Here is a 57,671-nt window from a genome sequence, read left to right as displayed (position 1 = left end):
ATTTTAGATGCGACAGTTTTATATCCTACAGGAGGTAGCGAAGCTATTAAGTTGGCATTAAAAATAGCTAATAAAGAGATTGTCCCTAAAAATAATAAACTCAATACCATATTAATTGACTCTCTTAATGCAGATATTATGAGCAATCAATTTGACAAGATAACAATTCAGCAATCTGATATTGAACAGCAACAGAGCGTTATCAAGAGTCAGGAAGAGAAATACTCCAGTCAGAGCAATCTTTTAAAACTTCTTTTTTTTCTATTTATATTGGCACTAGGTTTAGCTTTCTTCAGTATTTATTCTCGTATAACAGTAAGCCGTAAAAAGAAAGAATTGGAAGAGACAAATAAAAAAATTGTCAGCCAAAGAAATGAAATTGAAAAATTTTCTGAAGAATTAAAACTAAGCAACGAAGCAAGACTTAATTTTTTTACAGGTTTATCCCATGAATTCAAAACTCCGTTAACGTTGATATTGAGTTCTATAGAATCTTTGGGAAATGAATTTAGAAATAAAGGGGTTTCCGTGAACAAGGAAATAAATTTAATGTATAACAACTCCAGAAGGTTGCTCCGGTTAATAAATCAATTATTAGACTATAGAAAAACAGAGGATCAAAAATTTACTTTGAGAGCATCAAAAACTAATATTTTAGATTTTTCAAAAAGTATTATTAGTGATTTTGATCGGGAAGCGAAGAAAAGAAATATTGATTTTTCATTGACAATTAGCAATCCGGAATTAGAAGTCTATATAGATCGAAATCTTATGGATAAAGTCTATTTTAATTTGTTGTCAAATGCCTTCAAATTCACCCCTGAAAAGGGTAAAATTTCGATCGTAATAAAAGAAGATAAAGCCAATAACATTGTTAAAATTCACTTTAAAGATTCAGGTATAGGGATTCCAGAAAATGAGTTGAAGGAGGTTTTTAAGGCTTTTTATCAAGGATCAAATAATTACAGGAACAGTTCTGGAATAGGGCTTCATTTATCAAAAAGTTTTATTGATCTGCACAAAGGGAAAATAGAAATTAATTCAAAAAATGGAGCAGAATTTATAATTACTTTGCCATTAGGAAAAGAGCATCTTGATGAAAAATATATAATAAAAGAATCAATGCTAGATTTTATTCATGAACCGGATTATCTGGATTCAGAGTTTATTCAAAGTGTTGAGCCAAAAAACACCGAAGATAAATATTCGATTCTTTATATAGAGGACAATAAGGAGCTTTTAGATTTTGTGTCTCATAAATTTACTGCTGAATATACTTTTTTTGCCTCTGATGGTACTAATGCAATTGAAAGAGCATTGGAATTAATTCCAGATATTATTATCTGTGATTTGAATTTGCCTGAAAAGAATGGTTTTCAAATTTGTGAAATACTCAAGAAAGATTTAAGAACGTCACATATTCCTATTATAATCCTTACCGCTTCGGATAATCAAGATTCCTATTTGAAGGCTCTAGAAAGTGGTGCCGATATCTTTTTGACAAAACCTTTCAATTTAAAAGTATTGGCGCAATCTATTAAAGGATTGCTCTTTAACAGAGAAAAACTACGATTTTATTATACCAATAATATTTTAAATATTGAGGATGGTGATTTTGGTGTTTCTGAACAAGATTTTCTAAGAAAGTTGAATGATCTTATTGAAAAAAACTTGGATAATTCTGCTTACACTGTTGAAGATCTTGCACGAAGTTTAACTATTTCTCGGGTACAATTGTATCGAAAAGTGAAAGCTATATTAGGAATTAGTGTCAGTGACCATATAAATAATATGCGATTAGATAAATCAAAGGAGCTACTAAAAAAGTCAGAATTAAACATTTCAGAAATTGCCTATGCAGTGGGTTTCTCTTCACCTAATTATTTCTCAACTTCCTTTAAAAATAAATTTGGAGTTACACCTAAAGAATATAAAAGTAAAAAGTAGATTATTTTCTATGGAACCATTTTCTTCCTAACAAAAATAGCGTAACATAATTGTACTCTATGTAACATAAGAGCAACTACAACGAAGTAGTTGCTTTTTTTTGTATATATCTAATGTGTTGATAATTAATATTTTAAATTGTTCTTTAATAATTTAATAAAGCGTTGTATGAAACCGCATCATTCTTGATATAAAAGCTGATTTTTTAAAAATATCTTAGTATTTGAATTTAAGATCTAAACATAATTAATTTTTTGTTTGATTTTAAATTGGGTCTACGAAAGCTTTTGAGAGTTTTTTATTTCCTTTAATTGATTTTCGTTTTGCTGATAAAAAGTATTTAATCTGAGAGTATCAAATCTTTTTGCACACTTATAATTCTCGTAAACTATTCAATATGAAAATAAATCGCACGTTTTTATGTCTTCCACTTTGTTTAGCATTATTTAATAATTGCACTAAAGAGGATAAACCAACAGAAACCCCTATTGCAGAAACAAACGCTCCGGCGTGTCAAACTCCTAATGAATCGGATAATACGTATCGGACATTTTTTAAGCCTTCCGTGGGTTGGGTTGGTGATCCCATACCATTTTATGAAAATGGTATCTTCCATCTTTTCTATTTGTACGATGCAAGAAATACAATGCCCACCTTTCACCCATGGTATAAAGTAACAACGTCTGATTTTGAAACGTTCACCGATACTAGTGAAATGATTGCCACAGGAACTGCTAATCAGCAGGATGGTGCATTGGGAACCGGATCCGTTTTTAAAAGGAATGGAATTTATTACGCTTTCTATACAGGCCATAACGGAATTCTTGATCCTAAAGAAAAAATTATGCTTGCAACGTCTACGGATTTAAAAAATTGGACCAAAGATCCTTCCTTTTTATTGCAGGCTTCTTGGGGATATGATCGCAATGAATTTAGAGATCCAATCGTCATAGAAGATAAAGGTACAGGAACTTATAAAATGTTGATTGCAACACGTTCTGAGGTTGGTTTAGTTTCTAATAGTAATGTGCCATGGCGAGCAGTAATCGCTCAATACAGTTCTTCCAACTTGAGAGATTGGACTTTGGAAAAGCCGTTTTATGAGGATACAACTACCTTTTTAACTGAATGCCCTGATGTGTTCACTATGGGTGATTATCAGTATTTGATTTACTCAAGTATTGATGATCGAATGGTACACTATAAATACCGTCCATTAACATCAAATACTTGGATTACTCCTATAAATAATAAGTTAGATGGTATTGCCTTTTATGCTGGAAAAACAGTTACAGACGGTACCAATCGATATATAACAGGATGGTGTCCTACTAAAAACAAAAACAGTGATGCCGCTATTTTTGATTGGGCTGGATCGCTTGTAACGCATCGACTTGTTCAGCATCCAAATGGAACATTAGGTATTGCTATACCCAATGGTGTAGACAATAAGTTTAGTGTTAATGAAGTTTTAAATGCAAAAATAGGCTTTGGAACTACAAAGCAAGGCGATGCCTATACATTGAAGGGTAATGCGGCTGAAAAAGCATTTTCAGTGTTTGACAGAGAAACTGGAGCATTCAAAATTAAAACACATATAAAAGCGACATCATCCACTCAATTTGGTTTTGAATTTGGAGCCTGTGGAACGCGAAATGAAGTATTTGCCATTGTATTCGACTTAGCCAAAAATCAATTACGATTAGATAAGGTTATAAAAAATGCGTCTTCCTTAAATGTAACGCAGCTTCCGCTAAATATCCCAGCTAATAAAGAGTTTGATGTTACAATCATTTCTGAAAATTCGGTATGTGTGATATACATTAATGACGAAATCGCTTTTACAAACCGTATCTATAAAATGAATCAAAATCCGTGGGCTATTTTTGCTGATAATGGTGAAGTCACTTTTTCAGACTTAAAAATTTTTAAATAAAAGGAGTATAGAAAAGGATCACTTTAATCTTTTTTGTAACGTTAGTTTTTATAAAGTTTCAGATTTAGTGATTAAAATTAATTCTGTTCATTTTTCACTTTCTAACCTGCGTAATGTCAAAATCAAAACCATCAAAATCTAATTTTGGTGGTTTTTTTATGGCTTTATTTCAATGTAATAATTCTGCTGCTTTCTACACTGGATGTAACTATTGGGAATCTGGATTCGAGTGCCTTTTGCGTAATAAAACGGAGTAGAACATACATAAGTAATAGTTTTAATATAAGTTGTCTTATTCTTGTTGCAATTCCTGTACTCAGGTATAAAAATATCCTTGAATCTTGAGATTAAACTGCATTTGCATCTGTGTAATTTTTCTTAAAAGCTTAAGAATACTTCATGATATAGAATTGCTTAATAAATTCATTTTTTTTATCGATTATTTTTAAACTTCCTCTAAAAATAAATTTAAAATTTTACTAATTGAATAAAATCCATCAAGTGACTTTTTTTTATTCCTGAATATCTATTTTTTTAAAAAAATACGTGTAACATGATTGTAACACGTGTAACATAATCGAACTACAACGAAGTAGTTATTTGTATATTTTAATATGTAACTGCCTGATAATAAGTATTTTGTTGTTTATTCGGCATTGTGAAACAGTATTAAATGAAATTGTAACATCCTCAAAATAGAAGCAAAATTTATGCGGATATCTTAGCAATCTAATTTAATATTTTTTGATAATGAAAAAAATTATTGTTTGGTCTCTGATTGCTTCACTAGCAGGGTTTCTTTTTGGATTTGATACCGTTGTTATTTCAGGAGCTGATAAAAAGCTGCAAGTTTTATGGAATTCCTCTGATGCTTTCCATGGAACAGTAGTTATGGGAATGGCTTTATGGGGTACCGTACTTGGGGCGATATTTGGTGGAATTCCTACTAATAAGATTGGCAGAAAAAACACCTTATTATGGATAGGGGTTTTATTCTTATTTTCAGCAATAGGATCTGCTTTTGCAAATAATCCATTTGTGTTCGCCGCATTTAGGTTTGTTGGTGGTCTCGGTGTTGGTGCATCAACCATTGCAGCACCCGCTTACATATCAGAAATTGCTCCTGCAAAAGATAGAGGTAAGCTGGTTGCTTTTTATCAATTCAATATCGTTTTAGGGATACTGGTGGCTTTTTTGTCCAATTACCTTTTAAACGATATGGGTGAAAATTCGTGGAGATGGATGATGGGAGTACAAGCAATTCCATCTGTACTTTATATTTTGTTAATTATTTCGATTTCTGAAAGCCCAAGATGGTTATTGTCCAAACTCAAGAATGACGAAGCTAGAAGAGTGTTGCATTTAATGGGGCAAGAAGCTGATTATGAAAAAATAAAAGAAGAGATAGATAAGGATAATAAAGATGCTTCTAAGGTTAATGATACTATATTTTTAAAGAAATACAGAACACCTTTAGTATTGGCTTTTTTAATGGCTTTTTTCAATCAATTATCTGGAATTAATGCTTTTTTATATTATTCCAGCAGAATATTTCAAGAGGCGGGTCTTGGTGAAAGTACCGCTTTACTAAGTAGTATTGGAATAGGAGTGGTTAATTTACTTTTCACACTATTAGGCGTTTTCTTAATCGACAGATTAGGACGTAAAATATTAATGTACATTGGTTCTGTGGGGTATATTATATCACTTTCACTTGTTGCAATGGCTTTCTTTTTTCATTGGGAAGGAATGGCTGTTCCCGTTTTCTTATTCTTGTTTATTGCTGCACATGCTATAGGTCAAGGTGCTGTAATTTGGGTTTTTATATCAGAAATTTTTCCAAATCATCTAAGAGCATCAGGGCAATCCTTTGGGAGTACTACGCATTGGGTTCTGGCAGCTATTATTCCATCATTAATTCCGTATCTATTTTCTACAGTAGGGCCTGGAGTCGTATTTATATTTTTCGCAGTGATGATGGTTTTTCAACTCTTGTTTGTTCGATTTATGATGCCAGAAACCAAAGGAATTTCTTTAGAGGAGTTAAGTAAAAATTTAATTAACGAATAAAATTATGAGCAAATTAAAAATTATTAAATATGTTGGAATGTTAAGTTGCATAATGATTTTTACAACCATATTTAGTTGTAAAGAGGTTTCTTTAACAGACAAGAAATATACTGAAGAAGAATTGTATCGGCCTAATTTTCATTTCACTCCTAAAAAGGGTTGGATGAATGACCCTAACGGGATGTTTTACTACAATGGTTATTACCATCTTTTTTATCAATATTATCCGGATTCAAATGTTTGGGGGCCTATGCATTGGGGACACGCTATCAGTACTGATCTTATAACCTGGACTGAAAAACCAATTGCGCTTTATCCGGATGAAAAAGGGTATATTTTTTCGGGAAGTGCTGTTGTCGATGTGAAAAATACTTCAGGATTTGGGAGCTTAAAAAATCCTCCAATGGTTGCGATGTTTACGTATCATGATATGAAAAAAGAAAAAGCTGGTGAGATCAATTATCAGTCACAAGGGATTGCCTATTCCTTAAATGAAGGGTTGACTTGGACGAAATATGAAGCGAATCCAATCATTAAAAATCCAAACATTAAAGATTTTAGAGACCCTAAAATGACTTGGGACGCGATTCATCAACAATGGTTAATGATACTGGCAGCAGGAGATAAAACGATGGTTTATGGTTCTAAAAATTTGAAAGATTGGTCACTGCTTTCAGATTTTGGGAAAGAGACTGGAGTTCATGGAGGCGTTTGGGAATGCCCGGATTTTTTTCCGATGCTAGTTGACGGGACTGATGATTACAAATGGGTTATGTTATCAAGTATTAATCCTGGAGGACCTAATGGTGGTTCAGCTACACAATACTTCGTAGGTGATTTTGACGGGAAAAAATTCACTATTGATGAAACTTTTTCAAAAGATGTAAAGCAACAAAAAGGTCTTTGGATTGACTATGGCAGAGATAATTATGCTGGTGTTACCTGGGCTAATATTTCTGAGGTTGATGGTAGAAAATTATTTATTGGGTGGATGTCAAATTGGGATTACGCACAAAAAGTCCCTACTGAAAAATGGAGAAGCAGTATGACTATACCTAGAGAATTAGTACTTGTTAAAGATAGCGGTCACTATATTGTTTCTTCTAAACCCGTAAAGGAATTGCAAAGTTATATTGCTAAAACTATTAAAAAAGAATCTCTTAAAATAGATAAGGAAACGATTTTGGTAGATAAAACAGTAGTCGATTTATCAAGATTAGACATTCACTTTTCTTTAAAGAATCTTAAAAAGGATGTTTACACCTTTTCTTTATCAAATGATGCTAAGAATACAATTCAATTTGGAATCAATAAAAAGGAGAATTACTTTTTTATAGATAGATCAAAATCTGGAAAAATAACTTTCTCTGACCTTTTTGCAAAAAATATTTCAAAGGCTCCTTTTAAGGGTGACTTTGATAAAATGGATATAAGAATAATCGTTGATAAAACATCAATTGAAATTTTTTATAACAATGGAAAGACAGTTATGACTGAAATATTTTTTCCAGATAAACCAATGGAATATTTTTCAGTTTCTAAAGCTAATAAGGAGTATACCATTGAAAACTTAATTATTAACCAACTAAATTTTAACTAAACCAACTAAATTATGAAACACAAAATTATTCTTTACTTAATCCTGATGGGGTCGTTTTTTTCTGTATCGGCCCAAAATATAGGAATCAAAGGAGTGGTAACTTCTTCCGAAGACGGAATGTCTCTTCCTGGTGCGTCAGTACTGGTTTCTGGAACTAAAATTGGAACTTCAACTGATCTCGACGGTCAGTTTTCGATAAGCAATGTAGACAAAAATGCAACTTTAATATTTAGTTATACTGGATATGAATCTCAGTCTGTTAAGCTTAATGGACAAACCACTTTAAAAATTGCATTAAAAGCAGAGTCTTTAAAACTGCAAGAGGTTGTTGTAACGGGTTATGGTAAAGAGAAAAAAGCCGATTTAACCGGTGCAGTTACGGTAGTAGAACTGAAACCTATTACTGGGCAAACCATGAGTTCTGGAAATGCTATGCAAGCTCTGCAAGGAAGGGTTGCTGGTTTGACTATAGAGAAATCAGGAGATCCAAGTGGGGCAAATAGCAGAATATTAATTAGAGGTGTAAGTACACTTGGTAATACAGATCCATTGTATGTTATCGATGGGGTTCCTACAACAAGACCTGAGGTTTTTGCTAGTTTGAGTCCAAGTGCGATTGCATCCATTCAAGTTTTAAAAGATGCTTCGGCTTCCTCTATTTATGGGTCCAGAGCTGCCAATGGAGTTATTATTGTTACTACTAAAAATGCAGCAAAAGGTGGAGTAACAAAAGTATCTTACAGCACAAACGTTTCTGTTCTTTCAGAGAAAAAACAACGATACAAAATGCTAAATGCTTTAGATAGAGGAAAAGTTTTATGGCAAGCATCTGTTAACGATGGCGCAAGTCCATCTGGTGGATATGGAGAAATCTATAATTTTGATTGGAATAATGATTTTAACAATCCAATATTGAATAGTGTAAGTGTAAAGCCATATGTAGGCGGAGATACTAATGTTCCCGCAGGAGATACAGATTGGCAAGATACTGTATACAAAACAGGGCTTCTTATCAATAATGATTTATCTGTATCTGGTGGATCTGAAAAAGCAAATGCGGTATTGAACATGGGGTATTTAGATAATTCTGGTATGCTAAAATATACTAATTATGAGAGATATTCAGCAAGACTTAATGCCAATTTCAAGTTGTTCAATGACAAAGTAAGATTTGGTGTTAATTCACAATTTACACAGTCAAATGAAAGAGCTGCTGCCAATGATGTTGGAAACGCACCAACACCAGGTTTAGCAATAACCCTTGCACCAACGATTCCAGTTTACACTGCATCTGGTGATTATGCTGGGCCATTGGGTTCTGGTTATTCAGATAGAAACAACCCTTTACTAATGCAATATTTGAACAGATGGGATAATAGCAAAAAAATGGCTTTGTACGGTAATGTTTTTACTGAAATTGACATTTTAAAAGGGCTAACCTTTAGAAATAGTATTGGGATGGATTTTAATGATTTCAGCAGGAAAGACATTGAACCAATTGTGAAAAATGGATTTGTTAATAGAAGTAATAATAGTTTAACTTTTGATACTAATAAGTATTCTAGTTTAACAATTTCAAATACTTTAAATTATAATCTTAATATTTCTGAACATAAATTTGGAATCCTTATAGGAACTGAATCAACCAAAACGGATTTGAATACTTTGTATGCTCGCGCTGAGGGATTCGCGGTTGAATCAGAATCTTATTTTACACTATCTGCGGCTACTGGAGCTAGAACAAACAATGGAATTTCAACTGGAAGTAGACTACTTTCTCAGTTTGGAAAATTTAACTATGCTTTCTCTGACCGATATTTAGCTTCATTCACTATTCGTAGAGATGGTTCATCAAGATTTGGTCAAGACAATAGATATGGTATTTTTCCAGCGGTTACTGCAGGATGGAGAATCAATAATGAACAATTCCTTAAAAATGTAACAGCAGTTTCAAACTTGAAGCTACGTGCTGGTTATGGAGAAGTAGGAAATCAATCAATTGGTGATAATGCCCGTTTTGGTTTATACGAAGCTAGATACGGTCCTAATCAAAATGTATACTATCCAGATTTTTTCAATATTTATTATAATGTTGGAACTGCGTATGATTTGAATGGAACTAACACAGGAAATTTACCTTCTGGTTTTGTATCCATACAAGCTGCGAATTCAGGGTTAAAATGGGAAACTACCAAAGAGGTTAATGTAGGTTTGGATTTTGGTTTTTTCGAAAACAAATTATCAGGTTCCTTTGATTATTTCTCAAGAAAGACAGTAGGAATTTTGATTAGACCACCAGTTGCATCTGCTGTTGGAGAAGGTCAGCAACGTTTTGTAAATGGTGCTTCGACTGCCAATAAAGGTTGGGAACTTACAGTAGGATATGCAGATAAATTAGATAATGGATTGTCTTTTAATGTTACCACAAATTTTGGTGCGACTAAAAATAAAATCACAGATTTGCCAGAAGAGGTAAGAGCAGCTTATCCAGGAACTTCAGCGAATTCGATAATAGGGCATTCACAATTCGAAGTTTTTGGATATAAAACAGAAGGATTATTTCAAAATCAAGCTGAAATAGATGCGCATGCTGCTCAAATAGGTTCTCGATTGGGAGGTATTAAATTTGTTGATATCAATGGAGATAATGTGATTAATTCAGATGATAGAACTTTTATTGGTACAACTCTTCCAAAATTAGAATACGGTATTAATATTAGTTTGGCTTATAAAAATATTGATTTCTCCATTTTTGGTTCTGGTGTAGCCGGTAGAGTTGGGGTTGATCCGTATATTTTTTGGAATAATTTTGTTCAAGGAAGAGACAATGCTGGCCCTGGAACATTGAATGCTTGGACACCAACAAATACAAATACTGAGGTGCCTTCTCTTTCATTAGCAAACAATGACTCTCAGATGTCAGATTATATCTTAAGAAATAATTCTTATTTCAAACTTAGAAATATGCAAATTGGGTATTCATTATCAGATAAGTTAGTTCAAAAATCAGGATTCATCACAAGTTGTAGAATATATGCTCAAGGAGAAAATTTATTTTGGTTTACTCCAAAAGGATATATTGGTTCCGATCCAGAACGAACAGATGTTAATAGAATACCAGTACCAACTACATTCTCATTAGGTGTAAACTTTAATTTTTAATTAATTATCATGAAGAAATATAATAATATAGTTACTCTTTGCTTGTCAATTTTATTCTTGACATCATGTAGCTCCGATTTTTTAGATTATGAACCAACAGGTGTATTGTCTTCTGGAAATGTGGCAACAGCTGCAAATGCAGAAGCACTTGTAAATGCGGCCTATGCTGCAATTGGGAATGACGAAATGGTAGGCCCAATAACAAACCAATGGGTTTACGGAAGTGTACGATCTGATGATGCCTATAAAGGAGGTGGAGGTCGTGGCGATGTTGATGTAATTGACCGTTATGAACAATACAATACAACTATTGCAGATTACGGTGACTGGATGTTACCTAGAACGTGGACAAATCATTATAAAGCAATTTCTAGAGCCAACTTTGCCTTGTCTGTTATTAATGCAATTCCGGATGCGGATTATCCATTAAAAAAAGTGAGACAAGCAGAATTGCGTTTTTTAAGAGCGCATTCTCATTTTATGCTAAAGTTATTGTTTAATAAAGTTCCTTATATCACAGAAGAGCTTACTCAAGAAGACATATTAAAAACGTCAAATGATTTGTCAAGTGATGCTTTATGGGACAAAATTGCAGCTGATTTTCAATTTGCATTTGATAATTTACAACAAAGTCAGGATCAGGTTGGTAGAGCTGATAAAAATGCTGCCGCTGCTTATCTTGCAAAATTAAGTTTATATCAGGCATATAAGCAAAATGATGCGCATCAAGTAACTAGTATAGATGCAGCAAAATTACAAAAAGTAATAGATTATGCTGATAAAGTGACAGGAAGTTTAGAGCCTGACTTTGGAAATAATTTTTTAGATGGTCATGATAATGGTTCAGAATCTATTTGGGCTGTACAATTCTCTATCAATGACGGAACCAATACAGGAAGAGTAAGTTTTGTTACAGGATTAAACTCTCCTCATGGAACGCCTCTATACGGATGTTGTGGCTTTCATATGGCAAGCCAAAATATGGTGAATGCATTTAGAACTGATGCTAATGGCTTACCATTACTAGATACTTTCAATAATTCAGATATTTTTAATGCAATAACCAATGGTGATGCTCCACTAGCAGCTGGAGTTACTTTAGATCCAAGAATTGATCATACTGTTGGTGTGCCAGGAAGACCATTTAAATATAAAAACACGCTAAAAAATTCAGGTGATATGGTCTACAAATTGAGTTGGGCTAGAGATCCAGGAGTTTATGGATATTTTGGAAATATGAAAGAGCAACAATCTCCTGACTGTTCTTGCTATGTGAAGAACGGACCATTTATTGGGACTTCAAAGAATGTTGATTTTATACGTTATTCGGATGTTTTATTATTCAAAGCCGAAGCATTAATACAGTTAAACAGATTTGCTGAAGCATTGCCAATAATTAATCAAATTAGAGCAAGAGCTGCAGCCAGTACTGCAATGACTTTAGCGGCAGGAGCTTCAAATGTATATAAAGTTCAACCGTACGCTTCTTTCCCTTCAAAAGACTACGCAATGAAGGCGTTAATGTTTGAAAGACGTTTAGAATTTGGTATGGAAGGACCAAGATTCTTTGATTTAGTAAGATGGGGCAAAGCTGAGCCTGTTTTGAATGCTTACCTTAATGTTGAAAAAACTAAAAGAGATTTCCTTTCAAATGCTAAGTTTACGGCAGGTAGAGACGAGTATTATCCGATACCTCAAAGAGAAATTGATTTTACAGGAGGGTTATACAAACAAAATCCTGGATATTAAGGATTAAATTTGTTTTGGTGTTTGTATAAATTGTGTTAAAGGCAAGATATGTTCTTGCCTTTAACTTTTAAATGTTTTATTGAATAGGTCGGTTTTGTACTTATTCTTAATTTTTTAATAAGTTTTATTATGAATACAAAATATACGCTTAGTGTAGTTAGCTTTGGAGAGGTTTTATGGGATCTTTTTCCAACTCATAAAAAAATTGGAGGAGCGCCATTGAATGTTGCGCTTCGAATGAATTCTTTGGGGGCAGAAACAACGATTATAAGTCGTGTAGGTGCAGACGAAGATGGGAACGAAATTATATCTTTTATAAATGATCAGGATGTGAGTTCGGATGCTATTCAAATAGGAGAAGATTATAAAACAGGTGTGGTTAATGTAATGATTAACGAAAAGGGAAATGCTTCTTATGATATTCATTACCCGTCTTCTTGGGATAAAATTACACCTACTAAAGAAATGGATGAAAAAGTTTCGGAATCAGATGCTTTTGTTTTTGGGAGTTTAATATGTCGTGATGAAGTTTCCAGATCTACTCTGTATGCCCTTTTGGATAAAGCTAAATATAAGGTTTTGGATGCAAATCTAAGAGCTCCGTATTATACTGCAGACATCCTTTATGAATTAATGTTAAAAGCTGATTTCATTAAACTTAATGATGAAGAATTATATGAAATAAGTCAGCAATTGGAATCACCGTATAATTCTTTTGAGCAGAATATTAAATTTATCGCTGAAAAGACAAATACAAAGCATGTTTGCGTAACAAAAGGGGCATTTGGAGCCGTTTTGTATTACAATGGTAAATTTTATTACAACAGTGGTTATTTTATAAAAGTGGTTGACACTGTAGGTGCTGGAGATTCTTTCTTAGCCTCCCTGATAGTCAAATTGCTTAGAGGGAAATCACCACAAAAATCGTTGAATTATGCTTGTGCTGTTGGGGCTTTAGTCGCAGGACATGAAGGAGCTAATCCTAAAATTTCCGAAAAGGAAATAAGTAAATTCATGAAGCTTTAACAAAACAGTTTAAGCATAAAATTAAGTATAAAAAAAGCCAAAGGAGCAATGTCTTTGGCTTTTTTATGCAAAATAGTATGGATACTAATAAGAAGTCAATTTCTTCAAATCGGCAATAATTTCTGTTGGGTTTTCTGCCTTAAAAACAAAACTTCCAGCTACAAGAACATCAGCTCCTGCTTCAACAAGTTGTTTTGCATTTTTATTAGTGACTCCGCCGTCAACTTCTATAAGTGTAGTTGCCTCTTTTCTATTGATTAAATCTTTTAACTTTTTAACTTTTGCGTAGGTGTTTTCAATAAACGATTGTCCTCCAAAACCTGGATTCACACTCATTATACAAACCAAATCAATATCATTAATTACGTCTTCTAACAAATCAATATTGGTATGTGGGTTAATGGCAACTCCAGCTTTCATTCCTTCTGCTTTTATCGCTTGCAGCGTTCTGTGAAGATGTGTGCAAGCTTCATAGTGTACACTTAGAATATTAGCGCCTAATTCAGCAAAAGTTTTGATATAACGGTCCGGATCAATAATCATTAAATGAACGTCGACTGTTTTTTTAGCATGTCTTGTAATAGCTTCCAAAACGGGCATTCCATAAGAAATGTTTGGAACAAAAACGCCATCCATGATGTCAATATGAAACCAGTCGGCCTCACTGTTGTTGATCATTTCGATGTCACGTTGTAAGTTGGCGAAATCGGCAGCAAGCACTGATGGTGCGATAAGTGTATTCTTCATTGTGTAGTTGTTATGTAAAGATGCATTGCAGTGCATCTTTACAGTTTGTGTTGTTTGTGCAAAAGTAGTTTTTTTAGAACAAATGGGAAAGTTTTTTATAAATTCAGTTCGTGAGTTGTTCCTGCGATTTGCGTAAGGGATTACTTCACTAGGGGTTTGTTTTTATATGTGTTCAGTGAATTTCATTTGAGGTGATATCCTCGAAGTGCAACGGAGAGATAAAGCCGAAAGCCCGACCCGAAGTTTTTACGGAGGGTTACGCCCAAAATGATTTTAAAGTGGAGATAGGTGAGAGAATCTGAAATGAATTCAGAAAGTGAGAGAATCTGAAATGAATTCAGATTAAAAAATAAAACTCCGGAAACCCGAGAGCGTAGCTCGAACTGACCGGAGTTTTGCTGAAAAAACAAAACTCCGGTAATCAGCCGGAGTTTCAATCATCAATCAAAAAACGAACAGTCAATCAAACTGTTGTTTACTGTAAAATTTCAAATCCCAAAAGATTGGGATTTGAAATTTATTTTGGATATTATCCAAGGTATGTTTTTAGTATTTTACTTCTAGAAGTGTGTTTTAATCTGCGGATTGCTTTTTCCTTGATTTGACGTACACGCTCACGAGTCAGGTCGAAAGTTTCTCCGATTTCCTCTAATGTCATTGGGTGTTGATCGCCAAGACCAAAGTACAAACGAACTACATCAGCTTCTCTTGGAGTAAGTGTTTCCAATGAACGCTCGATTTCGGTACGCAATGATTCGTGGATTAATTCTCTGTCTGGATTAGGAGATTCACCTGAACGTAAAACGTCGTAAAGGTTTGAATCTTCTCCTTCAACAAGAGGTGCATCCATTGATAAGTGACGACCAGAGTTTTTCATGCTCTCTTTCACGTCATTTACCGTCATGTCAAGCTCTTTAGCAATTTCCTCAGCAGATGGTGGACGCTCGTTAGATTGCTCTAGTAAAGCGTACATTTTGTTGATTTTATTAATAGAACCAATTTTGTTCAAAGGCAAACGAACGATACGAGATTGTTCAGCCAAAGCTTGTAATATAGATTGACGAATCCACCAAACTGCATACGAGATGAATTTGAAACCACGTGTTTCATCAAAACGTTGTGCTGCTTTTATCAATCCTAAATTTCCTTCGTTAATTAAATCAGGAAGTGTAAGTCCTTGATTTTGGTATTGTTTTGCTACCGAAACTACGAAACGTAAATTGGCTTTTGTCAATTTTTCCAGGGCTTTTTGATCTCCGGCTTTAATCTTTTGTGCTAATTCTACTTCTTCGTCAGCGGTAATAAGGTCAACTTTTCCAATTTCTTGTAAATATTTGTCTAATGATGCAGTTTCACGATTCGTAACCTGCTTGGTGATTTTAAGTTGTCTCATGTTTTTGTCTCCTCAATTTTTTAAGTGTACAAATGGTTATACGTATGGGGTTTCAAAAAAGTTACAATTGTTTTGAAAATAATTTTATTAAAAGCGAAAAACCCCAATTCAAATAAATGAATTGGGGTTTTCTATAAATAAACCTTTAGTAAACTAAGATCTGATTACTCTTTTCTTTCCTCACGTGGAGGTCTTGGCAAAAGTGCTTTTCTTGACACTTTTTCTTTTCTTGTTTTTGGATCCATACCTAAGTATTTCACTTGAAAAACATCGCCCATTTTCACAACATCAGAAACATTTTCTGTGCGTTCCCATGCAAGCTCAGATACGTGAAGTAATACTTCATTTCCAGGAGCTTCTAGGTATTCAACTACTGCACCAAAATCAAGCATTTTGATTACTTTCACATCATAGGCTTCATTCATTTGTGGTTTGAAAGTGATTGACTTGATTTTAGCCAATACTGCTTCAATTCCAGCAGGATCTGTTCCTAAGATTTCAATAACACCTTCTTCAGTAGTTGGGTCTTCATTGATAACAATTGTTGTTCCTGTTGTTTTTTGTAATTCTTGAATCACTTTTCCACCAGGTCCAATCAACGCACCAATAAATGCATTAGGAATTCTTCTTGTAATAATTTTTGGAGCATACGCTTTGACATCTTCTTTAGGCGATGCCAAAGTTTCAATTAATTTACCAAGAATATGTAAACGACCGTCACGAGCTTGCGCCAATGCTGCTTCCATAATCTCATATTTCAATCCGTCAATCTTGATGTCCATTTGACAAGCTGTAATTCCTTCAGAAGTTCCAGTTACTTTAAAGTCCATATCGCCTAAGTGATCTTCGTCACCAAGAATATCAGACAATACTGCAAAACGTTCTCCGTCAGTAATTAATCCCATTGCAATCCCAGATACTGGACGAATCATTTGTATACCAGCATCCATAAGTGCTAATGTTCCAGCACAAACTGTTGCCATAGAAGAAGAACCGTTAGATTCTAAAACTTCAGAAACTACACGAATTGTATAAGGACAATCAGAAGGAATCATGTTTTTTAAAGCTCTTTGCGCTAAGTTTCCGTGACCAACTTCTCTTCTTGAAGTTCCTCTTAAAGGACGAGCTTCACCAGTTGAGAAAGGAGGGAAGTTATAGTGTAAGTAGAAACGCTCTTCACCTTGTTGAGATGGAGAGTCAATTTGGTTTGCTTCTCTAGAGGTTCCTAAAGTGGCTGTTGCCAATGCTTGAGTTTCTCCACGTGTAAACAATGCAGATCCGTGTACAGATGGTAAGTAATCTACTTCACACCAGATTGGTCTGATTTCGGTAGTTTTTCTTCCGTCTAAACGTGTTCCTAAATCTAGTGTTACATTACGAACTGCTTCTTTGTTAGCTTTGTAAAAGTATTTAGAAACTAAATCGCCATTTTCAGCCAATTCTTCTTCTGTAAATAACGCTTTTACTTCTTCTTTTACTGCTGCAAATTGAGCTGTTCTTTCTTGTTTTGCTGTACCTTGTTTTGCGATAGCGTAACACATATCGTAAGATGCGGCTTTTACTTTAGCGTAAATTGCTTCGTCTTCTCTCTCTCCTTCGTAAGTACGAGTTTCTTTTTTTCCAAAAGCAGCTTGTAAGCGTAGTTGAGCAGAAATTTGATTTTTGATATGTTCGTGAGCAAATTTTATTGCTTCAAGCATTTCTGCTTCTGAAATTTCTTTCATCTCACCTTCTACCATTGCGATAGAATCCATAGAAGCTCCAATCATCATATCGATGTCTGACAATTCTAATTGAGCACGACTTGGATTGATAATGAATTTTCCGTCAACTCTACCAACTCTAGCTTCAGAGATTAATGTTTCAAATGGGATATCAGACAAAGCTAAAGCTGCTGAAGCTGCTAAACCTGCTAATGCATCTGGCATTACGTCTTCGTCATGAGACATTAATTGGATCATTACCTGAACTTCTGCATGGTAATCATCTGGAAAAAGTGGACGTAAAACACGGTCAACTAAACGCATTGTTAATACTTCGTTATCACTTGGTCTTGCTTCTCTCTTAAAGAAACCACCTGGGAAACGTCCCGCTGCAGCAAATTTTTCACGATAATCTACCGTAAGCGGAAGAAAATCGATACCTGGACTTGCTTTTCTTGAGGATACAACTGTCCCTAAAATAACAGTTTTACCTATTCTTACTACTACAGATCCATCCGCTTGTTTGGCTAAACGACCCGTCTCGATTGTGATGTTTCTGCCATCACCTAAATCGATACTTTCTACAAATAATTGTGGAATCATAAATTTAATTTTTTAGTTAAACATGGGTTCTAGTTGTGTTGTAGTTGTTGTTTTGCGTAGTTAATGCCTAAAACCCAATGAAAAACCAAACTTTTTTTATTATTGTATATAAAAACAAAAAGAGGCACTTTCGCACCTCTTTTGTATTGATTATTTTCTGATATTCAATACTTTGATAATCTCACGATATCTGTTGATTTCTGTTTTCTTCAAGTAATCCAACAAAGATCTTCTTTTTCCAACTAGCAATACTAATGAACGCTCTGTGTTATAATCGTGACGATTTTTTTTCAAGTGCTCAGTTAAGTGGCTAATTCTGAAAGTGAACAAAGCAATTTGACTTTCTGATTTTCCAGTGTTTGTAACATCTCCGTGTTTAGCGAAAATTTCTTCTTTAATCTCTTTAGTTAAATACATTCCAATATTTGTTTAATGATTTTTATGTATGTCATACATCCATTGTAAGACGGGTGCAAAGATAATCTTTATTTTTAAAAAGGCAAGAGAAAATTTGTCTAAGCTTTAAGAATTTAATTTTCAGTGTATTATACTGTAAATAATTTTGCGATTTCTTGATTTACAAATTCTAAAAATTTTTCGTCAGCTTCGGTAAATGGATCAATAACGTGACTATCAATATCAATTTGCCCAATATTTTCTCCATTTACAAAAAGAGGGACTACGATTTCTGATTTTACTGTAAAACTGCAGGCGATATAATTGTCTTGCGCCGAAACGTCCGGAACTACAAAGTTCTCATTAGAAACAGCTACTTGTCCACAAATACCTTTTCCAAAAGGAATTACAGTATGGTCTGTTTCTGCCCCTACATATGGTCCCAGATGTAAAGTTTTGGTTTCCTGATTAGCAAAATAAAATCCTACCCAATTGTAGTACTCAATAGAGCCGCTCAAAAGTTGGCAAATAGTTAAAAGCTTTTCGTCTCTTGAAAGAATTGTATTTGTTGTAATTTCGGTTACTTTTGGTTGTAATTCTTGAAATGTCATGGTTTTTATTTATATTTATACAAAAGTAATTTAAAGCAGGTTTGGAAAATTATATAAATTTGTTAAAAAATTGATTTTGAAAAAATATTTTATTCTCTACAAACCTTTTTTGCTTTTTCTGACTACCTTTTTTTTTACATACATAGTAATGACTGTTCTTTATCAAGAATATCTAAATAGCTTTGGGGAAAATAAACTGGACTCCATAACTAGAATGGTGGCTACGAATACAAGTCAATTGTTGCATTTTTTTGGTTTTGATTTTTCAATTGAGGAGAATCAATCGCATTCCTTTATTAAGTTGATTTTTAATCAAAAGTATGTTGCTCGAATTATTGAGGGTTGTAATGCGGTCAGTGTGATTATTTTGTTTGTTTCTTTTGTGGTGTCTTTTTCTGGAAAGCTAAAGCCTACCTTACTTTTTATTTTTGGCGGAAGCCTGCTTATTTATGTTTTAAATGTGATTCGAATAGCATTGTTATGTGTGCTGATGTTTTATTTTCAAAAACAGGAGAAGTTTTTACACGGAGTACTTTTTCCGTTGTTTATTTATGGAGTGGTTTTTATTTTGTGGGTAATATGGGTACGTAAATTTTCAAAATATGCTTCAAAAAATACTTAGTAATAAAATTAGATTAGCGCAATTTCTTTTCTTGGTCGGATTGTTAATTCTTATCCGAGCTTTTGAAGATATATTGTTTTATGACCCTTTTTTGGATTATTTCAAAAATGATTTTGCTAATTTACCCTTGCCTAATTTTATTCCGTTTCAATTATTTTTTGGACTGCTGTTCCGTTTCACTATGAATACCGTTCTGTCATTAGGGATTATCTATGTTCTTTTCAAAGATGTTCAAATGGTCAAATTTGCTCTGGTTTTGTATTATTTTTTCTTTATGCTTTTAATTATTTCTTTTTTCTTCATAATCTACTACGTTAACGGACACAATAATTTAGCGCTTTTTTATGTTCGCAGATTTCTTATTCAGCCCATTTTTGTTATTTTGTTTGTTCCTGCTTTTTATTATCAAAAACAAAAATAAGAAGTCTTTTTTGGTTATCTTTATTATACCTAATTTGTTTATTGTCAAATAAATATAAGTATGAAGATAGTCAAGCATTCCGGTGATATTGTAGAGTTTAATCCTAATAAACTTAAAACTTCATTATTAAAATCTGGGGCAAGTAGCAGTGTGGTTGAGAGCATTCTAAAATCTATTCAAAAACAGGTTTACGAGGGAATTTCGACCAAAGAAATTTACAAAATGGCCTTTGCATTATTAAAAAAAACGGCAAATTCTCATGCAGCCCGTTACAATTTAAGAGAGGCAATTCGGTTATTAGGTCCCGCAGGTTTTTTCTTTGAAAAATATATTGCCAGGATTTTTGACTCAGAGGATTATACGACTGTGACTAATTTAACCTTGTTTGGAAAATGTGTATCTCATGAAATAGATGTTTTAATAAAAAAAAATGAGATTATTTCTATGGTGGAATGTAAGTATCATGTGGGAAGAGATGCCGCAACGGATGTAAAAGTTCCTATGTATATCTTGTCTCGGTACAATGATATTAAAGACAGACATCATCCGATTTTCACACAGAAAGATGCTGTTTTAGGGTGTTGGATAGTCACTAATAATCGATTTACGTCTGATGCTGTTGATTTTGCAAAGTGTTCAGGACTGAATTTGTTAAGTTGGAACTATCCCCCAAATAATAATTTAAAAACAAAAAATGACACCGGTAATCTTTATCCGGTGACTTGTTTGACCACTTTAACCCTCGCTGAGAAGGATAAATTATTGATATTGGATGTGATTTTGGTCAAAGAAATAATAAACAATTCGGATTCATTAGAAAAAATTGGATTGAGCTCAAATCGCATAAAAAATGTTTTGAAAGAAGCCTCTGAATTATGTAGGTACATTTAACAATAAAGATTGCTAATTTGTTTAATTTTTAAATCGGGAAAAATGAAAGTCAAATTTATTGGCGGAGCCGGGACTGTTACGGGTTCGAAAACATTAATCGAAAGCAATGGCGTTAGAATTTTGATAGACTGTGGACAATTTCAGGGCATTAAGCCTTTACGAGAGCTGAATTGGGAACCATTGCCCATTTTGCCTTCAACAATAGATTTTGTTTTGTTGACTCATGGACATTTGGACCACTGTGGCTGGTTACCCAGATTAGTCGATCAAGGTTTTAAGGGGAAAATTTATTGCACAAGTCCAACAAAAGAGATAACAAAACTAATCCTTTTGGATAGTGCCAAAATTCAGGAAGAGGAGGCGAGCACAGCCAATAAAGGAAAATTTTCTAAACACGAAATAGCCCAGCCACTATATACCGTAGCACAAGCTGAAAAAGTTTTTCCGCATTTCAGAGTTATTAAAACAAATGAAGCTTTACCATTGGATGCTGAAATTACTGCAGTTTACTCTAATGCAGGACACATCTTGGGAGCCTGTACCATTGAATTACAACTTGAAAATAAAATCTTAGTTTTTTCTGGAGACATTGGCCGTGATAACGATGTGTTAATGTACCCACCAACAAAACCAAAGAGAGGCGATTATATATTTCTGGAAAGTACATATGGCGATCGTCTTCATCCTGATACAGATGTCAAAGCGGAACTGGAAATGTACATTAACAATACGGTTGCAAAAGGCGGAACAATCATTATTCCTAGTTTTGCTGTAGAGCGCGCGCAAACAGTAATGTATTTATTATGGCAACTCAAAGAAGAAGGTAGAATTCCAAATATTCCTTATATCATTGACACGCCAATGGGAATAAGTGTTCTGGATATTTTTGAAAATAATAGAAAGTGGCATAAATTACCAGAGCACGAATATATTGCTATGTGTAAAATGTTTTCAATGATTACAGATTATCAGGAAACGATTGCAACTATATTTGACAAACAGCCCAAAGTGGTTATTGCCGCTAGTGGAATGATTACAGGGGGGAGAGTGCTGAGTTATTTAGAACGATATATAGGTTTGCCGGAAACCACTGTAATAATTATTGGTTTTCAAGCAGAAGGAACTCGTGGTAGAAAATTGTTAGAAGGAGCCAAAGAAATTAAAATTCATGGTAAATATTATCCGGTATTGGCAAATATTCTTGAAATAGAAAGTTTGTCAGCTCACGGAGATCAAAGGGATTTGCTTAACTGGCTTTCGGCTTTAGAAAATAAACCTATTAAGGTATTTTTAGTTCATGGTGAAAACATACCACTGGATGAGCTACGTATAAAAATAAATGAAAGATATCATTTTGATTGTAAAATTCCTTTGATGGGACAAGAATTTGAATTGTGATTTTTAACAGTATTTTTGGTTTTAAGAGTCCCTTTATTAACTAATTTTGCATCATGAGTATTAAAAAATGCACCAGTTTATTTTTGGCCTTTCTACTATTGGTTTCCAATGTAGGATTGGCTTTTAATGTGCATTATTGTGGAAAAGAAATTGCATCAGTTTCTTTGAATACAGTCTCTCAATCAACAGAAAAAGGATGTTGCGAAAAAATCGTTGCCAAAAAGGATAGTTGTTGTAAAGACAAAGTCGTTAATTTTCAAAAAAAATCGGATAACGCAACCATTAAAGCGTTTTCTTTCAATCCTCAATTTCCTTTTCTCATTCAGCAATGGCAAACGATTGTTTTTTCTTCTAATGAAAATTTCAAAAACAATCAAACGGCTCCTTATTTTTGCGATGCTAATGCGCCGCCACTTTTTAAGTTGTACAGCCAATATATTTTCTACGCTTGATTTTAATGTTTTAAAAGTCAAATCACTTCTTGTGACTTGAATCTACTTTTTATAAACATTAAAATATTGTATTATGCAAAAAATAATAACGCTTTTTGTTATGATTTTTCTTTCGATTCCCGTCTTTTCTCAAGAAAATCTACAGGAGGTAAAAGTTGTCCAAAAACGAAAAGGAATTCAAAAATCTTTCACGGTAACAGGAAACACAACCTTAATAACAAGCAAAGAATTGCTTAAAGCTGCTTGTTGTAATCTTGCCGAAAGTTTTGAGACAAACCCTTCTATAGATGTCAATTTTTCGGATGCTTTGACAGGAACAAAGCAAATCAAAATGCTTGGGCTAACTAGTCCATATTTAATGATAACCGAAGAAAATGTACCGTCTGTCCGGGGCGCCTCTCAAGCGTACGGTTTGTCGTTTACTCCTGGAACCTGGGTTGAAAGTATCCAAATCACAAAAGGCGCGGGGAGTGTGGTCAATGGCTACGAAAGTATTTCGGGTCAAATTAACACGGAATTGTTAAAACCTTTGAACGATATTCCGTTCTTCTTAAATGTTTACGGTTCGACAGATTCCCGTTTTGAATTGAATACCCATTTCAATACTAAACTTTCTGATAAGTGGAGCAGTAGCTTGTTTCTACACGGCAATGCACGAGTAGCGAAACTCGACATGAATGATGATGGTTTCCTTGATAATCCCTTGGCAAAACAAATCAATATCCTCAATAGATATCAGTATTATAATGCCGAAAAAGGTTGGGTGAGTTTTATCAATTTCAGATATATGAATGATAAAAAGCAAACGGGAGAATTGAATTTCAATCCAGAAATAGACAAAGGAACAACCAATTACTGGGGTTCTGAAATTAATACGGAGCGATTGGATGTTTCAACAAAAATTGGATATGTTTTTAAAGATATGCCTTATCAAAGTATCGGTTTTCAAAACGCTTTTAACAGTCATGATCAACAGTCTTACTTTGGTTTAAACCAATATAATATTAAGCAAAGCAGTTATTATTCGAACTTGATTTTTAATTCGATTATTAATAATACAATGAATAAATTTGCTGCAGGTTTGAACTTCACTTACGATAAGTACCAAGAGTTCGTTAGCGTGAATGATTACAGCAGAATTGATAATTCAGTCGGCGCCTTTTTTGAATATACTTACGACAACGCCGATAATTTTAGTGTGATTCTTGGCGGAAGAATCGATAATCATAATCGCTTAGGTACATTTTTGACGCCACGATTACATGTTCGATACAATCCTTGGGAAAAAGGAGTTCTGCGATTTTCGGCGGGAAGAGGGAAACGTTCAGCAAATATTTTTGCCGAAAATCAGCCTCTTTTTGTCAGCTCGAGAACTTTTGATATTTTAGATACTAATGGAAAAATTTATGGCTTGAATCCTGAAATTGCATGGAATTACGGTTTGAGCTTTGCACAAAAATTTTCACTCTTCGGTAAAAGTGCCGATGTAGGTATTGATTTCTACAGGACTGATTTTAAGAATCAGGCAGTAGTTGATGTGATGCAGAGTCCTCAGCAAGTTTTGTTCTATAACTTGAATGGAAAATCCGTTGCCAATAGTTTACAACTGGAATTTAATTATGAGATTTTCAGTCATTTTAATTTGCGCTCAGCCTATAAATTTTATGATGTAAGAACTGATTATATTTCCGGAAATTACCAAAAACCATTACAAGCCAAACATCGTTTTTTTGGTAATTTAGAGTATGAAACGCACATAGGTGAAAATGGAAAGCAATGGAAATTCGATTACACGTTCAATTGGATTGGTCAACAACAATTGCCCAATACCGCTTCAAATCCAATAGATGACAGATTGCCTGAATTTTCAAAATCATATTCTTTGATGAATGCTCAGATTACAAAAACTTTCTCTTCAACGTTTGAAGTATATATTGGAGGAGAAAATATTGGAAATTACACTCAGGAAAAGGCTATTCTTGGCAGTGAGAATCCTTTTGGCTCCACTTTTGATGCGTCAATTGTATATGCGCCGGTTTTTGGACAAATGTATTATGCAGGATTACGGTTTAAAATAAAATAAGAGTAGCGTGTAAATTATCAATAAAAATAAAAACTTTAAAAATGAAAAATATAATTTTAATACTAATGGTAAGTTTTCTTGGATTTGCTGCTCAGGCACAAGAAAAGAAGAATAAAAATGCTAAATATGTCACTGAAGTTAATGGTAATTGCGAGCAATGCAAGAAAAGAATTCAAAAAGCGGCTTATTCAGTGTCTGGAGTGAAATCAGCAATTTGGGATATAGAAACGCATCAGTTGAGCTTGATACTTAACGAAGAAAAAACATCTCCATTAGATGTGAAAAAAGCGATTGCCAAAGTAGGACATGATACGGATGAAGTGAAAGCCACAAACGAAGATTATCAAAGTCTTCATACTTGTTGCCTCTATGAACGAAAATAATTTTGAAGCCCAAAGTGAAAACTTTGGGTTTTTACTTTTGTTTAAATGATAAGATTTAAATTGTATTTATAGGGATGTATGAATGCTTTCAAGCGTTAATTAAACTTTAAAGTCAAGCAATATATTGCGGTTGAGCTAAATTATTCTTACTTTCACGACCAATAAATTTAATTACAAATCGTTTTTATGAATAATTTTGATTGGACGCAATTACTTAATCCGGAATTTTATATCAACCTTCAAATAGGAGGAGTTCAAATAGGTTTGTATATAGTTTTATTTATAATTTTTGCTGAAACTGGTCTTTTTGCCGGTTTTTTTCTTCCCGGAGACAGTTTGCTTTTCCTTGCAGGAATTTACAGTAAAGATTTGATCCAAAATATGATTACGATAGAAAGCGATTTTATTAATGTTACTTTATTGTCGTTGTTGGTTGCTGCTGCAGGAATTGTGGGTAACACTGTTGGTTATTGGTTTGGAGCAAAAAGCGGGTATTATTTATTTAAAAAAGAAGATACTTTTTGGTTCAAGAAAAAATACCTATTGCAGTCGAAAGATTTCTTTGAAAAGTATGGAGGGAAAGCAATAATATTTGCGCGTTTTTTACCGATTTTCAGAACCTTTGCGCCCATCGTTGCTGGAATTGTATCCATGGATAAGAGTAAATTTATGTTCTTTAATGTTTTAAGTTCTTTTCTATGGTCTTTTATTTTAATTTTTTCCGGGCATTATTTATATGGTGTCTTTTTGGAAAATTTTGGAATTGATTTGAAAGAACATATAGAATACATTATAATAATTATTGTACTTATAACTACTGTTCCAGTTTTATTTAAGCTTTTGAAGAAAAGAGTACATATAAAATAATCAATCATTACTATTAACAAAAAAACTCCGTTTCAATTAAGAAACGGAGTTTTTTGTTTTAAAAAGGGAATGAATTACATCATTCCTGGCATACCTCCACCCATTGGGTTTCCGCCACCATTATCTTCTTTAATGTCAATCAAAGCACATTCAGTAGTCAAGATCATACCTGCAACTGATGCTGCATTTTCTAAAGCTACACGCGTTACTTTTTTAGGGTCAATAATACCTGCTTTAAGCATATCTACATATTCGTCTGTTTTGGCATTGTATCCAAAATCACCTTTTCCTTCAGCTACTTTTGCAACAACAACTGAACCTTCAAGACCTGCATTTTCAACAATAGTTCTCAAAGGAGATTCTACTGCACGAGATACAATTTGAATTCCTGTAGCTTCGTCAGCATTGTCCGCTTTGATAGTGCTAAGCACAAGTTTTGCTCTTAATAGCGCTACACCTCCACCAGCAACAATTCCTTCTTCAACAGCAGCACGAGTAGCATGAAGTGCATCGTCAACTCTGTCTTTTTTCTCTTTCATTTCTACTTCTGAAGCAGCTCCTACATAAAGAACAGCAACTCCACCAGCTAATTTAGCCAAACGTTCCTGTAATTTTTCTTTGTCATAATCAGAAGTTGTAGCTTCCATTTGACCTTTGATTTGGTTGACACGATTTTTGATCATATCAGCTTCACCAGCACCGCTTACAATAGTAGTGTTATCTTTGTCGATGGTCACTTTTTTAGCAGTTCCTAACATTTCGATAGTTGTGTTCTCTAAAGTATAACCTCGTTCTTCTGAGATTACTGTTCCTCCAGTTAAGATGGCAATATCTTCTAACATTGCTTTTCTTCTGTCTCCAAAACCAGGTGCTTTTACAGCAGCGATTTTCAAAGCTCCACGTAATTTATTTACCACCAATGTAGATAATGCTTCACCATCAACATCTTCAGCAATAATTAATAATGGTTTTCCGGATTGAGCAACTGGCTCAAGAACGGGTAACAATTCTTTTAAAGAAGAAACTTTTTTATCATACAAAAGGATGTATGGATTTTCCAATTCCACTTCCATTTTTTCTGGATTGGTAACAAAGTAAGGAGAAAGATATCCTCTGTCAAATTGCATTCCTTCCACAACATCTACATAAGTATCAGTTCCTTTGGCTTCTTCAACAGTAATAACTCCTTCTTTTCCAACTTTTGCGAAAGCAGCAGCGATTAGTTCACCAATTACTTCATCATTATTAGCTGATATTGAAGCAATTTGTTTGATTTTCTCAGAATCGCTTCCTACTACTTTAGCTTGTTTAGCCAAATCAGCAACAATAGCTTCAACCGCTTTGTCAATACCGCGTTTCAAATCCATTGGATTTGCTCCTGCAGCAACGTTTTTCAAACCTTCTTTTACGATAGCTTGAGCCAAAACAGTTGCAGTTGTAGTTCCATCACCGGCTAAATCATTAGTTTTAGAAGCAACTTCTTTAACCATTTGAGCACCCATGTTTTCTAATGGATCTTTTAATTCTATTTCTTTTGCAACGGTAACGCCATCTTTAGTAACTGTTGGACCTCCGAAAGATTTACCAATAATTACATTTCGACCTTTTGGTCCAAGTGTTACTTTTACAGCATTAGCTAATGCATCAACACCACGTTTTAATCCGTCACGTGCTTCTATATCAAATTTTATATCTTTTGCCATTTCTTTTTATTTAAACTTTTAAATTATCTTACTACTTAATTCTTCAGACTTGATATTTTATTAGATTATCGCTAAAATATCATCTTCTCTCATTATCAAATAATCTTTTCCTTCCAGTTTCAATTCCGTACCAGCATATTTCCCATAAAGAACTGAATCTCCAATTTTAACTGTCATGGTATGATCTTTTGTGCCATTTCCTACAGCAACTACAGTTCCTTTTTGTGGTTTCTCTTTGGCGGTATCCGGAATAAAAATCCCTGACGCAGTTTTGGTTTCAGCAGCAACTGGTTCGATAAGAACTCTGTCTGAAAGTGGTTTAATGTTTAAAGCCATGATTTTATTTTTTAATTATTTTTTTTACGATTGCTTATAGGATTTCAGAAATTATGCCAACCTATTTAAACTGACATATTTTCTTATAAAAAATGCCAGCTTTGACAGGCTGGCATTTAGAATAAGGGGTAATATTTTATTTTGCTGGATTTGTCGCAGCAGGTGTGTTTTGAACTGGAGAAGTTGGTGCAGCAGTTGTTGGTGCGGTAGTTTCTGTTGGCTCAATAATTTTTGAATCATTATCACTTAATGCTCCTGTAAAGCTTAAGCTTGAAAGAAGTATCAATACAATTAAAATAGTAGCAAGTGTCCAGGTACTTTTGTCTAAAAAATCAGTTGTTTTTTGTACACCACCTAACATTTGAGAGCCACCTACTGTAGAAGATAATCCACCACCTTTAGGGTTTTGAACCATTATTACTACGACTAATAGGAAACAAACGATTGTTATTAAAACTAAAAAAATTGAAAATGTGCTCATTGTTTAATTGTTATAATTATTTTGTTGTAAAATCTTAATATCTGAGATACGGTCTGCAAAGAAACTACTTTTTTCTGGATATTTCAAAATTAATATTTGATAAGCTTGTATCGCTTTTAGATATTTTTTTTGTTCCAAGTATACTCGTGCTAAAGTTTCCGTCATCAAGTATGTATTGTCATCTTTATTTAGGTCGAAAGTCACTGTAGATGTTACGCCGTGCTTGACAGGCGGAATCTTTGGACTGGTTTCTATAAACTTGTCAATTAGCTCCGCTTTTTTCTTTTTATTCTCGTCTATTGGTAACGTTTTAGCACTAATCGTATTTTCAGTTTCTCTATCAATTGGCAGTGTTCTGGATAATTGCAACCATTCTTGGAAGGAATGTTTTTCATTTACAGAGAAATCCAAAGGTTGACCAATAGCTAATTTTTCTTCAAATATTTTGGTAGTATCATCAGAATCTAATGGTAAAGCTTCCTTTATAGAGGTAAGAATTGATTGTTCTAAAGTATTTGTTTTGTGCTCCAATTTTTCTTCGTGAATAATTATTTCACTATCGATCACATTGATATTGTGGAGTTCAATTGTTTTTTTGTCGTAAAAATCTTTTTGGATGGCAGTAAAAGTGTCTGATGTTATAAAATCAAACAAAACGGTTCTGTCTGTCGTATGCGCTGCCGTAACTTTAAGTGCGTAATTATATTTGAAACTATTTAGGTTGTAAAGTCCTTTTAATGTTAACGCTCTGGCACTTTGAAAATAAGGAAATTGATCCAGTACTTTCTCCAATGCTGCCGTCTGCTTCTCATTGATTGCATTTGGCCTGTTAATTAGATAATTATAATCGGTTACATTCATAAAGATTATTCGTTTATTTGGTTATTCGTTTATTTGTTCTCCGCTTAACCGAATTAACAAATTACCGAATCAACACCTCATTTACCATTTAGCAAGAGATTCATTAAAAATATCTTGAGTTATTCTTTCAAAAATTTCTTTCAAAGCATTGTTTAATGTAGATCCTACCAATTGTTGTTCCGCAGGATAATCATAATAAAACTCAAATGTTTTTTCAAAATTATCGACTTCTTTATTTTTATTGGTAAATCGAACATTTACTCTTATTTTTAAACGGTTTTGTGCCGCTTTTTGGTCGGCTGTTGCCGTCATTGGACTTATTCTGTAATCTACAATTTCTCCTTCATAAGTTAAATCAGCACCGTTTTTAACCAAATTCAAATTGGTTTGATTCTGAATTATGTCTTGTAAAGCAAGAGTAAATGTTCGGTCTATTCCTGGCTCAATCAGTTCAGCATTATTCTGAAAAAAATTGACTTGAAAGGTTTTTGCATCAATTTTTCCAGTTCCAGTAAAGTTATAAACAGAGCAGCTATTGATGCTGAATATAATTATTGCAAGAAGAATAAGTTTTATGTGTTTCATTTTCTGTTTTAAAAATTGCCTCGCCAGTTCGCTAACGCTCGGTTCAAATATATTCATTTTCAATCAAATAAGTAAAGTTTTTGCTTTATCTACAAAAACTACAAATCAAATTGTTTTATTTTTCGATACAATGTTCTTTCGGAAATCCCCAATTCATCAGCAGCGGCTTTTCGTTTTCCTTTATTTTTTTCCAATGATTTTTTGATCATTTCAATTTCTTTCTGCTCTAATCTCAATATTTCTTCTTCCTCTTCGACAGTTTCTGCAAATAAATAGTTGTTGTCGTCATTTTCTTGATAACGTTCTTCTTTATTTTGAGCTGCAATCAAAGCGGTTCTTGGTTCTTCTTCAAAATCTATTTCGCTGTCATTCTCTTTAGAGCCGTATATTTTTGTAATTAAGTTTTTATTGGTTTCCTGAACTTTAGAACTGCCGTTTTCCATTAATTCTAAAGTAAGTTTTTTCAAGTCATGCAAGTCACTTTTCATATCAAAAAGGACTTTGTATAAAATTTCTCTTTCGTTACTAAAGTCGCTGTCGCTTTTCTTGTCTTTGATTACCGATGGCAAATTACTTCCTTCAGCAGGCAAGTAAGATTGTAAAGTTACTGCCGATATTTCGCGATTTGTTTCCAAAACCGAAATTTGTTCCGCGACGTTTCTCAACTGTCGAATATTACCACTCCAACGGAATTTTTGCAAAACCAGAACAGCACTTTCTTCTAATCGTATAGGAGGCATTTTATATTTATGCGCAAAATCTGAGGCGAATTTTCTAAATAACAAATGAATGTCTTCTTTTCGTTCTCGCAATGGAGGCAAAGTGATGTCTACCGTGCTCAAACGATAATACAAATCTTCTCGGAATTTCCCTTTTTCGATAGCATTGAATAAATTGACATTGGTTGCAGCCACAATTCGCACATCCGTTTTTTGTACTTGTGACGAACCTACTTTTATGAATTCACCATTTTCTAATACACGTAACAATCGTACTTGAGTAGTCAAAGGCAATTCACCAACTTCATCCAGGAAAATAGTTCCACCGTCAGCCACCTCAAAATAACCTTCACGGGTATTGGTTGCGCCTGTAAAAGCACCTTTTTCATGCCCGAAAAGTTCGCTGTCAATTGTTCCTTCCGGAATTGCACCGCAGTTTACGGCAATATATTTACCATGCTTTCTATGTGAAAGCGAATGAATAATTCTTGGAATATTCTCTTTACCAACACCACTTTCACCAGCTACCAGTACCGAAATATCAGTAGGAGCAACCTGAATGGCTTTTTCTATGGCGCGATTGAGCTTTGGGTCATTCCCAATAATTTCAAATCGTTGTTTTATAGCTTGAACTGATTCCATATTGTCATTGCGAGGCACGAAGCAATCTCATTAATGTTATTTTTAGCCAATCCCTAATCTATTCGTAATAATCTATTGTTTTGCTTTTGTAAGTGTATCTTTTGCAGGAACTATTTTTTCAACTTTATGTTTTGGAAAATAGGTTCTAATGGTAAAAAATGTAACTCCAAATCCAATTATAAAAGTAACTAAACCAATTAATATATTTTTTCTTGACATCTTTATCTTTGTTTAAGGTTTAAACTTTTTCTTAATTCATCTCACTTAAACCAACTGCTTTTCCCTTCAGAGTTCCGCTAGTACAGCTTTCTATTTGAACTAAAACAAAATCACCAATTTTATAATTCTCCTTTGGAAAAACCACAGTAATACTTTGCGAATTTCTTCCTGAAAATTCTTCGGTAGATTTTTTTGAAACTTTTTCTACTAAAACTTCCACTGTTTGTCCAATGAATTCCTCAGAGCGTAACCAAGCGTGTTTTTGTTGTAAATCGACGATTTCCTGTAATCTTCTCGCTTTAGTTTCTTCGGGTACGTCGTCTTCCATTTTTCTTCCCGCTAATGTTCCCGGACGTTCAGAATACGAATACATATAACCAAAATTATATTTCACGTATTCCATCAAACTCATCGTATCTTGATGATCTTGTTCCGTTTCTGTTGGGAAACCAGCAATCATATCTTGCGAAATCGAACCATTTGGAATAATAGTTCTGATTTTATCAATCAAAGTCATGTATTCTTCACGCGTGTGCAAGCGATTCATTTCCTTCAAAATTCGGTTGCTTCCGGACTGAACCGGCAAGTGAATGTGTTTGCATATATTCGGGTATTTCGCAATCACGTGCAAGATGCTTTCGTCCATGTCTTGTGGGTTTGAAGTCGAAAATCGGATTCTCATTTTTGGAAAACCAACAGCCACCATTTCCAGTAATTGATCAAAATCAACTGCAGTCGCTTTTTGCATTTCGGTAGCATTTTCGAAATCTTTTTTCAATCCGCCACCGTACCATAAATAACTATCCACATTCTGGCCTAAAAGCGTAATTTCTTTAAAACCTTTGTCCCACAAATCCTGAATTTCCTTCATGATGCTTTGTGGTTCACGGCTGCGCTCGCGTCCGCGGGTAAAAGGCACCACGCAAAACGTACACATATTATCGCAACCACGCGTAATAGAAACCAAAGCCGTAATTCCGTTACTCATCAATCGCACCGGTGAAATATCGCCATAGGTTTCGTCTTTCGATAAAATCACGTTAATCGCATCACGTCCTTCTTCCACTTCTTGTAAAAGGTTCGGCAAATCTTTATATGCATCAGGACCTACAACAAGGTCGACAATTTTTTCTTCTTCCAGAAACTGACTTTTCAATCGTTCCGCCATACAGCCTAAAACTCCCACTTTCATCTTAGGATTAATACGCTTCACAGCATTGTATTTTTCCAAGCGTTTGCGAATCGTTTGTTCCGCTTTGTCCCGAATCGAGCAGGTATTCACCAAAACTAAATCGGCTTCTTCTAGAATTTGCGTCGTATTATATCCGTTTCCGGATAATATAGAAGCTACAATCTCGCTGTCCGAGAAATTCATTGCGCAACCGTAACTCTCTATAAAAAGTTTCTTCGTATTCTCGGGTTTATGTTCTAGAACAAGACTTTCACCTTGTTTGCTTTCTTCAATAATCTTTTCCATCCTATATTTTCAAAGTGCAAAGATAAGTCAATTTCAATAAATATGACAAGATGTCAGCCGAAGATTTAACATTGTTTTAAGTGATTTCAAAGTGTTCCGTTTTTAGAAGCAATTTCCCGCTTTCCGTTACAATTCCTCGGCTCGTTGGCAACATTTTTAAATACCTGCAAGAGCTTCCTTTGGTCGCTTTGCAGTTATAAAAAATGTAAGCCAGCGAGACTCCGGGATTTTCACTTTAATCGGGGCTAGGGCATTTGAATTAAAATTATGTTGCAAATTGTACGATGAGATTTTTATTATTTGATATTTTATTCTTCAAAATTCAATTCACTTCAGGCTGTCTTAAACCTGCATTTCAACGAGAAATTTGACTTTTAAAATTTAAAAAACTCAAAATTTAAAAAAATCATATACTTTTGCCGACATAAACAATCGGGACATGGCAAAGAATTTAGTTATAGTTGAGTCACCTGCAAAGGCAAAAACAATTGAAAAATTTCTGGGAAGTGATTTCCAAGTGGAGTCAAGTTATGGGCATATTGCCGACTTGCCTTCCAAAGAAATTGGGGTAGATGTAGAAAATGGTTTCAAACCTAAATATGAAGTTTCTGCTGATAAAAAAGCATTGGTTACCAAATTAAGAGGATTAGCCAAAAATGCCGAAATGGTTTGGTTAGCAAGTGATGAGGATCGCGAGGGAGAAGCTATTTCTTGGCATCTTGCCGAAGAATTAAAATTAGACAAAAAGAAAACTAAGCGTATCGTTTTTCACGAAATTACGAAGACAGCGATTCTTAAAGCGATTGATAATCCACGTGAAATCGATTATAATTTAGTCAACGCACAACAAGCGCGTCGTGTTTTAGACAGATTGGTTGGTTATGAATTGTCTCCTGTACTTTGGAGAAAAATAAAAGGTGGACTTTCTGCCGGACGTGTACAATCAGTTTCCGTTCGTTTGATTGTAGAGCGTGAAAGAGAAATTCAGAATTTCAAAGCCGTGGCTACTTATTCTATTGTAGCAGAATTTACTAACGAAGCAGGAAAAACATTCAAAGCAAAACTTCCTAAAAATTTCAATACAAAAAAGGAAGCCGAAGATTTTTTAAATAAAAATATCGGTTCTACATATAAGGTAGCGGATTTAGAAACTAAACCTACCAAAAAATCACCAACTGGTCCATTTACAACTTCGACTTTGCAACAAGAAGCGGCGAGAAAATTGTATTTACCTGTTGGAATTACCATGCAACTCGCACAACGTTTATACGAAGCTGGACTTATAACCTATATGAGAACGGATAGTGTAAACTTATCTAAAGATGCAATGGAAGCTGCCGAAGCGGAAATTATCAAATCCTACGGAAAAGAGTTTTCAAAACCTCGAACTTTTGTCAATAAAAGCAAAGGAGCACAGGAAGCGCACGAGGCAATTCGTCCTACGGATATGTCGCGCCACACCGTAAATATCGACAGAGATCAAGCGCGTTTGTACGATTTGATTTGGAAAAGAACCTTGGCTTCGCAAATGAGTGATGCGCAATTAGAGCGTACTAACGTGAAAATTGAAGCGAATAATCATGGTGAAATTTTCACGGCATCTGGAGAAGTATTGCTTTTTGAAGGTTTTTTAAAAGTATACTTGGAAGGTCATGATGACGATGAAGAAGAACAAGAAGGGATGTTGCCAGCGATGAAAGTCAACGAAAAATTAGGAAACAATTACATCACGGCTACAGAAAGATATTCTCGTGCAGCTGCAAGATATACAGAAGCTTCTTTGGTGAAAAAATTAGAAGAATTGGGAATTGGCCGTCCTTCTACTTATGCACCAACGATTTCTACTATTATCAACAGAAATTATGTCGAGAAAGGAAATCTTGACGGACAAGAACGCAATTATACGCAACTGACTTTGCAATCTGGGAAAGTGGGAGAGAAGTTGCTGAAAGAAAATACCGGTTCAGACAAAGGGAAATTAGTTCCTACAGATATTGGAACTATTGTTACTGATTTCCTGGTAAAGAATTTCGGAAATATATTGGATTATAATTTCACTGCAAAAGTCGAACAGGATTTTGATGAAATTGCCGAAGGAAATATTGAATGGACAAAAATGATGCAGGAGTTCTACGATAAATTTCACCCAACGGTAAAAGATGTAGAAGCTAATGCAGAAAGAGAAAGTGGCGAAAGAATTCTAGGAACGGATCCAAAAACCGGTAAGCCAGTTTCGGTGCGTTTAGGGAAATTTGGACCAATGGCTCAAATTGGAGCTGCAGATGATGAAGAGAAGAAATTCGCCAGTTTAATGTCGGATCAAAATATTGGAAACATCACTTTAGAGGAAACTTTAAATTTATTTTTGTTGCCAAAAAATCTTGGAGAATATAAAGGAGAAGAAGTTGAGGTAAGTAATGGTCGCTTTGGTCCTTACATCCGTCATGGAGCAGCTTTTGTTTCTTTGCCAAAAGGCGAAAATCCTTTGGACGTTGATTTAGAAAGAGCAAAAGAATTAATCGACGAAAAAGCATTAGCTGATGCACCGATTGCAGTTTATAAAGGTGAAGGCGTTCAAAAAGGAACAGGTCGTTTTGGTCCTTTTATCAAATGGGACGGTTTGTTTATTAACGTAAGTAAGAAATATGATTTTGATAATTTGTCTCAAGCTGATATTGAAGCTTTGATTGAAGATAAATTGCAGAAAAATATTGATAAGGTTTTGCACAATTGGGAAGACGAAGGAATCTTAGTTGAAAAAGCCCGTTGGGGACGTTCTGTTATCACCAAAGGAAAAATCAAAATCGAATTGAGTAAAGATGTTGATGCAACAAAGTTGACATTAGCTGAAGTTCAGGAAATGATTGCCAAGAAAACACCAGCTAAAAAAGTAGCGGCTAAAAAAGCACCTGCAAAAAAAGCTGTTGCAAAGAAACCGGCAGCTAAGAAACCAGCAGTAAAAAAGTAATAAACGATAACTAATTCCAGTTTTATTTCTCTTTTGCTAAGGCGAAAGAGGCGGGGGACGGAAAAAAAAGAAATAAAATGGAATTTGATTTTCTAAAACCAGTAGATAATGAAATCCTTGATTATATAAGTGGATTGACTTCTCAGCAACTGGGAAGCAAAATTGTTTTGCATACAAAAGAACAATTTCCAGATTTAAACAAGATTAAAATTGCCGTAATAGGCGTTTTAGAAAATAGAGGAGATAAAAACGCAATTTCTGATGTTGATTTAATACCACTGAGAAAAGAGTTGTACGGATTATTTCCAGGGAACTGGGATGCCTCAATTGCTGATTTAGGTGATATTCTTGCAGGGAATTCAAGTGCTGATACTTATTTTGCACTAAAGAAAGTTGTGGCAAGTTTAATCAAGAAAAAAATTACTCCTATAGTTATTGGCGGTTCTCAGGATTTGACTTATGCACTTTATAGAGCTTATGATGATTTAGAGCAGATGGTCAATTTAGTTTCGATCGACAATAAATTTGATTTTGGCAAGGATGAAGAGGAGGTTTCGGCGTCTTCGTATTTGACAAAAATAATTGTAGACGAACCTAATAATCTTTTTAACTATTGCAATATAGGTTATCAAACGTATTTTAATTCGCAAGAAGAAATAGATTTGATAGAAAAATTATTTTTTGATGCGTACAGGTTGGGAGAGATTTCTAATAATATCTCTCTTTCGGAACCTGTTTTTAGAGATGCAGATTTAGTAAGTATTGATTTGAATTCGGTTAAATCTTCTGATTCAGGGAATTTTATTTCGTTTGCACCGAATGGTTTTAATGGAAAAGAGATTTGTTCGTTATCCAGATATGCGGGAATAAGTGATAAAGTGACTTCTTTTGGAATATTTAATCATAATAATTCAAAGCAGGAATCGGTTATAATTGCACAAATAATTTGGTATTTTATTGAAGGATTTCATTATCGCTCTAATGAGTATCCTTATGGAAGCAGAGAGAACTATATTAAATACATAGTTCCATTAGAAGAGGAAGAACTTGTTTTTTACAAAAGTGACAAAACGGACCGCTGGTGGATAGAGATTCCTTTTATTTCTAACGGTAATAATAAACTAAAAAGAAATACGTTATTACCATGTTCCTACGATGAGTATTTATTAGCATGCAATCAAGAATTACCAGAAAGGTGGTGGAAAGCACAAAGAAAAAATATATTATAGGTTTTTTGGGGCTTTATTAATGATATTTTATAAAAAACATGTTGTTTAGTAAGAAAAGATTGTTTTTTAAATAAATAATAAATAGGTTTACACACTTAAAAATAATGAATAGATAATCCAAATTTATATGAAGAAGTTCATTGCATTTACGGCAATATTGACCCTATTAATTGGCTGTGGTAAATCAGGCGACAAAGGAGAACTAGTTGGTGTTAATGGAGGAAAATGGCATCCTGAAAAACCTTATGGAATGACTTTAGTTCCAGGAGGCGCTTTTATTATGGGTAAATCAGATGATGATTTAGCTGATGTTGAAGATGCTCCAACAAAAACAGTTACTGTTCGTTCTTTTTACATGGACGAAACTGAAATTACCAATAGTGAATACCGCCAATTTGTAGAATGGGTAAAAGATTCAACTATGAGAGTTCGTTTGGCAATTCTTGCTGACGAAAGTGGGCAAAAAGCAGGTGATGGAAAAGGAAAAGGTAAAAATGCCGGTAGTATTGGTGATTTTGCTTTCAACGATTCAGATCCTGAAAAAATGACGGCATACGATAAGTATATGTACGATAACTATTATAGTGTAGGAACTGCTGATGATCCTTATGCCGGTAGAAAACTGAACAAAAAAGTAAAACTAATTAAAGATACTAAGTTGTATCCAGATGAGTACTATACTGAAGTGATGGATTCTATGTATTTGCCTATAGAAGCCTCTTATAATGGATTGCGTACGATTGACGTGAATAAATTAAAATTCCGTTATTCTTGGATGGATATTCAGGCTGCAGCCAAAGCTAAAGTTGGGAAAAGAAAAGATTTTATAAAAACCGAAGAAGTGAATGTGTATCCTGACACAACGGTATGGATCAAAGATTTTGCTTACTCGTACAATGAGCCAATGCATAATGACTATTTTTGGCATAAAGCATACGGCGATTATCCAGTTGTTGGAGTAAAATGGACACAAGCCAAAGCTTTTTGTGCTTGGAGAACGCTAAATAAAAATACTTACGTAAAATCTAAAAAGAAAGGTCATGATTTGATCAATTCTTTCAGATTACCTACCGAAGCAGAATGGGAATATTCTGCAAGAGGTGGTTTAGAGTCTGCAACATATCCTTGGGGAGGTCCTTACACTAAAAACGACAGAGGTTGTTTCCTGGCTAATTTCAAACCAAATAGAGGAGATTACGCAGCGGATCAAGCTTTGTATACTGTAGAGGCAAAATCGTATGAGCCAAATGGTTATAATTTGTATAACATGGCAGGAAATGTTTCTGAATGGACGGATTCGTCTTATGATCCAAACGCTTACGAATATGTTTCTTCAATGAATCCAAATGTATTAGATGCTTCCAATAAACGTAAAGTTGTTCGTGGAGGTTCATGGAAAGATGTTTCTTACTTCCTGCAAGTAAGTACTAGAGATTTTGAATATGCAGATTCTGCAAGAAGTTTTATCGGATTCAGAACTGTTCAAGATTACATGGGATTACAGACTACTGGAAACGGTAAAAAAGCAAAATAAAATAAAGAGACCAAATCAATCTATCAAATAAACCTAAAAAACAATATTATGGGATTACTAAGCAAAAAACAAATGAATTTCGCATACGGGATGGGAGCAGCAGTTGTTATCATTGGTGCATTATTTAAGATAACTCACATCGAATTTGGAGTTATAACAGGAAATTTAATGTTAACCATAGGTTTGGTTGTTGAGGCATTAATTTTCGCGCTTTCTGCATTTGAGCCAGTTGATGACGATTTAGACTGGACATTAGTTTATCCAGAACTTGCAAACGGTAAGTCTGCAGGTCCAAAAAAAGCTAAAATAGAAACTCCTTCTGATGCTCAAGGATTGTTATCTCAAAAATTAGATGCAATGCTAAAAGACGCTAAAATTGATGGTGAATTGATGGCTAGTTTAGGTAGCAGTATTAAAAATTTCGAATCAGCTGCAAAAGGGATTGCTCCAACTGTAGATTCGATTAATTCAACTAAAAAATACAGTGAAGAGTTGACTTTGGCAGCAGCCCAAATGGAATCTTTAAATAGTCTATATAAAATTCAATTACAAAGCGCTTCAAGAAATGCACAAATAAATGAAGAAGTTGCTGAGAATAATTTAAAATTGAAAGACCAAATGCAGTCTTTGACATCTAACTTGTCATCATTAAATAATGTATACGGTGGAATGCTTTCTGCAATGAATAACAAAGGATAATTAGTTTCAAACTATATAAAAATAATAAACTAATTAGTAGAAAATATGGCAGGAGGAAAACTAACCCCTAGACAGAAGATGATTAACCTAATGTACTTGGTTTTTATCGCAATGTTAGCATTAAATATGTCCAAAGAAGTGTTATCTGCCTTTGGAATTTTGAATAATAAAATAGTAGAGTCTAACTCTATAACAGATACAAGAAATCAATCTTCTTTTGAGCAATTGTCTCAAAAAGCTGTAGATCAGCCTGGTCAATTTGGCGATAAAAAAGCTAAAGTAGAGAAGATTAGAGCAGTATCTAAAGAGTTTAATGATTACATAGAAAACATTAAAACGACCGTTACTAAAAAATTCGTGAGAGATGCAGAAGGGAATTTGCCTTACGAACAAATGGATAAGGGAGATTTAATTGACAGAATGTTTTTTACAGGAGATAGAGTTTCTAAGCAAGGTCAGGAGTTTTTGGATAAAGTAAATAATTATTCTGTTCAGATCAAACAAATTGGAGGAAGCTCAGTTGCCGAATCAGAGATGAAAAAAATCGAAGCTAGATTTGCGACAAAGCCAGTTTATTCTGAAAAAGCAGGTGCGAAATTAGATTGGATAGATTACAATTACAAAGGATACCCACTTATTGCTACAATTACAAAATTATCGCAATTACAAGCGGATATAAAAACTACTGAAAGTGATGTTATGACAGGGATGTTTCAATCAGACTTGGTTGCGGCAGCTTCTCTTACAGCATACCAACCGATAGTTGTTCTTGAAAAATCAGTTTTCTTTCAAGGTGAAGCTGTGAAGGGAAAAATTATCTTAGGTAAGTTTGATCCATCATTAAAAGCTAAATCAGTAATTGTAAATGGTTCAAGTGTTGCGGCACAAGCAGGTCAAGCTAATTTCTCTTTTGGAGCGGGTAGCATAGGCGAGCATCCAATAGGAGGTTCTTTCAATTTTGACGAAAACGGTAAGGTTGTAAGTTTACCTATCAAAGATAAATATGTTGTCGTAGCAAGACCAAAATCAGCTACAATCTCTGCTGATAAAATGAATGTCGTTTATAGAGGTGTTGTAAATCCTATGACAATTTCTTTTGCCGGGGTTTCAGCTGATAAAGTATCAGCTTCTGCTCCAGGTTTAAGTTCAGCTGGTGGAGGAAAATATAATATGAGCCCAGGCGGGGGAACAGAAACAGTTATTAATGTGACTGCTACACTTCCTGACGGTTCTAAAGTATCGGATAAAAAATCGTTTAGAATAAAAGGTATTCCTGGTCCTGCTGGAACAATCAGAGGAGAAATGGGAGTTGTAAAAGGTCCTAAATCAAACTTAGAAATTGCAACAATCGGAGCCAAATTGGTAGATTTTGATTTTGAAGTTGGATTAAATGTAGTTGGATTTAATTTTAAAGTTACTGGTCAACCTACTGTAGTAGTTCCCGGTAACAAGTTAAATGCGCAATGTAAAGCAGTTCTTTCTAAAGTAGGAAGAGGTGATCAGGTAACTATTTCTGAAATTAAAACTAAACTTGTTGGAGCAGGCAGTTATTTATTGCCTAGAACGGCTCCGGTAATTTTTGAAATACAATAGTAAGTACGTTTTAAGCAAAACATACTTCAATAACTTATTATGATATAATGATGAATGTAAGAAATTTTTTAATAGCTATTATCTCTGTCACTTGGAGTTTTACATCTGTAGCACAATCTAATTTGCTTAATGCTAAAACACCAGATCAAATTGGCCTAAAAACCGCTGCGCAACTTATTTCGGATAATGACAAGCCTTTGGCATACGGTTATGTTCACGATAGAGATGTATTGATGGGTAAAACAACTTGGGAAATTATTGATCTTAGTGAAAAGATAAATTTCTCTTTATATTTTCCAATTGACACCGCAAACATTGGTTCTGACAGACGTTCTTTATACGATGTATTGACAAAAGCAATGAAAAATGGTAAAATTACTGAAGTCTATACCGATAGTTATTTTAATACTAAAAAATCACTTAAAGACATTCAAGGTTCGCTTTCACGCATTGACACAACCGATGTTGGTAGAGAACAAATAAATGCAGGTCAAGCAGTAGCGGCTGAGAACATCTTGAAACAAGATTTAACAGCACAGGATGTTACGCAATATAAAATCAAGGGATACTGGTATTTTGATAAACGTCAAAGTGAATTGAAATATCGTTTGCTAGGTATTTGTCCAGTTACACCGGATGTGTATACTATGAACAGCGATGAGAAAGATTATATCGAATTGTTTTGGATATTTTTCCCAGCGGCTAGAGAAGTTTTGCATGAAGCGAAAGCTTTCAATGATAAAAATTCAGCTATGCCTGTTTCTTTCGATCAAATTTTGAATTCAAGGCGTTTTAATAGTACAATCTACAAAGAAGAAAATATCTATGGAGATAGAGCGATTAAAGATTATATGAAAGATAATGCTCAGAATCAATTACTAGAATCGGAAAGAGTAAAAGAAAAGATTCGCAATTTTGAACAAGATATGTGGAATTACTAAATTTCATATTTTATATTACAGAAACTCTTACTATTGCGGTAAGAGTTTTTTTATGTTAATAAACTACCTTTGTGTTTTTTAAAAAGTACTTCTACAGATGATTGATTATTTAATAATAGGTTCGGGATTAGCTGGAATTTCATTTGCAGAAATAGCATTGCAACATGATAAATCTATTTTTGTATTTGATAATAATTCACAAAATTCCTCAAGGATTGCAGGGGGGGTATACAATCCTGTTATTTTAAAGCGCTTTAGTGAAGTATGGCTTGCTCAGGAGCAATTACTTCTCATGAATGATTTTTATTCTGTTTTAGAAGAGAAATTGAAATGTAAAGTAGATTTTAAGAAGCCAATTTTAAGAAAATTTTTTTCTGTGGAAGAGCAAAATAATTGGTTTGCTGCCTCCGATAAAATGGCGCTTGCTCCTTTTCTTTCTACGGAATTGATTCATAAAAAATACCAAGGAATTGATTCTCCTTATGATTATGGGGAAGTGCTGCAAACGGGATACGTGGACACAGCATTGTTGCTGGATAAGTACAAAGAATATCTTATCAAGGAAAAATTATTTCAAGAAGAATCATTTGATTATGATGCTTTACAGATAGAAAAGGATAGTATTCGATATAAAAATATAGAGGCTAAACATATTATTTTTGCAGAAGGTTTTGGAATGAATTCTAATCCTTATTTTAAAAATTTACCATTAGACGGCACAAAAGGAGAACTTTTTATTATTAAAGCTGCGGGACTTAATTTGGATGTAATCGTTAATACAAGTGTGTTTATTTTGCCTCTGGGTAATGATTTATTCAAAGTTGGTGCGACATATAACTGGAAAGATAAAACAGATTTTCCAACGCAAGAAGGGAAAGCAGAATTAATCGAAAGAATTAAAGAGATTATCACCTGTGATTTTGAAATTGTGGAACATTTTGCCGGAGTTCGACCAACAGTCAAAGACAGAAGGCCATTGGTAGGAACACATTACGATTATGACAGAGTTCATATTCTTAATGGATTAGGTACGAGAGGGGTTATGTTAGGTCCTTCAATGGCCAAATCATTATTTGACTTAGTAGAATTTAATATACCCTTAAACAAGGAAATTGATATCAACAGGTTTCTGCCTAAAGGCAAGAAATAGTTTTATTTCAGATTTGACTGGGGATCATAAGAAACGAACATATTGATGTAGATATTTCTTGACCATCGTAAAACAAATGGAAATAGTACAATAAGTGATACAATTATGGAAATAAAAGCCACTTTTATCGAAGCGCTAAAAAATACATAAGAAATAATAAAAGCTGCAATTCCAATGCCGACATTCAATCCGTAACTCACATACATTGCGCCATAAAAAAAGGAAGGTTCAATTTGATATTTAAAACCACAATGGCTGCAATTTTCATGCATATCTAAAATTTTATTCAGATGTAGTGGATTTTTATCCAAATACATACTCTCATTCTGACATTTAGGACAAGTTCCTGTTAAAATACTATTTAGTTTGGATCCTTTTTTTAACATTTGCAAAAATTTTTAACAAAGGTACATTTTTAGAAAAGGTACTGATGTAACATTATCACAAATTATGCTCAATATACACAATTTATCTGTTTCTTTTGGAGGTTCTTATTTGTTTGAAGAAGTCACCTTTCGTTTGGGTGCAGGTGATCGAGTTGGTCTCGTTGGAAAAAACGGTGCTGGAAAATCCACCATGCTTAAAATTTTAGCCAAAGATTTTCTTCCAGACTCTGGAAGCATCGCTCAGGAGAAAGAAGTTCGAATGGGTTTCCTGCGTCAGGATATCGATTTTGAGCAAGGTAGGACTGTGCTTGAAGAGGCATATGAGGCTTTTACAGATATTAAAATTGTAGAAAATAAACTGGCTGAAATTAATCATTTATTAGTCACTCGTACGGATTATGAAAGCGAAGAGTATAGCCAAATCATAGAAGATCTGTCGGACTACACCCACCGTTTTGAATTATTAGGCGGTTACAATTACGTTGGAGATACAGAAAAAATTCTTCTTGGTCTAGGTTTTAAAAGAGAAGTTTTTGACAATCAAACCGAAACTTTCTCTGGAGGTTGGAGAATGCGTATTGAACTTGCCAAACTATTGTTGCAGGCAAACGATGTATTGCTGCTGGATGAGCCTACGAATCACTTGGATATCGAGAGTATCATATGGTTGGAAAGTTTCTTACGAAATTATCCCGGTGTAGTGGTAATTGTTTCACACGATAAAATGTTTTTGGATAATGTGACTAATAGGACTATTGAGATTTCACTTGGGAAAGCGTACGATTTCAACAAACCCTATTCTCAATATTTAGAATTGCGTCACGAAATCAGAGAGAAACAATTAGCAACGCAGAAAAATCAAGCAAAAAAAATTGAAGAAACAGAGAAATTAATCGAGAAATTTCGTGCCAAAGCTTCTAAAGCTTCAATGGCACAATCGATGATTAAGAAACTCGATAAAATAGAACGCATCGAAGTAGATGAAGATGATAATTCTGTAATGAATATTACTTTTCCTGTTTCTAAAGAACCTGGTAGAGTAGTTGTCGAGGCTGAAAATGTGACCAAAAGTTATGGTGATAAAACCATCTTGAAAGATATCAATCTATTAGTGGAACGTGGGAGCAAAATTGCTTTTGTGGGACAAAATGGTCAGGGGAAATCCACATTTATCAAGGCTATTGTAGACGAATTTGAATACCAAGGAACGATAAAGTTAGGTCATAATGTACAGCTTGGTTATTTTGCTCAAAATCAAGCGGAATACCTAGATGGTGAAATCACCTTGTTACAAACCATGGAGGACGCCGCTGCGGACACAAACCGCATGAAAGTACGCGATATGCTGGGTTCTTTCTTGTTTCGTGGGGATGATGTGGAGAAAAAGGTAAAAGTCCTTTCTGGGGGTGAAAGAAATCGTTTAGCGCTATGTAAATTGCTTTTGCAGCCTATCAATGTTTTATTGATGGATGAGCCTACCAATCACTTAGACATTAAATCCAAGAATGTTTTGAAAGCTGCTTTGCAAAAATTTGGAGGAACCTTGTTGTTGGTTTCTCACGATAGGGATTTCTTGCAAGGGATGTCAAATTTAGTTTACGAATTTAAAGATCAAAAAATAAAAGAATATTTAGGCGACATCAACTATTTCTTGGAACAACGTAATATGGAAAATATGCGTGAAGTTGAGAAAAAAGATGCACTAAAGGCTTCTGCTCCAAAAGAAAGCAATAAGGCGTCGTACGAAGATCAGAAAAAGGGGAAAGCGTTGCAAAATAAATTGAGCAAAGTAGAAAGTCAAATCAAGCAATTGGAAAAAGACATTCAGAACGATGATAAAATGCTGGCCTCTAATTATGATAAACATATTGAAGATGCTAAATTTTTCATGGCCTACAACAAGAAGAAAGCAGAGTTAGATAAACTGCTATTGGATTGGGAACTCGTTCAGGAAGAAATTGATAATTTGTAGCTGATTCAGATTTACATTTTAATTCCGAGGCTTATCAACTCGCAAAAAAAAGTTAGATTTTTTGTTAATAAAAGAGCTTCCTCTGGTCGCTTTTTAAGAACGGAAAATCTAACTTTTTTTATTGCTTTATTTTTAGAATAGATAGTTATATCAGTTATTTTTTCGTCAAATCAATCCCATCATCTCTGAGTGAGCAATGGCTTCTTTACTATTTTTGAAATAACAAACAGATACTTTTAAGCTCTCTAGGTTTTTTAATATGACTTCCACTTTTTCTTTTTTGTGAATCCCTGTTTGTCTAATATAAACGGCTTTTACAGTAACGGGGAAAATTTTGCAAATTGCTTCGTATAAAAAAGGGTCATGTTGAGAATCGTCCCCCAGGAGTACATATTCTAAATTAGGATAAAATTCTAAAATGTGTTTTATTTTATCAAACTTATGATTATGATTGCCCCTTCCGGTCATGAAAAAATCGGTAAGGCTGGTTTTGATATCCTTCAATAATAATACCGCGCGTGGCAATTGATGAATTTCGGTAAATTTTACGATGAAACGATACAAATTCCATTCACTGCTAGACACATAAAAAAAGGCATTCTGCTCTTCTTTATTGTTTCTTCCGGCAGAACTCAAAGCTTGGTAATGAGGCACAACATCTTCAAAAACCTTACGGTTGTCAATATTTTTAAATAATAGAATGTATAATTTCATCAACGGATTTTCAGTATTTGAAACTAAAAAAGTGTCGTCAATATCAGATATAATTCCTAAATTCCCCTTATGCGGGCGTATGTAGCTTTCCGTTGTTGCAATAGTTTCATTTTCGTGAAGGATACTTACGGTGTAATCAATCCATCCATATTTTGTGTACTGGTCTAAAGGGACACAAAATTTAAAATAACCGTCATTCAACGTTTTGGTATGGATTTTTACATTATTGTGTTCTAAATACACATCAGCGTTTGCCTGTGTTTTTATCCGAAACATTCGGATTACCGAAGCAGCGTTTTTAAAATTTTTTTTCTGAAAATTGTAATCTTTGGTACTTGTTGGTCTAAAAACATGCCCCATCACAATTAATTCCTGATCATTTGCATATCCTCGATATAATTTTAAAATAGGCTTCATTTATTGTACTTTTGATGGGAATTGTAACTTGGATTTTTTAATCACTAAATGTAGCTAAATTTTGAGAAAAAATATCATTATGGTTGTAAATCCTATTTCGGGAGATATTGATAAAGCGGAATTAACAGAAGGGGCTTTGTTTTTTGCTGAAAAAGAAAATCTTAACCTTGTAATTTATAATACTTCAGGAGCAAATGATATTGTAAATATAAAAACACTTTACAATACATATACACCGGAAAGAATCATCGTTGTTGGTGGAGACGGTACTATAAAAATGGTTGCCGAGGCAATGGAAAAAGAGAATGTTATTCTTGGAATTTTGCCTGCAGGTTCAGCAAATGGTCTGGCAGTTGATTTAGATTTGAATTTAACGCTGGAAGAAAACCTTAAAATTGCGTTTCTCAATGATTATATAGAAATTGACGTTATTACTATAAATGATAAAATCAGCTTGCATTTGAGTGATTTAGGGCTTAATGCAGAGCTCGTTAAAAACTACGAGAACGCAACAGTCCGAGGCAAATTGGGTTATGCACTGCAGGCAGTAAACACTTTAATAGATTTTGAGGGGCCTTTTACGGCAACAATAACCGCCAATAATGAAACTATAAATTGTGTTGCTAGAATGATTGTTATTGCTAATTCTAAAAAATATGGTACGGGAGTTGTTATTAACCCTTTTGGCATAATGAACGACGGAATGTTTGAATTGGTAATTTTGAAAAACTTGGATCTGTACGTTTTTGGACAAATTATAACGGGAAATATGCCGATTGAATCTAATGATGTCGAAATTATATCAACTAATCAAGCATTTATAAAAACTAATTTTCCAGTAAGTTTTCAAATGGATGGGGAATATTGCGGCAAAGAAACGGAATATAATGTCGAAATTTTACACAAACAAATGAAAGTGGCAATTCAATAGCTTTAGTAGCTTGTTTTATTTAAAAGGATTTCGTTCCTGCCAAATAGTCTCCGGTTCTAAATATCTAAATATTTTAGATATCTGAGAATTAATGATAGGATTACTATGAGCTATAAATCCATACATTTTTACTGGTTTTGCGCCTACTGAACTTTTGATCTCCAGTGCCGTTCTTGCAAAAATAATTTCCTTGAAACCTTTATTAATTGAATAAGCAATCATGTCATACAACATGTTTAAGTACAACATTTTTTCACGCTGAATACTTTCATCGTAACCTAAAAAATAGGTATCCATTACATCTCCATTTTTAATTAGAGTATTGAATCCTATTAGTTTTTCATCAATAAAATAACCATAAAAAAGGAATTTGTCTTTAAAGATTTCTTTAAAGGTTCTAAAGTGATTTTTGGGTAGAAAGAAAGTGTTAAAAGGAGCATTTTTTGCTACATGAATGTATAAGTCATAAATGGTTTCTTCATATGCGATAATATCTTCAAGGTTCATTTTTCTTTTCTCAATCAAATCCGCTTTTTTCCTTGCTCTTTTATATTGATCCTTATATTTTTTTGAAAGGGAATTAATATAATCTTGCTCTGATTTCCATGCTTTATCAATGGTAAAAACCATATTAGGCTGTGTAGAAAATTGATAGTTGTTTTTGAATTCGGAAATATCAAAGTTTTTCAGTTCCGCTTGGTTAAAATCTTTAAACGAAGTGATATGTATTTTTTTTCCTTTTGTTTCAAAAATTTTTTTTAATGCAGAGGATGCTATTTTTAAGGTTTTAATAGCTTGCTTTTCATCAATTTTTTCTGAAAAAGCGAAAGCATTTTGCCCCGTCAGCATATTGTTCCCAATCAATAAAACATTGGAGCAAAAATTCTTGAAAGCAAAATTTCTTAGGGCGGTTTTTATACATTTATCCCGTTCTCCAAAAGATTCCAGTTTATTCAAATCTAAAAATTGGGAAACGGCAATTCCAACCAAGAGATCATTTTTAAAAATCCCTATAAAATGACAAATCATATTTTCAGGAGATGATTTTTCTAATACTTGCAGATATTTTTTGGATAAAAATATAGTTGATGTAGCTAAATCATCCCAATTTACAGGAAGTTCATCTGTTGAAGAGTAAATTTTATAAGAGTAAGATGGATTCAAATTGAAATTTAATATTTGTCAAATTTAGTTAATAAAGTTAAAGTATTTTTATATGATTTGAAATTAACTAACTTTAGATAATAAATAAAAATAGTATGGAAAAGTATACAGATGAAAAGATTCAATCCCAATTAAAAGACCTGAAAGATTGGCAATTTATTGATAATGCAATCGAAAAAAAATTCAAATTTTTAGATTTTACGCAAGCTTTGGGATTCATCGTTCAAGTGGGATTGATGGCTGAGAAAAGAAATCACCATCCGGAATTATTCAATGTTTATAATAAACTGTCAATTCGATTGAATACACACGACGCCGATGGAGTTACTGAAAAAGATTTTGACTTAGCAAAAGCGATTGACAAGATATCGTAAGCTATATTTTAGAATAATGAAATATTTTTTTGGAAAGCTGATCCAAAAGAAATGAATGAATCAGTGCTGCCAACACCTTCAATATTGTGTATTTGTTCATAAAGTACCTTTCTGAATTCTTCGTTGTTGGCAGCTACAATTTTTAAAAATAGTGCGTATTTTCCAGATACAAAATGACATTCTACAACTTCTGGTATTTCTTTTAGTTTTTCAGCGATTGAATAAGCAAATCGAGCTTCTTTAGTGGCTATTCCGGTGTATGTAATAGTCTCGTATCCGATTTCCTTAGGGTTTAATTGAACCGAAAAACCGCTGATGATTCCTGAATCTTGTAATTTTCGAATGCGCTGATGTACTAATGAATTGGAAATTTTTAATTCTTTGGCAATTTCAGAATAAGCAATTCTACCATCTGCACTTAGCATCTTGATGATTTGTTGGTTAATGTAATCAATGTTTTCATTGCGGTTAGTTCGTGCCATAACACTGTTTTTTTTATTAGAAAATTAAAATTGAATTCGACTTTATATTGGTTAATTATCAGTTTTAAAACGGCATATTTTACAAACGAATGGATGCCTTTTAAAACAGAAAAAAACGTTTTGATTATAATTCATTGAACCAAATGTAAATACACTGTCAAATTTACACTTTAAACAGGTAATAAAGTCATAAAATTTATAAAAATGCTTATATAGTGTAAATGTAGTTATATAGTAGGTAAATTTGTGTCATATTTACTAATCAATATTAGCATCATGAATAAAGATCTTTTACTATCGAAATTATGGGAACAGTACACTAGTATTACCCCGTCAGCCAAGAAAATTCACTCCCTATTAGAAGAAAAAGGTGAGAAAATTGAAAACGATCATATTGCGATCAGGACGTTTAATGATGCGCGCGTGAATATTGCCGTACTAGAAAAACCATTTGTAAAAGCTGGATATGTATCGAAAGGTGAATATGTTTTTGAATCAAAAAAATTGTTTGCAAGGCATTATGAACATGCGACAGATAATACTGCTCCTAGAATTTTTATTTCAGAGTTAGAATTAGAAAAATGTTCAGAGGAGTTGCAATTATCTGTTAAAGAACTTTTGGATTCTTGTGATCAAAGTGTTTTTGAAAAGGAAGATTTAGTTTTAAGTGGCGCGGTTTGGAATGCAAATTCATTTGAAACCTATAACACTTTATTGGATGAATCTGAGTATGCTGCTTGGATGTATGTATATGGGTTTAGAGCAAACCATTTTACAATTAATGTAAATGCATTGACAAATTTTTCCAACTTAGAAGAATTAAATTCATTTCTAAAAGAAAGCAATTGGAGAATGAATGCTTCTGGTGGAGAAATAAAAGGAACTCCAGCGCAACTATTAGAACAATCAAGTACTTTAGCTGATTTAAATGCTATTAAATTTGATGAAGGGACTAAAGAAATACCTTCTTGTTATTATGAATTTGCACTGCGATATCCAATGGAAAACGGAGAATTGTACCAAGGATTTGTTGCATCTTCTGCCGATAAAATATTTGAAAGTACGGATGTCAAATTGCAAAGTTAAAACCTTAGGTTTTGCTTGTATGTAAAAAGATATAGTAAAAAGTTTTCTTATTTATAAGAGAACTTTTTTTGATTATAAAACTCAATTATCCAGTTTTAGTATTAGCACTAAAAGGGTCTGATGAAAATTAAAAAGAATACCAAATGAATCTTCAAAGGTTAGCGAGTCAATTAGAAGGGAAATTATTTTTTGATAAAACAATGCGTACGCTATATGCTACCGATGCTAGTGCTTATCGGGAAATGCCATTAGCAGTGGCAATACCATCAACGGAACACGACATTCAGAAGATAATTCAATTTGCCAGAGAAAATAAAGTTAGTGTTATTCCTAGAGCTGCCGGTACCTCACTCGCTGGGCAAGTAGTGGGCAGCGGAATTGTGGTGGATATTTCTCAACATTTCACAAAAATTATTTCCTTAGACGAAACCAATAAAACCGCATGGGTTCAACCGGGTGTCATTCGTGATGAGTTGAATCTTTATTTGAAGCCCTATCAATTATTTTTTGGGCCTGAAACATCAACTAGTAATCGCTGCATGATTGGCGGAATGGTTGGGAATAATGCCTGTGGTGCGAGATCAATAATTTATGGTTCAACACGAGAACATTTGTTGGAAATTAAAGGTTTTTTGGCTGACGGAAATGAAGTTATATTTGGTTCTTTGACCAACAAAGAATTTGAAGATAAATGCAATGGTATTAATGTAGTAAGCCAGCTGGAGCAGAATATTTACCTTCAGGCAAAAACGATATTGTCAAATGAAGGGAACAGAAAATTATTTGATGAGAACTATCCAAAAAAATCTATTCCACGTCGCAATACTGGTTATGCGCTTGATTTATTGGGGGATAGTATGCCATTTGGGAACTTTACGGAAAAATTCAATTTCTGTAAATTAATTGCAGGATCGGAGGGGACCTTATTTTTTTCGACTGCGATTAAGCTGAACCTTGTTGCTGCACTAAAACCTTTTTCAGGCTTGGTTTGTATACATTTTGATAGTATCAACGAATCTTTAATAGCAAATCTGGAAGCTTTAAAATTTCAACCTGATAGTATAGAGTTGATAGACCACTATATTTTAGACTGTACCAAAGAAAATATCGAACAAAGCAAAAACAGATTTTTTGTGCAAGGTGATCCAAAAGCGATTCTAGTAGTCGAGTTTTTGCGAGATTCCAAGGAAGAAATTATTGAAATAGCCCACAAAATGGAGGCTCAAATGAGAACCAAAAATTTGGGTAATTATTTTCCAATTGTTTTTGGAGAAGATACGGTTAAGGTTTGGAATTTGAGAAAAGCAGGATTAGGATTATTGTCTAATATTCCTGGTGACGCAAAAGCGGTCGCGGTAATAGAAGATACAGCCGTTGATGTAAATGATTTGCCGGGTTTTATAGAAGATTTTAACGCCATTTTAAAACTGCGAAATTTGCACTGCGTACATTATGCGCATGCAGCAACGGGTGAACTTCATTTACGTCCAATTCTTGATTTGAAGACAGAAGAAGGAACGGCACTTTTTAGAACCATTGCCACAGATATTGCCCATTTGGTCAAGAAATACAAAGGATCGTTGAGTGGCGAACACGGGGACGGACGATTGAGAGGGGAGTTTATCTCATTAATGCTGGGAGACGAAATCTACCAACTGTTTAAAGAGGTAAAATTCACATGGGATCCATGGGGTGTCTTTAATCCAGGTAAAATTGTTGACACTCCGCCAATGGATACTTCGTTACGCTATACTGCAGGGCAGGATACGCCCATGCCTGAAACTTATTTTGATTTTTCGGAAAACAATGGGATACTTCGAGCGGCAGAGATGTGCAACGGATCAGGTGATTGTCGAAAAACCGAAAAGAGCGGCGGAACGATGTGTCCGAGTTATATGGCAACACGCAACGAAAAGCACACTACGCGTGCTCGAGCCAATATGTTACGCGAAACGATAACCCATTCTGACAAGGAAAATAAATTTGATAGTGAAGCGTTGTTGGAAGTTTTAGATTTGTGTTTAAGTTGTAAAGGTTGCAAGTCTGAATGTCCTTCGAATGTAGATATGGCAAAATTAAAAGCGGAAACCCTGCAGCAATATTATGATAAAAACGGAATAAAATTCCGTTCAAGATTAATTGGTAATACACCAGTTATCAATAAACTATTTTCTAGTATTCCGGCAGTTTATAATTTTTCTACAAAAGGTTTTGTTGGAACTGTAATAAAGAAAATGACCGGTTTTTCTACCGAACGTAATTTGCCAATGATGCACAAAATTACCTTTTCAAAATGGATGAAAACCTATTCACAGGCAGGAAATTTTGATAAACCAACCGTGTACTTGTACAACGACGAATTTTTGAATTATTACGATGTTGCTATTGGTCAGACTGCGGTTAAATTACTAAATCGGTTAGGTTATAAGGTAGAAATTCCATCAATAGGAATCAGCGGAAGAACGTACCTATCAAAAGGTATGGTAAAAAAAGCCCGAGAAATTGCCGAGAAAAACGTAGTCTCTGTTAGTCAAAATTTGCCCGATAATGCTTTTTTGATAGGAATAGAACCATCGGCTATTTTAACTTTTAGAGATGAATATCAAGATTTGTGCAGAGGGAGTTTAAAAATAAAAGCGCAAGAAATAGCGAAGCGCACGTTTTTGATAGAGGAGTTTTTAGCAAACGAAACAGACGCAGGCAGAATTACATCAAATTTGTTTACTGACAATGAAGAGCGTATTAGGATGCATGGGCATTGTTTTCAAAAAGCATTGTCATCATTGGTGCCATTAAAAAAAATATTATCTCTTCCTGTAAATTATAAAGTTTTAAATATTCCAAGCGGCTGTTGTGGTATGGCGGGGTCTTTTGGGTATGAAAAAGAGCATTATGAAATTTCTATGAATATTGGAGAACTCGTTTTGTTCCCTACAATTAGAACCGAAGAAACAACAACTTTAATTTCTGCGTCAGGTACCAGTTGCCGTCATCAAATTTCTGATGGTACAGGTAGAGAGGCTCTGCATCCTGTGGAGATTTTGTATAAAGCATTAAGATAATAAAAATTGCTGATATATGATTTTTGATCAACAAAACTATAAGTAGTACAAATAAAAAATCTCGTCCTCTTGCAAAAAGAGCACGAGATTACTTTAACTATTTTTTTATTTCCAGGCGCAAATAATCCCGCCCATAATCATAAAACATACTATCCAGAAACCTCCAGTTACCAGCGTATATTTAAAACTTCTTCTTTCGTAGAGTGCATTTGTTCCAATTAATGGTAGGGCTAAAAATAATCCTGCCAAAAATCCGTGCAAAGCACCATGTTGGAAGGTTCTAAAAGCCATTCCATAATCTGCCATAAAAGCGGCATAAGAAGGTTTGGCAATGCTGGCATCTCCTCCCACCATTCCTAAAGCGCCAGTTTGATGGATCGTGATGATTTGCAGCATAAAACTGATTAACAAGGCATAAATAAATGATACTCCAAAAGTAAGAAGCATATTGCTTCCTTTCATTTTTTCTTCGGTCATTCCAGATTCTTTCATCCAGATTGTTCCAAACACTTTTGGGTTATACCAAATAAATCCAACAACAAGCGTTGAAAAAGCCGCAACTAATAGAGCATAAAAATTCATTTCCATAAAATTGATTTTAAAGGTTAGTTAATCAAATATAATAAATTTTATTATAGAAAAATATTTATAATTTTGTAGGAAATTCGGTGATATAATTTATGATTACGTGTATTTCGTCGATTATATTTGTCGTTGAGTTGAAAAGTATGTAAATTTAGATATGTAAAAAGTTAAAATTTCTACTTATGAAAAATATAACTACTCTATTTTTTACCCTTTTGTTTTCCTTTTCGATATTGGCTAATGTTGCACCTTCAGAGAGAAATGCATTAGTGAAATTATACGAAAAAACAAATGGAAGTCAGTGGGTAACAAAATGGGATTTATCAAAGCCCGTTTCTACTTGGTATGGAGTTAAATTGCAAGATGAAAAAGTGGTTTCACTAAATTTGGCCAATAATAATTTGGTTGGCGAAATTCCTTATGATATTGCTGAGCTTGTTAGTTTGCAAGAATTAGATTTGCATAAAAACCATTTATCTGGAGAAATACCTTCAATTGTTGGGAATTTAAAAGAACTTAAAATACTAGATATCTCATTTAATAGTTTAACAGGAGCTATTCCGGTCTCTGTTTGTGAAATGAATAAATTGCAAGAGTTAGCATTATATATGAACGGTCTTTCAGGTGAACTGCCTGAACAAATAGGAAACTTGAAAAATTTAGAAGTTCTTTCTTTATTTAATAATGAAATTACCGGTCAGATACCAAGTTCATTATATAGTGTGATATCATTGAAAACATTGCTTTTAAACAGTAATAAACTTATTGGTGAATTAGGACCTGAAATTGCAAATTTGAAGTCTCTTGAGAACCTAAGTTTATTTGACAATAAAATGATTGGAGAAGTTCCAGTGGAGCTTGGGAAATTGAATAATTTGAAGGAAATGAATATTTCGTATAATATGTTTTACGGAAAAGTGTCCAAAAACTTGGCGCAGTTAGATACCCTAAATATGACTATGTTGAATAATAATGGTGCGACAGTTTTATTAGATGTAAATCAAGATAAAAATAAAGCGATCGTTTCCGAAGATTAGTAGAAGTTAAAATAACCTTGTTTTCGTAGTAATTAGATTTAATAATTTTTAGTTTTTTTAAGTAAGTTTTAATTAATTTAGTTGTTTGAAGCCTGTAAAGTATTTATACCTTACAGGCTTTTTTGTTGAATAATACTTAAAAGTAGCTTTATTTTTATAACAGGTTTTGAACAGAATGCAGACTAATTATAATTTGATACGATCCAAATTTCTGCTATTACACTTTCAGCTTTAGTTCATATTCAATCTCGTTGTCTTGTAAGTTAGCAATTTTAATAAAGTTCAGTCTTTTAAGAAGTTGTATTGCTTTCTCGTTTTGTATAGTTGTAATTGCCTTAACACTTTTTATCCCTATTGTGTCCAGTCCGAAGTTTAGGGCCAATTGCATGGCAAGCGACATAAAACCTTGTCCTTTATATTGAGGTAATAAAACACAACCAAGTTCACCAATTCCTTTATCAAGGCCACGATAATAACCGCAAGTCCCTACAATATTATTTGTCACTTTGTCTACAATGCCCCAATGAATAGAATTACCGGACTCATAATCTATATCAATTTTCTTTAGCATTTCAGTTGCTTCTTCAATTGTCTTTGCTTGAATGGAGTCGTAAAATGAAATTTCTACAACGTCTTGGATGTCTGAAGCCAGAATTTGACGCAACACTATTTTTTCGTCTGAAATGCTTGGATAAAAGTCGTAGGGAGGTAATTTCATTTTGGATGTTTTGTACCGTTCAATTATTAGTAACGTCTCAACCTTAAGTTTGTTGCATAAAAAAAGCTTCAGATTTCTCTGAAGCTTTCTAGTAGCGAGTAATCGTGAAAAATCTAACGAATTTCTTGAAGATTATTATAAAATTGTTAGTGGTAATGATGATCTTTAAAAACAACAAGATTCCCTAAAATATTGTGTTATTTAACCGATTTAATAGTTGGTTTTTTTGTGCTTTTTACCTGTAATGCTTTTATGATTGGATAAATTTTGTCCCATTCAATTTGAGTATTAAAATAATATTTCTCGGATACGTTTTTCTCTAATCTATATAAAAAAGAGTCTACCCACTTATAATATGCCCAACTTGATGATTTGAGAAAAGAAAATTTATTAAATTCAATATTAATTCTATATGTTGTTACGAAGGCAGGGTTTTTATCATATTTATCTAAACCTAAATAGAGTTCTCTGAATTCAACTGGGATGTAGGTGTTGACACCACTAACAAGAGTTCTAACAGTAATCTTAAATCGCTTGTTTTTAATAATAATTGTTGAATTGTTCTTTCTTAATAGTTTACTTTCGTTAGGTAAAACTAAATGAAAATGTTTAAACATTACACCATTTTTATAGCTTGATGTAACCTTACCTTCAATGTCTCCTCTTGTAAATGATGTAACTGAGTTATTCGTTTCGTCATCTATGAAAGTAGCTCTTTGGTGCATTGGCTTTGAAAATAATTCTAAAAATTGATTACTTAAAAGTATATCAGGAATATCATTTCTTTCATATATCTTTAGTCTGTTTTTGTCAAATTGAGTGCTGTTGAAAAATTCTGATAAATGCGTTGACAGGCTTTCTAAAAAATAATATTCAGAAATTTCCTGAACGATTGGTAAGATGTTATTTCTTTCACTATCAATATTTCCAAAGTTAGTTTTCAACCATTTTTTGTCAATAGCTGAGTCTTCTATTCGTGCGGAATTAAGATATTGATAAATTTTGTTTGAGTAATAATAATTGTCGATATCTATAAGGCTTTCGTTTTCTCTGTCCACTAGGAAAAATCCATTAATTTCTTTGTCAAATATTCTCTTCCCGAATAAGCTATATGTAAAGTAAATTAAACTAACTAATGTTAAGAAAAGACCAATTGATAAGCACAGCGCATTATTATTTTCAATTTGTAAGTAATCAAATAAACTTGAACTTATAAAACTCACACCAATTCCTAATATAATTGAAATAATTATTAATTCGAGCACTTTCTTTTTATTATCTAGTATATCGTTGAGAAGGTTGTTTTTATTCATTTATAGGTTTTTAATATTGTTTGTACAATTTCACATGCCTGATAATCAATCTTATATAGTTATCTGTTTTTGTGTAGAACTGTCCGTTTTGTTCAAAACAAATATATATAAAAATTGTAAAGGTGAAGTAATTCTCAATATATGGAATTGCATTCATTTCACATCCATGTTGCGAATTGCTTTAAAAATGGTATTTTAGCTTATAATTCTCAACTGAAACCAAAAAAGATGAT

At 33.7% G+C, this 57,671-nt stretch carries 48 protein-coding genes (1 of these 48 only partly in view); 28 read left to right on the top strand and 20 right to left on the bottom strand.

The annotated features are described in order from the left end of the window. The 7 genes from BUC23_RS00920 to BUC23_RS00890 form a co-directional block, all read left to right on the top strand. Positions 1-1,947: the 3' portion of a hybrid sensor histidine kinase/response regulator transcription factor gene (locus tag BUC23_RS00920; protein WP_073203945.1), read on the top strand. Its footprint begins 777 nt before the window's first position; only the last 1,947 of its 2,724 coding nucleotides appear in the window; its start codon lies off the left edge, out of view; the stop codon is at positions 1,945-1,947. Positions 1,948-2,344: 397 nt separating this feature from the next. Then, entirely contained in the window at positions 2,345-3,883 is a 1,539-nt protein-coding gene (locus BUC23_RS00915) for a glycoside hydrolase family 32 protein (protein WP_073203942.1), read from the top strand. Between the two features lie 750 nt (positions 3,884-4,633). Beyond that, positions 4,634-5,953 (top strand): sugar porter family MFS transporter, encoded by a 1,320-nt coding sequence (locus tag BUC23_RS00910; protein ID WP_073203938.1) that lies wholly within the window; start codon positions 4,634-4,636, stop codon positions 5,951-5,953. 4 nt (positions 5,954-5,957) lie between these two features. Then, a complete protein-coding gene (locus BUC23_RS00905) occupies positions 5,958-7,553 on the top strand; it encodes a glycoside hydrolase family 32 protein (RefSeq protein WP_073203935.1) in 1,596 nt (531 codons plus the stop codon). 12 nt (positions 7,554-7,565) lie between these two features. Then, positions 7,566-10,715: a SusC/RagA family TonB-linked outer membrane protein gene (locus tag BUC23_RS00900; RefSeq protein ID WP_073203932.1), complete on the top strand. Its 3,150-nt coding sequence runs from the start codon at positions 7,566-7,568 to the stop codon at positions 10,713-10,715. A gap of 9 nt (positions 10,716-10,724) precedes the next feature. Continuing rightward, on the top strand, positions 10,725-12,464 hold the full coding sequence (locus BUC23_RS00895; protein ID WP_073203929.1) for a RagB/SusD family nutrient uptake outer membrane protein: 1,740 nt from the start codon (positions 10,725-10,727) through the stop codon (positions 12,462-12,464). Between the two features lie 129 nt (positions 12,465-12,593). Beyond that, positions 12,594-13,490: a carbohydrate kinase family protein gene (locus BUC23_RS00890; protein WP_073203926.1), complete on the top strand. Its 897-nt coding sequence runs from the start codon at positions 12,594-12,596 to the stop codon at positions 13,488-13,490. A gap of 84 nt (positions 13,491-13,574) precedes the next feature. Here BUC23_RS00890 and rpe read toward each other — a convergent pair whose 3' ends face one another. From rpe to BUC23_RS00865, 5 genes are all read right to left on the bottom strand, one after another. Continuing rightward, positions 13,575-14,237: a ribulose-phosphate 3-epimerase gene (gene rpe / locus BUC23_RS00885; RefSeq protein WP_073204774.1), complete on the bottom strand. Its 663-nt coding sequence runs from the start codon at positions 14,235-14,237 to the stop codon at positions 13,575-13,577. A 529-nt stretch (positions 14,238-14,766) separates the two neighbouring features. After that, positions 14,767-15,630 (bottom strand): sigma-70 family RNA polymerase sigma factor, encoded by an 864-nt coding sequence (locus tag BUC23_RS00880; RefSeq protein ID WP_007137700.1) that lies wholly within the window; start codon positions 15,628-15,630, stop codon positions 14,767-14,769. Between the two features lie 164 nt (positions 15,631-15,794). Next, entirely contained in the window at positions 15,795-17,936 is a 2,142-nt protein-coding gene (locus BUC23_RS00875) for a polyribonucleotide nucleotidyltransferase (RefSeq protein WP_073203923.1), read from the bottom strand. Positions 17,937-18,086: 150 nt separating this feature from the next. Continuing rightward, positions 18,087-18,353, bottom strand: coding sequence for a 30S ribosomal protein S15 (rpsO, locus tag BUC23_RS00870; RefSeq protein ID WP_073203920.1), 267 nt, complete (start codon positions 18,351-18,353; stop codon positions 18,087-18,089). Between the two features lie 128 nt (positions 18,354-18,481). Next, the gene (locus tag BUC23_RS00865; protein ID WP_073203915.1) at positions 18,482-18,943 is read right to left on the bottom strand and encodes a GAF domain-containing protein; all 462 of its coding nucleotides are present in this window, start codon (positions 18,941-18,943) and stop codon (positions 18,482-18,484) included. A gap of 70 nt (positions 18,944-19,013) precedes the next feature. Here BUC23_RS00865 and xrtF point away from each other — a divergent pair, with 70 nt between their 5' ends. The 8 genes from xrtF (at position 19,014) to BUC23_RS00825 (ending at position 26,060) form a co-directional block, all read left to right on the top strand. Continuing rightward, positions 19,014-19,565: an exosortase family protein XrtF gene (xrtF, locus tag BUC23_RS00860; protein ID WP_341868406.1), complete on the top strand. Its 552-nt coding sequence runs from the start codon at positions 19,014-19,016 to the stop codon at positions 19,563-19,565. After that, on the top strand, positions 19,546-19,986 hold the full coding sequence (locus BUC23_RS00855) for an exosortase F system-associated membrane protein (RefSeq protein WP_073203912.1): 441 nt from the start codon (positions 19,546-19,548) through the stop codon (positions 19,984-19,986). Before xrtF ends, BUC23_RS00855 begins: the two co-directional genes overlap by 20 nt. A gap of 60 nt (positions 19,987-20,046) precedes the next feature. After that, the gene (locus BUC23_RS00850) at positions 20,047-20,877 is read left to right on the top strand and encodes an ATP cone domain-containing protein (protein WP_073203909.1); all 831 of its coding nucleotides are present in this window, start codon (positions 20,047-20,049) and stop codon (positions 20,875-20,877) included. Between the two features lie 42 nt (positions 20,878-20,919). After that, positions 20,920-22,275, top strand: a complete 1,356-nt coding sequence (locus BUC23_RS00845) for an MBL fold metallo-hydrolase (protein WP_073203906.1) — start codon at positions 20,920-20,922, stop codon at positions 22,273-22,275. A gap of 53 nt (positions 22,276-22,328) precedes the next feature. Next, positions 22,329-22,727 carry an HYC_CC_PP family protein gene (locus tag BUC23_RS00840; RefSeq protein ID WP_073203903.1) on the top strand — a complete coding sequence of 133 codons (399 nt, stop codon included), beginning with the start codon at positions 22,329-22,331 and terminating at the stop codon, positions 22,725-22,727. A 73-nt stretch (positions 22,728-22,800) separates the two neighbouring features. Next, the gene (locus tag BUC23_RS00835; protein ID WP_073203900.1) at positions 22,801-24,810 is read left to right on the top strand and encodes a TonB-dependent receptor plug domain-containing protein; all 2,010 of its coding nucleotides are present in this window, start codon (positions 22,801-22,803) and stop codon (positions 24,808-24,810) included. Positions 24,811-24,851: 41 nt separating this feature from the next. Next, the gene (locus BUC23_RS00830; protein ID WP_073203897.1) at positions 24,852-25,193 is read left to right on the top strand and encodes a heavy-metal-associated domain-containing protein; all 342 of its coding nucleotides are present in this window, start codon (positions 24,852-24,854) and stop codon (positions 25,191-25,193) included. A gap of 186 nt (positions 25,194-25,379) precedes the next feature. Further along, positions 25,380-26,060 (top strand): DedA family protein, encoded by a 681-nt coding sequence (locus BUC23_RS00825; RefSeq protein ID WP_073203895.1) that lies wholly within the window; start codon positions 25,380-25,382, stop codon positions 26,058-26,060. 74 nt (positions 26,061-26,134) lie between these two features. On the opposite strand, the gene groL is transcribed toward BUC23_RS00825, so the two are convergent. The 8 genes from groL to miaB form a co-directional block, all read right to left on the bottom strand. Beyond that, positions 26,135-27,763 carry a chaperonin GroEL gene (gene groL, locus BUC23_RS00820; RefSeq protein WP_073203893.1) on the bottom strand — a complete coding sequence of 543 codons (1,629 nt, stop codon included), beginning with the start codon at positions 27,761-27,763 and terminating at the stop codon, positions 26,135-26,137. 60 nt (positions 27,764-27,823) lie between these two features. Next, positions 27,824-28,099: a co-chaperone GroES gene (locus tag BUC23_RS00815; RefSeq protein WP_035670228.1), complete on the bottom strand. Its 276-nt coding sequence runs from the start codon at positions 28,097-28,099 to the stop codon at positions 27,824-27,826. A 136-nt stretch (positions 28,100-28,235) separates the two neighbouring features. Then, on the bottom strand, positions 28,236-28,580 hold the full coding sequence (gene secG, locus BUC23_RS00810; protein ID WP_073203891.1) for a preprotein translocase subunit SecG: 345 nt from the start codon (positions 28,578-28,580) through the stop codon (positions 28,236-28,238). A 3-nt stretch (positions 28,581-28,583) separates the two neighbouring features. Continuing rightward, on the bottom strand, positions 28,584-29,441 hold the full coding sequence (locus tag BUC23_RS00805) for a tetratricopeptide repeat protein (RefSeq protein WP_073203888.1): 858 nt from the start codon (positions 29,439-29,441) through the stop codon (positions 28,584-28,586). A gap of 81 nt (positions 29,442-29,522) precedes the next feature. After that, on the bottom strand, positions 29,523-30,026 hold the full coding sequence (locus BUC23_RS00800) for an LptE family protein (RefSeq protein ID WP_073204767.1): 504 nt from the start codon (positions 30,024-30,026) through the stop codon (positions 29,523-29,525). 98 nt (positions 30,027-30,124) lie between these two features. Then, positions 30,125-31,387, bottom strand: coding sequence for a sigma-54 interaction domain-containing protein (locus BUC23_RS00795; RefSeq protein WP_073203885.1), 1,263 nt, complete (start codon positions 31,385-31,387; stop codon positions 30,125-30,127). Positions 31,388-31,459: 72 nt separating this feature from the next. Next, entirely contained in the window at positions 31,460-31,606 is a 147-nt protein-coding gene (locus BUC23_RS17410) for a hypothetical protein (RefSeq protein ID WP_167365541.1), read from the bottom strand. Positions 31,607-31,637: 31 nt separating this feature from the next. Next, a complete protein-coding gene (gene miaB / locus BUC23_RS00790) occupies positions 31,638-33,083 on the bottom strand; it encodes a tRNA (N6-isopentenyl adenosine(37)-C2)-methylthiotransferase MiaB (protein WP_073203881.1) in 1,446 nt (481 codons plus the stop codon). A 439-nt stretch (positions 33,084-33,522) separates the two neighbouring features. Here miaB and topA point away from each other — a divergent pair, with 439 nt between their 5' ends. The 7 genes from topA (at position 33,523) to BUC23_RS00755 (ending at position 43,197) form a co-directional block, all read left to right on the top strand. After that, a complete protein-coding gene (gene topA / locus BUC23_RS00785; RefSeq protein WP_073203878.1) occupies positions 33,523-36,051 on the top strand; it encodes a type I DNA topoisomerase in 2,529 nt (842 codons plus the stop codon). 77 nt (positions 36,052-36,128) lie between these two features. Then, a complete protein-coding gene (locus tag BUC23_RS00780; protein WP_073203875.1) occupies positions 36,129-37,280 on the top strand; it encodes a formimidoylglutamase in 1,152 nt (383 codons plus the stop codon). 127 nt (positions 37,281-37,407) lie between these two features. After that, a complete protein-coding gene (gene porK, locus BUC23_RS00775) occupies positions 37,408-38,814 on the top strand; it encodes a T9SS ring complex lipoprotein PorK/GldK (RefSeq protein ID WP_073203872.1) in 1,407 nt (468 codons plus the stop codon). A gap of 48 nt (positions 38,815-38,862) precedes the next feature. After that, positions 38,863-39,513, top strand: a complete 651-nt coding sequence (gene porL, locus BUC23_RS00770; protein ID WP_073203867.1) for a type IX secretion system motor protein PorL/GldL — start codon at positions 38,863-38,865, stop codon at positions 39,511-39,513. A gap of 45 nt (positions 39,514-39,558) precedes the next feature. Next, positions 39,559-41,106 (top strand): type IX secretion system motor protein PorM/GldM, encoded by a 1,548-nt coding sequence (porM, locus tag BUC23_RS00765; protein WP_073203864.1) that lies wholly within the window; start codon positions 39,559-39,561, stop codon positions 41,104-41,106. A gap of 50 nt (positions 41,107-41,156) precedes the next feature. Continuing rightward, positions 41,157-42,047 (top strand): type IX secretion system ring subunit PorN/GldN, encoded by an 891-nt coding sequence (porN, locus tag BUC23_RS00760; RefSeq protein WP_073204763.1) that lies wholly within the window; start codon positions 41,157-41,159, stop codon positions 42,045-42,047. A 97-nt stretch (positions 42,048-42,144) separates the two neighbouring features. Further along, a complete protein-coding gene (locus tag BUC23_RS00755; protein WP_073203861.1) occupies positions 42,145-43,197 on the top strand; it encodes an NAD(P)/FAD-dependent oxidoreductase in 1,053 nt (350 codons plus the stop codon). Between the two features lie 2 nt (positions 43,198-43,199). Here BUC23_RS00755 and BUC23_RS00750 read toward each other — a convergent pair whose 3' ends face one another. Beyond that, positions 43,200-43,583, bottom strand: a complete 384-nt coding sequence (locus BUC23_RS00750; protein WP_073203858.1) for a DUF983 domain-containing protein — start codon at positions 43,581-43,583, stop codon at positions 43,200-43,202. Positions 43,584-43,647: 64 nt separating this feature from the next. On the opposite strand from BUC23_RS00750, the gene abc-f reads away from it, so the two are divergent. Next, positions 43,648-45,555: a ribosomal protection-like ABC-F family protein gene (gene abc-f, locus BUC23_RS00745; RefSeq protein ID WP_073203855.1), complete on the top strand. Its 1,908-nt coding sequence runs from the start codon at positions 43,648-43,650 to the stop codon at positions 45,553-45,555. A gap of 165 nt (positions 45,556-45,720) precedes the next feature. Here abc-f and BUC23_RS00740 read toward each other — a convergent pair whose 3' ends face one another. Beyond that, positions 45,721-46,686 carry an App1 family protein phosphatidate phosphatase gene (locus tag BUC23_RS00740; RefSeq protein ID WP_073203852.1) on the bottom strand — a complete coding sequence of 322 codons (966 nt, stop codon included), beginning with the start codon at positions 46,684-46,686 and terminating at the stop codon, positions 45,721-45,723. A 61-nt stretch (positions 46,687-46,747) separates the two neighbouring features. Here BUC23_RS00740 and BUC23_RS00735 point away from each other — a divergent pair, with 61 nt between their 5' ends. Next, positions 46,748-47,617: a diacylglycerol/lipid kinase family protein gene (locus BUC23_RS00735; protein WP_073203850.1), complete on the top strand. Its 870-nt coding sequence runs from the start codon at positions 46,748-46,750 to the stop codon at positions 47,615-47,617. Between the two features lie 15 nt (positions 47,618-47,632). Here the strand turns inward: BUC23_RS00735 and BUC23_RS00730 are convergent, their stop codons facing one another. Continuing rightward, complete coding sequence (locus BUC23_RS00730) at positions 47,633-48,781, bottom strand: 8-amino-7-oxononanoate synthase (RefSeq protein WP_073203847.1); 1,149 nt, start codon at positions 48,779-48,781, stop codon at positions 47,633-47,635. A 95-nt stretch (positions 48,782-48,876) separates the two neighbouring features. Between BUC23_RS00730 and BUC23_RS00725 the strand changes: the two genes are divergently transcribed. Beyond that, positions 48,877-49,155, top strand: coding sequence for a 4a-hydroxytetrahydrobiopterin dehydratase (locus BUC23_RS00725; protein WP_073203844.1), 279 nt, complete (start codon positions 48,877-48,879; stop codon positions 49,153-49,155). A gap of 8 nt (positions 49,156-49,163) precedes the next feature. On the opposite strand, the gene BUC23_RS00720 is transcribed toward BUC23_RS00725, so the two are convergent. Further along, the gene (locus BUC23_RS00720) at positions 49,164-49,637 is read right to left on the bottom strand and encodes an Lrp/AsnC family transcriptional regulator (RefSeq protein ID WP_073203840.1); all 474 of its coding nucleotides are present in this window, start codon (positions 49,635-49,637) and stop codon (positions 49,164-49,166) included. A 276-nt stretch (positions 49,638-49,913) separates the two neighbouring features. On the opposite strand from BUC23_RS00720, the gene BUC23_RS00715 reads away from it, so the two are divergent. Next, a complete protein-coding gene (locus tag BUC23_RS00715; RefSeq protein WP_073203837.1) occupies positions 49,914-50,723 on the top strand; it encodes a DUF1338 domain-containing protein in 810 nt (269 codons plus the stop codon). A gap of 143 nt (positions 50,724-50,866) precedes the next feature. Further along, positions 50,867-53,785, top strand: coding sequence for an FAD-binding and (Fe-S)-binding domain-containing protein (locus tag BUC23_RS00710; RefSeq protein WP_073203834.1), 2,919 nt, complete (start codon positions 50,867-50,869; stop codon positions 53,783-53,785). A gap of 105 nt (positions 53,786-53,890) precedes the next feature. Here BUC23_RS00710 and BUC23_RS00705 read toward each other — a convergent pair whose 3' ends face one another. Then, positions 53,891-54,373: a DUF1761 domain-containing protein gene (locus tag BUC23_RS00705; protein ID WP_073203831.1), complete on the bottom strand. Its 483-nt coding sequence runs from the start codon at positions 54,371-54,373 to the stop codon at positions 53,891-53,893. A gap of 179 nt (positions 54,374-54,552) precedes the next feature. Between BUC23_RS00705 and BUC23_RS00700 the strand changes: the two genes are divergently transcribed. Further along, entirely contained in the window at positions 54,553-55,407 is an 855-nt protein-coding gene (locus BUC23_RS00700; protein ID WP_073203828.1) for a leucine-rich repeat domain-containing protein, read from the top strand. A 217-nt stretch (positions 55,408-55,624) separates the two neighbouring features. On the opposite strand, the gene BUC23_RS00695 is transcribed toward BUC23_RS00700, so the two are convergent. Then, positions 55,625-56,125: a GNAT family N-acetyltransferase gene (locus tag BUC23_RS00695; RefSeq protein WP_073203825.1), complete on the bottom strand. Its 501-nt coding sequence runs from the start codon at positions 56,123-56,125 to the stop codon at positions 55,625-55,627. Positions 56,126-56,322: 197 nt separating this feature from the next. Continuing rightward, a complete protein-coding gene (locus BUC23_RS00690) occupies positions 56,323-57,438 on the bottom strand; it encodes a hypothetical protein (protein WP_073203821.1) in 1,116 nt (371 codons plus the stop codon). Positions 57,439-57,671: the final 233 nt, after the last annotated feature.

Origin of the sequence: Flavobacterium xinjiangense (assembly GCF_900142885.1) — a bacterium.
In the GTDB taxonomy this organism is placed as follows: Bacteria; Bacteroidota; Bacteroidia; order Flavobacteriales; family Flavobacteriaceae; genus Flavobacterium; species Flavobacterium xinjiangense.
This window is presented reverse-complemented; position numbering and strand designations above follow the sequence as displayed.

Bases quoted from the DNA above. Each gene is read 5' to 3' on its own strand.
- BUC23_RS00915 (WP_073203942.1), top strand. From the start codon at position 2,345: ATGAAAATAAATCGCACGTTTTTATGTCTTCCACTTTGTTTAGCATTA.
- BUC23_RS00910 (WP_073203938.1), top strand. From the start codon at position 4,634: ATGAAAAAAATTATTGTTTGGTCTCTGATTGCTTCACTAGCAGGGTTT.
- BUC23_RS00905 (WP_073203935.1), top strand. From the start codon at position 5,958: ATGAGCAAATTAAAAATTATTAAATATGTTGGAATGTTAAGTTGCATA.
- BUC23_RS00900 (WP_073203932.1), top strand. From the start codon at position 7,566: ATGAAACACAAAATTATTCTTTACTTAATCCTGATGGGGTCGTTTTTT.
- BUC23_RS00895 (WP_073203929.1), top strand. From the start codon at position 10,725: ATGAAGAAATATAATAATATAGTTACTCTTTGCTTGTCAATTTTATTC.
- BUC23_RS00890 (WP_073203926.1), top strand. From the start codon at position 12,594: ATGAATACAAAATATACGCTTAGTGTAGTTAGCTTTGGAGAGGTTTTA.
- rpe (WP_073204774.1), bottom strand. From the start codon at position 14,237: ATGAAGAATACACTTATCGCACCATCAGTGCTTGCTGCCGATTTCGCC.
- BUC23_RS00880 (WP_007137700.1), bottom strand. From the start codon at position 15,630: ATGAGACAACTTAAAATCACCAAGCAGGTTACGAATCGTGAAACTGCA.
- BUC23_RS00875 (WP_073203923.1), bottom strand. From the start codon at position 17,936: ATGATTCCACAATTATTTGTAGAAAGTATCGATTTAGGTGATGGCAGA.
- rpsO (WP_073203920.1), bottom strand. From the start codon at position 18,353: ATGTATTTAACTAAAGAGATTAAAGAAGAAATTTTCGCTAAACACGGA.
- BUC23_RS00865 (WP_073203915.1), bottom strand. From the start codon at position 18,943: ATGACATTTCAAGAATTACAACCAAAAGTAACCGAAATTACAACAAAT.
- BUC23_RS00855 (WP_073203912.1), top strand. From the start codon at position 19,546: ATGCTTCAAAAAATACTTAGTAATAAAATTAGATTAGCGCAATTTCTT.
- BUC23_RS00850 (WP_073203909.1), top strand. From the start codon at position 20,047: ATGAAGATAGTCAAGCATTCCGGTGATATTGTAGAGTTTAATCCTAAT.
- BUC23_RS00845 (WP_073203906.1), top strand. From the start codon at position 20,920: ATGAAAGTCAAATTTATTGGCGGAGCCGGGACTGTTACGGGTTCGAAA.
- BUC23_RS00840 (WP_073203903.1), top strand. From the start codon at position 22,329: ATGAGTATTAAAAAATGCACCAGTTTATTTTTGGCCTTTCTACTATTG.
- BUC23_RS00835 (WP_073203900.1), top strand. From the start codon at position 22,801: ATGCAAAAAATAATAACGCTTTTTGTTATGATTTTTCTTTCGATTCCC.
- BUC23_RS00830 (WP_073203897.1), top strand. From the start codon at position 24,852: ATGAAAAATATAATTTTAATACTAATGGTAAGTTTTCTTGGATTTGCT.
- BUC23_RS00825 (WP_073203895.1), top strand. From the start codon at position 25,380: ATGAATAATTTTGATTGGACGCAATTACTTAATCCGGAATTTTATATC.
- groL (WP_073203893.1), bottom strand. From the start codon at position 27,763: ATGGCAAAAGATATAAAATTTGATATAGAAGCACGTGACGGATTAAAA.
- BUC23_RS00815 (WP_035670228.1), bottom strand. From the start codon at position 28,099: ATGGCTTTAAACATTAAACCACTTTCAGACAGAGTTCTTATCGAACCA.
- secG (WP_073203891.1), bottom strand. From the start codon at position 28,580: ATGAGCACATTTTCAATTTTTTTAGTTTTAATAACAATCGTTTGTTTC.
- BUC23_RS00805 (WP_073203888.1), bottom strand. From the start codon at position 29,441: ATGAATGTAACCGATTATAATTATCTAATTAACAGGCCAAATGCAATC.
- BUC23_RS00800 (WP_073204767.1), bottom strand. From the start codon at position 30,026: ATGAAACACATAAAACTTATTCTTCTTGCAATAATTATATTCAGCATC.
- BUC23_RS00795 (WP_073203885.1), bottom strand. From the start codon at position 31,387: ATGGAATCAGTTCAAGCTATAAAACAACGATTTGAAATTATTGGGAAT.
- BUC23_RS17410 (WP_167365541.1), bottom strand. From the start codon at position 31,606: ATGTCAAGAAAAAATATATTAATTGGTTTAGTTACTTTTATAATTGGA.
- miaB (WP_073203881.1), bottom strand. From the start codon at position 33,083: ATGGAAAAGATTATTGAAGAAAGCAAACAAGGTGAAAGTCTTGTTCTA.
- topA (WP_073203878.1), top strand. From the start codon at position 33,523: ATGGCAAAGAATTTAGTTATAGTTGAGTCACCTGCAAAGGCAAAAACA.
- BUC23_RS00780 (WP_073203875.1), top strand. From the start codon at position 36,129: ATGGAATTTGATTTTCTAAAACCAGTAGATAATGAAATCCTTGATTAT.
- porK (WP_073203872.1), top strand. From the start codon at position 37,408: ATGAAGAAGTTCATTGCATTTACGGCAATATTGACCCTATTAATTGGC.
- porL (WP_073203867.1), top strand. From the start codon at position 38,863: ATGGGATTACTAAGCAAAAAACAAATGAATTTCGCATACGGGATGGGA.
- porM (WP_073203864.1), top strand. From the start codon at position 39,559: ATGGCAGGAGGAAAACTAACCCCTAGACAGAAGATGATTAACCTAATG.
- porN (WP_073204763.1), top strand. From the start codon at position 41,157: ATGAATGTAAGAAATTTTTTAATAGCTATTATCTCTGTCACTTGGAGT.
- BUC23_RS00755 (WP_073203861.1), top strand. From the start codon at position 42,145: ATGATTGATTATTTAATAATAGGTTCGGGATTAGCTGGAATTTCATTT.
- BUC23_RS00750 (WP_073203858.1), bottom strand. From the start codon at position 43,583: ATGTTAAAAAAAGGATCCAAACTAAATAGTATTTTAACAGGAACTTGT.
- abc-f (WP_073203855.1), top strand. From the start codon at position 43,648: ATGCTCAATATACACAATTTATCTGTTTCTTTTGGAGGTTCTTATTTG.
- BUC23_RS00740 (WP_073203852.1), bottom strand. From the start codon at position 46,686: ATGAAGCCTATTTTAAAATTATATCGAGGATATGCAAATGATCAGGAA.
- BUC23_RS00725 (WP_073203844.1), top strand. From the start codon at position 48,877: ATGGAAAAGTATACAGATGAAAAGATTCAATCCCAATTAAAAGACCTG.
- BUC23_RS00720 (WP_073203840.1), bottom strand. From the start codon at position 49,637: ATGGCACGAACTAACCGCAATGAAAACATTGATTACATTAACCAACAA.
- BUC23_RS00715 (WP_073203837.1), top strand. From the start codon at position 49,914: ATGAATAAAGATCTTTTACTATCGAAATTATGGGAACAGTACACTAGT.
- BUC23_RS00710 (WP_073203834.1), top strand. From the start codon at position 50,867: ATGAATCTTCAAAGGTTAGCGAGTCAATTAGAAGGGAAATTATTTTTT.
- BUC23_RS00705 (WP_073203831.1), bottom strand. From the start codon at position 54,373: ATGGAAATGAATTTTTATGCTCTATTAGTTGCGGCTTTTTCAACGCTT.
- BUC23_RS00700 (WP_073203828.1), top strand. From the start codon at position 54,553: ATGAAAAATATAACTACTCTATTTTTTACCCTTTTGTTTTCCTTTTCG.
- BUC23_RS00695 (WP_073203825.1), bottom strand. From the start codon at position 56,125: ATGAAATTACCTCCCTACGACTTTTATCCAAGCATTTCAGACGAAAAA.
- BUC23_RS00690 (WP_073203821.1), bottom strand. From the start codon at position 57,438: ATGAATAAAAACAACCTTCTCAACGATATACTAGATAATAAAAAGAAA.